Below are 57671 nucleotides of genomic sequence, written 5' to 3'. Positions count from 1 at the left end.
GGGCGTAAAAAAGCGAATGAAAAATAGGAAATACGACGCAGAAGCTAGATGAGAGTTTGCAAGGCAAACTCCTATCTCTCACCTCCAAAGGTATAGTATACCTTTGGAGCTAGGAGTATTTATCCCCAAGGGGATTCCCAGCTGTAATCGGCTAAAGCCGGAACAGCTGCCTATCTTTTTTCTGAGCTTTTAGCCCGAATTCAATTACACAAGATGTGAGAGCGTTAAAAGCACAAAGTGTACTCAAGAGTATCCGTATCTGTAAAGCAGGCATAGCCTGCAACAGCTACGGCAAAATAGGAAATCAAAGCAGGTTGCCTTGCAACCAATGAGATTTATCCTCGCTCTCCAATTTCTAGGCTCGTGTAAAACGTTCTTTGCCTACCTGTAGCTATTCTAGAGCGCTTGCTCCTGCAACGATTTCCGTAATTTCCTGCGTAATAGCTGCCTGACGGGCGCGATTATAGCGAATAGTCAAGTCATCAATCACGGCCTTGGCATTGTCTGTCGCTGTCTGCATAGCAATCATCCCTGCTGCATTTTCAGCAGTTTTTGCATCCAAAATCGCACCGTAAATCGTTGATTCTGCGTACTGGGTCAAGAGTTGCCCCAAAATCGCTTCTCGACTTGGCTCTAGTTCAAAGGTTGCAGTATAGCCATCTGCCTCATTGTGATCCAAGTCTTCTACTGGCAACATCTGCTGCACACGAACTTGACGGCTCAAACTATTGATATGGTGATTGTAGCAGACATACAGTTCGTCAAAGATTTCATTCTTATACATCTCAACTGATTTTGAAATGATTTTCTGAACATCATCGAAACTTGGATTATCGGCTAAGCCACGTAATTCAAAGATGGGTTGAATTCCACGCGCCCGAAAGAAATCTGCACCCATTCCACCAATCGCAATGATTTCATACTCAGCCTTACTTGCATGATCTTGTTCAATCATTTCCATAACAGCTTTTAAAATCATGGCATTGTAGCTGCCTTTTAGGCCACTGTCAGAGGTAATCACGATGTAGCCCGATTTTTGAATCGGACGGCGAATCAACATCGGATTGGTTGAGCCTTCCATCAATTCCCCGCGAAGCAAGTCGGTAGTGATTTTCCGAACCTTGCTAGCGTAAATTTGGAAAGACTTGGCCAACTGCTCTGACTTGGCTAGTTTGGCAGCCGATACCATCTGCATAGCACCTGTGATTTGACTGGTTTTCTTGGTAGAGGCAATTTTTGTTTTTATTTCATTGAGAGAACCTGCCATAACCCTTCTCCTTTACTGAAAGACAGACTGATTTTTGAATTCCTGAATAGCAGCATTCAATTCGTCTGTATCTGGCAAATCTTTTGTCCTGCGAATCGCATCCAAAAGACCGTCATGGTGCAAGTCAAAGTAAGCATAGAGTTCTTCTTCAAAGGTTAAAATATCATCAATTGGGACAGAGTCCAAGAAACCATTTGTCAAAGCGTAGAGAATCAAGACCTGTTTTTCAACTGGCAATGGCTTATGAAGCGGTTGTTTCAAGACTTCAACCGTCCGACGTCCGCGGTTTAACTTAGCCTGTGTGGCCGCATCTAGGTCCGAACCAAACTGGGTAAAGGCTTCTAGTTCACGGTAGGAGGCAAGGTCAATCCGTAGCGTTCCCGCGACTTTTTTCATGGCCTTGATTTGGGCTGAACCACCGACACGGGATACGGAAGAACCTGCGTCAATCGCTGGACGAATCCCTGAATTGAACAAATCATCTTTCAAGAAAATTTGTCCGTCTGTAATCGAAATCACATTGGTTGCAATATAGGCTGAAATATCCCCTGCCTGTGTTTCGATGAATGGCAGAGCTGTAATTGAGCCACCGCCCAGCTCATCTGACACTTTTGCAGATCGCTCTAGTAAGCGACTGTGTAAGTAAAAGACATCCCCTGGATAGGCTTCACGCCCCGGTGGACGACGAAGCAATAAGGATAGCTCACGGTAAGCGACCGCTTGTTTGGACAAATCATCATAGACAATCAAGACATGCTTGCCTTCATACATGAACTCTTCTGCCATAGCAACACCTGCATAGGGTGCTAAGAAAAGCAAAGGCGACGGCTGAGAAGCAGAAGCTGTTACCACAATGGTATAATCGAGTGCCCCGTACTGACGAAGCGTTTCAACCTGAGTACGCACAGTTGACTCTTTCTGTCCGATTGCCACATAGATACAAATCATGTCCTGATCCTTCTGGTTCAAGATTGTATCAATCGCAATCGATGTTTTCCCTGTCTGACGATCACCGATAATCAACTCCCGCTGACCACGACCGATTGGCACGAGAGCATCGATCGCTTTCAAACCTGTTTGTAGAGGTTCGTTCACGGATTTCCGTTGCATGACCCCCGGAGCAGGATACTCGATTGGTCTCGTTTTATTGGTTCGAATGTCACCGAGTCCATCAACAGGCTGTCCCAGAGGATTGACCACGCGACCAATCAAGCCTTGACCAACTGGAACCTCCATGATTTTTCCTGTACGGCGAACGACAGAACCCTCACGAATGTCCGTAAAGGGACCCAAGATGATGATCCCCACGTCAACTGTTTCCAAATTCTGAGCCATTCCAATCGTGCCATTTTCAAAGATGAGGAGTTCTCCACTCATGGCATTATCCAGACCATGGGCACGAGCGATTCCGTCACCGATATAGGTCACGACCCCTGTCTCTGTGTAGTCAAAATCAGGCTGAAACCCTTCAATTTGTTGTTTTAGTAAAGCGCTAATTTCTTGTGCATTAATCACCAAAAGAACACCACTTTCTATTTTCTAAAGTCTATTTCGAATTTCTTTCAATTGCGTCCGCACGCTGGCATCAATGACCTTGTGATTGACCGTAACGACAAAACCACCAAGTACGTCCCTGTCAATTTCTTGTACAATATTGCGAACTTTCAATGAAAAACGGCTCTCCACTAGCTGACGCACCCTTCCTTTTTGTTCATCTGTTAATGGGTAAACAGACACGACATGCGCATCAAACTCCTGCTTGCTCTTGCTAATCAAGATCAGGGTTGCTTCTAGTGTCTCAACGAGCAAATCAGCATGACCATCGCGCGCTACAGCTTCAATCAAATCATTGACTTCGCGATAGGTGGATTGACGAATGGCATGGATAAAGTCTGCCTTTTCAGCTTGAGAAACCGTTGCAGATAAGAGAATTCGATTTAATTTACTATCATGAATCACCGTGAGAATAGCTGAAATTTGGTCATAAATCGCCCAGACATCCTCGCGATCGTATACCTTATCAACGAATGATTGAGCATATTTGTGCACTAAGGCAGTTTCTCTAACATTCATTATTCTTCTCCTAGCCTATCAATATAGCGGTTAATCAACTCGCTATGCGCCTGCTGATCCAAGTCCTCCAAGATAATTTTGCTGGCCAAATCAACGGCCAAGTCTGCCACTTGAATATGCAATTTCTCTTGGGCTTCACGTTTCTCAGCTTCAATTTCCAAATCTACTTTCTTTTTCAAGGCTTCAATTTCAATTTCAGCTTGTTCTAAAATGCGTTTTTTCTCTAATTTTGCCCGTTCAACCGCATCCTGAACAATCTTTTGCCCTTCTACGCGACCTTGTGCCAACTCTTGCTCTCTTTGTTCCACAAGGGTTGAGGCTGCTGTCAACTTTTCTTCAGCAGCGTCAATATCAGCTGAAATTTTAGCAGCACGTTCTTCAAAAATACCTGTAATCTTATCCCAAGCAAACAAGCGAATCGCCACAATCAATACAGCAAACGAAGCCGTTACTAGAATAAAATTACCAAGCATGGTACTGTTTATACTTAGTCCTGTCATCATGAATCCTAATCCTTTCCTATTCACCTTCACGTTGAATTTTCTTATTCAAATACATCGAAACCAGCATGACAAACACGTAGGCTTGCAAGCAGGAAATAAAGACTGAAAAGCCAGTCCAGATAACATTCAGTAGGAAGGCGATTGGATAAGCAAGTGCACTTTTTTGCGACATCTGTACCAAGAGGGTCACTAGAATTTCACCAGCAAAGATATTCCCATACAAACGGAGTGCGAGAGAAGCTACGTTGGTCACTTCTTCCAAAATATTCATCGGAGCCATAGCCCAAGGAGTGACAAATGCTTTTAAATAGCCTTTCAATCCCTGACGACGAATTCCCTCTACATGGCAGAATACAACCGCCATAATGGCTAAGCCGAAATCATAGGCCATGTTGGAAGTTGGAGATGTCCAAAAATTGATCCCTTCTGATGACTCCAACTTGGTCATCAAGCCGAGGTTGTTGGCTACCAAGAGGAACAGGAAGAGAACAAAGAAATAAAGAGCATATCTTTTTGACTCTGCATCACCCAAATTTCCCTTGGTAAAGTTGATCGTCAGCTCATAGACATATTCCAAAACATTTTGCTTTCCTTTTGGCTTCAATGTCATATTGCGACTTGCCCAAAATACAAGTAAAAATATAATGGTAATGGTTACCATTGTGACAATGACCATGGTGACATCAAAGGTTACAGGACCTAGAGTAATAGTTGGAGCTGCACTTCCTTCCACGATTACTCCCCCTTTCTAATGATTCTGAGGCATTCCTTATCCACGCAAGAACAATGTCATCGCAAGGGTTACGAAGAAAGTTCCCTCGATAAAGGCAACGCCCATGAATACCCCTGTCATTAGTTTGCTTTGTAGTTCAGGCTGACGTGCTGTTGAGCTTAAGTAGCTCGCAACCAAGAGTCCCTCACCAACACTAACACCCAAACAGGCAATACCTAAAGCTAATGCAGATACATCCATTTTTTAATTCTCCTTTAAAATTTTTATACCATGATAGCATACTCCTAAAAAATGCTTTTGTCAAGGAAAGACAGATTTGAAAGCGTTTTTTCAAAAAGGAGTGTCTAGAAAAAAGAAAAGACTGAATATCTTTTCTTCCTATTTATATTGTCCCTTCCAAATGGTCTGCTTCCTCGATAAAGCGTTTGGCCATATCTTCTCGACTCATATCGTCTGTATCAAGGGTGATAGCTTCATCTGCCACCTTGTCCGTGTCTGCGAAAAATTCGATATGGTTGGCAAGATTCATCAACTCGACAGGAGCATCTCCTCCGTACTCACCGTCAAGGTTCAACATCATGCGATTGCTACTATCTAGGGATTCGACGCTTAGTTGGCGCGTCTTGATATACTCAATCTTATCGCTATCGACATGCTTACCTCCGTCTATCACTAACCGAATGAGATGCAAAATTTCAAAAAGATTTCCCGTCTTCACCATAATCAGGGTAAACATGCCATCGTCTAACTTGGCATCTGGAACAATTTGTTCAAAACCACCGATTGAATTGGTCAGAGCAACGAAAATCATCGAGATTTTCCCTTCAAATACTCCCTCGTCATGGGTCACACGAACTGGCGTAAATTGAACCCGAGGCAGTAATTCCGCCCCTTTTACGACATAGGCCAGATAGCCAAAAATAGTCTTGAGCTGGCTTGGAACACTGTAGGTCAATTCTGTCAAGGTTCCAGCTGCTGCAATATTGATAAAATAGCTCTCGCCAGCTGCTTGATTTTTAGCAAGACCGATGTCCATGAGAACGGTCTGCTGTTTTCCAATCACCTTGGCAGCTTCAATCGGATTGCCCCGTGGAATCTTCAAGGCACGGGCGTAGTCATTGGTCGTTCCAGTCGGGATAATCGCCATTTGCGGACGTTCTGAAAGAAAGGCAATACCATTTACGACCTCGTTGATCGTCCCGTCACCACCTGCTGCAATAATCAAATCAAACCCTGCCTGAGCTGACCTAGTCGCTTCATTTTTAGCTGAGTCTTTTTCAGGACTTGTTTGAAAGGCCGAGGTTTCATACCCAAAACCTTCTAAAATATCCAAGACTTCTGCCACATTTTTCTTCATGATTTCCTGCCCAGAAACAGGATTATAAATCAATCGTGCGCGTTTTCTTTGTTCCATATGTGTACCTATAGACTTTCTAGCCAAGCTTCATCTCGTACTTCAATGCCTAAGTCTTGAGCCTTGGCCAACTTACTTCCTGCATCACTACCCGCTACCACGAGGTCTGTTTTTTTAGAAACGGAACCTGTTACATGGGCTCCCAAGCTCTCTAATTTTGCCTTGGCTTCACTTCGCTTGAGGCGCTCCAACTTCCCTGTTAAAACAATGGTCATACCAGCTAAGAGGGCATCAGCTGCTGCTACCTGACCGAGATAGGACAGGGTAACGCCTGAGGCTTCCAATTCTGCCACCAGGGTCTTAGCTCCCTCGCTACTAAAATAAGTCGTTAGCGATTGGGCAATCACCGTTCCCACACCATCTAAGGCTGCAATTTCCTCAAGGCTAGCCTCAGCAAGCCTTGGAATGGTCCTAAATGTCTCAAGGAGAACCTTGCTAGCCTTACTACCGACATGGCGGATTCCCAAGCCAACCAAAAGTCGCTCTGCTGAGTTTTCTTTTGAAGCTTGAATGGCCTGATACAGTTTAGTAGCAGATTTTTCCTTGAAGCCTTCCAAGGTTAGTAACTCCTCAACTGACAGGCGATAAATATCTGCCACATCTTGCACCAGATTGGCTGAAAAGAGTTTTTCAACAATCGAACTCCCTAACCCCGCAATATTCATAGCATCTCGACTGGCAAAATGCTCCAATTTACTCTTGAGTTGAGCAGGGCACAGGGGATTGATACAACGCAGGGCAACCTCATCTTCATAATGAAGCAGGGAGCTACCACAACTTGGACAGACTGTCGGAATGTCCATGGGCTCTTGTTGCTTGCGTTTTGCTGCCACCACCGATAGGACTGCTGGAATAATATCGCCTGCCTTATAAACGATCACTGTATCATGCAGGCGAATGTCTTTTTCAGCAATGTAGTCCACATTGTGCAAGGTCGCACGACTCACTGTCGTTCCTGCTAACTGAATAGGGGTCAGATTAGCCGTTGGGGTCACAACTCCCGTCCGACCTACTGTCCAATCGACCGATAAAATCTCAGCCTCTTTTTCTTCAGCGGGGAATTTGTAAGCGATGGCCCAGCGTGGCGCCTTGACCGTAAAGCCCAATTCTTCTTGGATTGCTAAGTTATTGACCTTAATTACCACACCGTCAATCTCATAAGGCAGGGCTTCTCTGCGGCCAGCCAAGTCTTCAATAAACTGCCAGACATCTTCCATCGTGTCTGCCAAATAGTAGTCCTGATTGGTAACAAATCCAAGTTTGGTCAATTTTTCCAGTACGTGGGACTGTCTGTCCGCTTCTGTCGGACTAGCTTCTTGGTACAAAAACGTTGCTAGACCACGTTTGGCAACGATTCGCGTATCCAATTGGCGCAGGGTTCCTGCTGCCGCATTTCGAGGATTGGCAAATTCGACCTCACCTGCTTCTTGGCGAATCTGGTTCACCCTGCCAAATGAAGCCTTGGGCATGTAACACTCCCCACGAACAGTGATGTCTAGAGGCTCTGGTAGGGTCAGCGGAATATCCTGCACTCTCTTGAGGTTTTCGGTGATATTTTCGCCAATACTTCCATCACCACGGGTCGCTCCCACGACCAAGTGCCCTGCTTCATAGGTTAGAGAAATCGATAAGCCATCAATTTTTAATTCGCAGATATAGGTCACATTGGGAAATTCCTTGCGGACACGGCGGTCAAATGCCCCTAATTCTTCAAAAGAAAAAGCGTCCTGTAAACTATACAAGGGATACTGGTGCTGGTATTTGCTGAATCCCTCCAAGACCTTACCTCCCACACGGTGACTGGGACTATTTGGTAAGACCAAGTCAGGATGGGCAGTCTCTAGTTCAACTAAGTCGCGGTATAGCTTGTCATATTCCGCGTCTGAAATAAGCGGACTATCCAAACGATAATAGGCATCTGCATACTGATTAAGCTGTGTTACAAGTTCATTCATTCTATTTTTCATGCTCTTATTATAGCACATCTCAGACAGCAGTCAAAAAAACAATATCATACGCCTATAAATAATTAAAACGCCCTTATTGACAGGGCGTTTAATGTATTAATACTCGTCAAAAATCAAATTCTAACGTCGTTCATTCACCTTGCTGAGTAAAAAGCCCCAGTGGAGGTTTTTAGCCTGTTCCCTTAAAACAAGAAAGAACTGCTTCCCCAGTCTAAGAATAGACTGGGGAAGGTGGGAAATAAAACGAGTGTCCTCGTGTCAAACGCTCTCGTATCTTGGTTAATTCAAAGAGAGTTAAACGCATATATTTTATACATCTTCATCCGTTTTTATACAGAAAAGCCCCTTTTTATTGAATAAAATTAGTATATTTATTGATGAAATGGGATAGCAATTCCTGTTATTTGAACCAATTTGAACCAAATTTTATAATGATAGACGACTGATGAATACATAAATGAAAGGACTTCTACTGTGAAAGAAGCCCTTTTTATTATTCACTAGAAAGAGTGCTAAATTTCCGATAGCAAATCATACTAATCATAACGAGAAGAATGGGGATACCAAATGCCTGTAGACTAATCAGCAGTGCAGTTTGAGGTGTTTGCTGATGATTACCCACATAACCAGCTAAATGCAAGCCAAAACCAATCCCCAAGCCCGTTAAAGCGGTGGTAAATTTTGCTAACAATAGCTTGGCTGAGGTCAAAATAGCAGGGTAACGTTTACCTGACTCTGATTTACTAACTTCAATAACGAAAGCTAAATCATGTGTTACTGTTACCATGAAAAGACCTGAACCAAGCTGTTTGACAGATGCTGCGAAAAACATCAGTGGAATATTATCAGCATGGGTTTGTCCAAATGTGAATAAGCCTAGCATTCCCAAAATACTTAAAAAACCAGAAAGGTAAAAGATAGACATTTTGGAAAGTAAACGATTAAACTTCGGATAAAGACTAGCACCAAACATTTGAGCCAAAATAGTGACAGCATAGATGGAATAGAAATATTCTTGGTTAATACTGTATTTGAAATAATAAATATTATAGGCATTCATCCATTCAAAGGAAAACTGGAAGAAAAAGAAATATAGAGCATACAGCAAAAAAAGTCGATTGTGAAAAATAATTCGGAGGATTTTCGCTATAGGCAACGTATCTTTTTCTTTTATTTCAATTGATTCAGGAACTGACAGATATGGATAGGTAAGCAAAACAAGGAGAGCAATAAAGCTAGCTAAAGCGATTGCTAAGTGAGAAAACCCACTTTCACCCCCCCCCCCCCGAAAAAATGCAATAAAGGGAGAGCTAAAGTAAAACAAATCAAGGCTGCGAAACTTGAGAAAAAAGTAGCAACGGTCGATAACTTTGCACGCACATCATCATTGGTAGAGAGCCTAGGTAGTAACGACCAATAACTAACGTCCATTACTGTATAACAAATATCTAATAAAACGTACAAAATACAAACAGCAACAACTATAACTGACTTCGGCACATAAGCATGAACAGAAAATAAAGCAATAAAAATGATGGCAGAGGTAATTATACCAATAAGATACCAGGTCTTTAGATATTTTGAAAATCTATCTAACAGATAAGCTGCCAGCAAATCATTAAATGCATCAAATAAGCGATTAAAAAAGAGGATTCCGCCAACCAATGTGGTTGCAATTGTTAAGCTATCGGTCAAATAGAGCATGAGCAAACCACCTGAAAAAGACATCAGTAAATCTTTTGAAAATCCTAATAAACCATAGACGACTAGCTGTTTTCGTACCATAAATTATCCCATTTCATTTTTTAAAATACTGTTCAATATCCTATCACATTAAAAAGGATTTGTCTACATGCTAAAAATAGATTATAATATTTAATAATTTAAGAAGGATTATAAAAATGCAAGCAAACGAGCGACTATTAGAACTATTTATTTATCTTCTACAACATCAAGAAATAACAAAAAAAGAGCTGATGGAGAAGTATAATGTATCTGGTGCTTCTATTCAGCGAGATATACGGGCCCTCAGACTGACTCTGAGTCATTTTGTTGATTTACAGGATGAGGAGATTATCTATCAACCAGCAAAAGGCAGCTACCGACTAAATAAAAAGATACTGACTCAAGCTGGATTCGCAAATCTTTCTTTACTAGAAGACCATCAGCTACTAGCGATTGTAAAAATTTTGATCGGCAGTCGAGCCTTTAACAAAGAAAACTTACAAGACATACTCCACATTTTAATACCAAATGATTTTGCCTATCAAACTCTACTCAAGAATGAACTGACCTTTTATAAAGGTGTTCCTAATCAAAGTATGTGGGATAAACTAATCGTGATTCTACAGGCTATCTCAGAGCAACGCCGGATTTCCTTTACGTATACGAAAAATTTTGTGACGCAACAATTTGAAAAAATGATTGAAATGGTCTTTTTTAGTGATATGTATTTCTATATTGCAACCGCAAACCACAGTAGTGAAGACGGTATTAACTTAGAAACTCTTAATAAATTCCGCATCAATAACATGGAAAATATCAAACTGTTAGACAAAGGCAAAACGCTCCCTCATAATCAGCGCTTTGAAGCAAGCGAATTGGCCAATCGGACAGGTGTCTTTGCTTTCTTTGGCAAACACGTTACGCTAACGATTGATTTTTATTATGACCCTGTCTATGTCCTTGACCGCTTCCCCAATCATCGGATTGAATCACAACGTATTGAAAACGGACAGACGGTTACTCGTATTGTATTAGAAACCAATGACGGTTATGGTTTAAAAATGTGGTTACTAATGCAAGGAAAACAAGTAAAAGTCATTTCTCCAAAACATATACAAACTGCTATTCAAGAAGAATTACAGCAGACTCTAAACCTCTATAACAAAGAAAACTAGTCCAAACAGACTAGCTTTTTTTGAGTTGATTATATTTTTTAAAATTTATCTATTTTTTATTTAAAGTGTGCATGATGTGAACATTTGATTTGGTATACTTTGATAAGTAAAGATTATTAAAGAAAGCGAGATAGAATGATAACCGAACAATACGGACATGAATCTAATGAGTATTTTCAATTTCCTGACGAACCTGAAATACTATATGTTAAGATTATCACTGAATCTGAATTGGATAACGACGAATCAAAAAATTATACTTATGAGAATAAAGATGACAATAATCTTAAATCTAGAACATTAGGAGATTGGTATATCCGTAAAGATAGGATAGAAAAGATTAAATATATTGTAGGAGTTGCAGGCGGTTCTGACAACAAAATTCTTTCAGCTTACTCTGTACATTCTCCTAAATATAATGCGCAAAAAAGTGTGCGCTTTCAGACAGATAGTTCATCTACTGAAACGATTACAAAATTATACAAAGACTATCAAATTGATAAGCGGATAAAAGAACTGAGATTTTCGGGTCCTATTCACTACTAATCAAAAAAGGAGTTCAAAATGAAAAATACAATTAAAGCAGCATCTGCACTTGCACTTGCCGCAACAGTCACGTCAGTCGGAAATGCTGTTCAAGCAGATGAGGTGGCAACACAGCCCACGTCTACTGAAACATCTGCTGCAAAACTTCACACAGAGGTCACAAAATCTCAAGTCGATGATGCAGCCAACGCTGCTCAGCAAGCTTCTGATGCTGCTGACAAAGCACAAACAGCTGTGAATGACGCTGAACAAAAACACTCACAAGCTCAAGAAGATGTCACTAAAGCTGAAATTGAGGTTGCTGCTGCTCAAGCGATTGTCAATGAAGCTACACCAGAGAAAATTGCTGATGTTGAAGCTGAGGTCACAACAAAAACTGAGGAACTCAGTCAAGCAGAACAAGACAAAACAGTTGCTCAGTCTGAACTTGATGCCGCAAAAGATGCTGCTGCACCTCATGTAAAACAAATCAATGATGTTGAAACTGACATTAAAGCAGATGAAACTACATTGAATGATACTAAAACAAATCTCAACAGTGCTAAACAAGCACAGTCAACTGCTGCACAAGCAAAATCTGACGCAGAAACTGCGATGGCAAATGCTGACAAAGCAGTGACAAGTGCTGAGGACGCAGTTACTAAGGCTGAAGCTGCTGAACAAGACGCTGCTCAAGCTGAGTCTGACAAAGCTGAAGCAATTGCTCAAGCTGAAACAGATGTTAATGCAAAGAAACAATCACTTGATGCTGCCAAAGACACAGAAAAAGCTGCTAACAATGACGTTGCAGCCAAACAACAAACTGTGAATACAGCTCAAGCAAAAGTAACTCAACTCCAAGCAACAGTCGACCGTGTGTCTCACCCGAATGTTGGTCAAACAATTCAATTGACACAAGATTGGTATGACGCAGTGTTTACTTCAACTACTTCACGTGAACCACTGAGTAAAGCGTATGGTTCGTGGTTGAAGTATACGACTGGACTTGAGCCCGGTCAGACATCGTGGTTAAAGAGTGAAGAGCCGCTTCTGGATGCGAAAGTCCGTGATCGTTTCAAAGACAACATTCCATTAGAAGATTGGAACAAAGCAATCGACGTCCGCAATTTATCTGACGAAGATCTGATTGACGTAACGCAGTTCTACATCAATACAATTAATGCCTATGCCGAACAGATTGAAGAATTACTCAACAAAAACCATACAGGCCCTCGTATCCGCACTAGACGTATGACAATGACGACGTCAACGCTCGCACTCTCACGTATGATGTCTGCACATGTCCAAAATAAATGGCCTGACACAAGTCGTACGCACCACACAGAGCTCAATGACTCAGTCTACGATCAACATGGCATCAATGTTGGATTGCAAGCGTTGGCCCCGAGTCGAGTAGCTAGTACGCTCGGCAACTTAAAATTAGACATCAATAAGGCTATTAATTTGATGATGTTCAGAGATGGCGATGCAAACCACGGTCACACACTCACGATTCTGCCAACGATTGTTCGTTCTACAGATCCGGACCCTGATAAGTTAACAGAGACACCGATTGTGACGATTGCACCTACAGCGAAATCACCTTATCTGTATTCACTGTACATCGATGCCGCAGTTTACAAGGACGACAACAAATTGATGAGTGAGTTGATCATCTCCGACAAAGACGCTGCAAAAGCTCAACTTGCGACAGCTAAAGACGAACTTACAACCGCTCAAGTGCAGTTGAACACAGCTAAACAAGCACAAAGTGCTGCAAAGGCTGCTGTCGATGCTGCTCAGTCAGAGTTTGACGATGCGACTGTGAAGCTCAATAGTTTGAAAGATGGTTCAGCACTTGCTCTTGCAAAAGCTAAAGTCACACAAGCTAAACAAACATTGAGCAATGCAAAAGCTGCTCAAACAAAAGCAAATGACGATCTTACAAAAGCTACAGCGAATGAAGCTAAAGCTGCTGAAACTGTTGCAAATCTCACTCAATCTGTGAATGACATCACTGCTAATCTCACAGCAAAACGTCAACAACTTGATGAACTAAAAGCAAACGCTGCTGACAAACTTGCTGCTGTCGATGCTGCACAAGCTAAATACAATGCTGCTAGTGCAAAAGTTGTTGAGTTGAAAGCTGGAATTGACAAAGCACAAAACTTGCTCAACTCTTACAAAAACGCTGGCCCACTCCTTGATGCCGCTAAAGCTAAACTAGAAACACTTGTAGAAGCTGAGAAAGCTGCAGCAGATGAACTTAACACTGCTAAAGCTGACCTTGCAAAAGCTGTACAAACTGCTACTGCTGCAACTGACTACTACAACAAATTGAAAGCACAGTATGATGCTGAGCAAGCTTTCAATGTGAGTCCAACTCCTCTTCCTGACAAACGACCAGGGTATTCGCCGTCAGATGACGTGAACTTAGTTCCGCTAGTTAACAATAGTACTAGAGCAGGTATTCGTCAGAATGCAGATGGTTCACTTTCTTATAGTCGTGTAGCACGTAGTAAAACTCTGCCTAATACAGGAGAAAAAAGAGCTATCACCGCACTCTTTGGTGGTCTGCTATTACTGACAGGTCTTTCATTACATAAAAAGAGAGAAAATTAGTCACACTGGCCTTATAAGATATAACACTTACTTCTCTCAACTAGAGGAGTAAGTTTTTTTACAGAAGGAGAATATATCATGATTGAAAATTTTGAAGAGTATCTTTATAAAAAAATTGGTAAACGTATCAGAGATTTCCGAAAAGAGAAAAAGCTAAGCCAACTTGAACTTACCGAATTCAGTGAGATGGTTGGGCTGAAAACGAAGAGTGCTAGTTCTCGTCTCTCTTTTATCGAAAACGGAAAAATTCAATCAATGCGAGACTTTATGTCAGATACTGAAAGAAACGCTCTAGCAAACTACTTAACAAATGGCGACCAAATCAAATTATTCTTTGGAAATGATGAAGATTTAAAAGATTTACTTTCCATATTGCTATATACTTTACTGTTAAATGGCGAAAAACCTCAACCAACGGATAACATAAGTCGTGAATTTGTCGATATAGAGTATAATAGAAAATATGAAGAATTATCCAATATTCTCATTAAATTCATGCTTCTCTATCCTGAATTTAATAAAGCATTCATCATTCATTTCTTGTACAGCCCTCTAGCAGAACATGAAAAAAATAAACGTAATAAATTATTGGAAAAAGAAAACGAAAAAATTAAACAATTGTTAGCATCAAACTCTGGAAATTTTATCAAAGAAATCGTATCATCGGTTGGCACTTCCCTTTTAACAAATGCTTTTAATGCTATCATTGATGATTTGATATACAATTTATTTCCTGTCTTCAAGAAAAAACTAGAAAAATTAACCTACGCTACAGAAATCCCCTTCAAAACCTCCAACTATGATGACGAGGATATGGAGTACAAAGATGAGTATACTAAATATACACTGTCTTCTAAGCTAAGCGATAGATTCAAATTTGAAAACTTTATCCTACTTATAACTAATTTAGATGTTGTTAATTTTTTAAATAATTTATTTTTCAAAAAAACATTAGATAATGATAAAAATATTTACTATCTTTCTTTCATTAGTCAATATCAACTTCAAAGTATTTTGGCTTTAAACCTTTCAAATCTTTTAGAAAAACCAATCAGATTGGATACACGTACAGACAGTGTAGAAAATAATCCTCTATTCCACTATTATTGTGATATGACTGAAATTACAAATTATTATCTCAATAATAACCAAAAATCAGTCGTACCTTTACATGTACCAGCCTGTCCATGGGATATAGATATAGATGATGATAGTTTAGATAATTCCTAAACATGATGTAGCTAACGAAATAACCATCATACTAAGAATTGAACCTTGAAAAGGGACTAAAAAGGTTATATACAGAGGAAATATCAGTATAGACATAAAAAACATATACACGACCGAATATACGAGACTATACAAATATAGTTTAAAGTGTTATAATACCTTTAAGGAGGTGCTACTATGCACACTTTAGAAAAAAATACGCAGGTCAACTTTAAAACGAACAGCGATTTACTAGAAAAAGCTAAAGCCATTATCTCAGCCCAAAACCTTGATATGACAGCTAGCTTTAATTTATTTTTAGAAAATATCGTACAAAATAAAGCCTTACCTTTTGAAACTGATACTGATAAAGAACGGGCTAAATTACTTGCAGACTTACGCGCTGAAATTGCAAAAAGTTTTGACGATTTAGAACAGGGACGGGTGTATAACACTAGTGAAGTGAGGGCTAATCTTGGTATCCGATGAGAAACTCTATAGTCTTATTATTCCCGAAACCGTGCAAGAACAGCTAAGAGCTATAAAAAGCTACATTGAAATGACATACTTTTCAGAACAGGCTGGAGCTAACACCATCAACAATATTCTTTGCGGACTGGAACGCCTTGGAGTTTTCCCAGAAGCAGGTTTTAACGCAGACGAGAGAGTAGGAAAACCCATTTATCCACCTTATAATACCCGTTGCATTGTTTTAGGAGACTACCTCGCTTTTTATCACATCTTAGAAGATAGAAAAGCCGTTTTTGTATCTAACGTTATCCATAGCAAGCAAGACTATATCAGACTATTTAAGAAAAAATAAACGCCTTTAAAAGGGCGTTTTTTGTTACAGTCGTATACAACAATGACATTTTAGGTAGCTATTGCTCACCTCTGTAAGTGGGGGGGGTTATCATTTTTCACAATACTTTCTTAAAAATAGATAAAATATGAAGTCAAAAACTAATATATAATCTAAATATAAAGATTAGCTAATCCTTTAATAAAATGAAAGGAGGACATTCGCTATGAGAGTGCCTAAATTCTTGCCCTAGAAAGTTTATCATTTTTCACTGTATTTTCTTCAAAATAGATAAAATATCAATCTCACATGTAGATTATAATAACATTATAGTAAACATGGCCATGTTACTAAAAAATCAAAAGAAAGAAGGTAATGCTCATGAAGGCATTTACTAAAAAAGGCGGTTATAGTACAGCTACTGCATTGGATTATGTTTCGTTAGAGAATCCTATTTATACTCTTAGCATTGAGTTAGAAGCTCGATATGAATATGTAGATGGTAAATCTACTGGAAATATTATAGCGTACTCAGCTTGGTTCGTTCAAGAAGGCACGGGTCCATTCAAAGTAAAATTTGAGAACAAAATCAAGTTGCCAGCATTTTTGAGTCCAGTCACATTAGAGGATTTAGAAGCTGTTGTGGTTAACTACACTGTCTATTTCCGAGCTAAAAATATCATTCCAGTCAGTTAAAATAACATAATCCTGTATTGTGGCAGAGAAGAAATTTTCTCTGCCACAATACAGGGAGAAAGAGGTGCAAAATGACTATAAGTCATGAAATTTTAAAACATCATTTAACACAATCTCTAAATATGGGGTTAGCGTTAGATGCAGAAAATTCATATAATCATAGTTTTGATATAAAGATATCAGATAATGGGATGTTATTTATTCCATTCATTCCAGCTGGCTTTGTGCTTACTGAGGAACTTTACCAAAAAATTTATACTATTACATCTGTTGCGAGTTATCCGTATAAAACTGTATTAAAACAGAATGCTGCACGCATTGTACAAACGGGTATTGATGATATTCATAGAAGCCGAGCATTTGAATTTCCGTGGATAGATGGAGTTCCAAAGCGTCTTATTATCAACGACCTAAGGTTGTATTCGCATCAACTTGCAGGGAGTAGCCGAATTCCTCTCATGGCAGATGGGATTGCAAATATAAACATAGATAAAATGACTACCATTATTATCAGTGGAAATAGCGGCTCTGGTAAATCATATTGTTTGACCTATCTTTTAGAAATGCTGAAACTTCGGTCTGATTTAGTTGTTGTAGACCCAAAGTTTGATGCACCTAGTCGGTGGTGTCGCGAAAACAATGTTGGGGTGATTGCACCACATTCTAATCGCTCTAAATCGGATTTTATTACACAAATCAACAATAGTTTGAGTCTAGCAGTCGACCTCATTCACAAACGACAACAGCAACTATATGACAATCCTCAACAGTCTTTTAAACGATATACGATCATTATCGATGAGGTGATGGCTCTAACTGAAGGTATTCCTAAGCAGTTGAAAGAGATATTTTTCTCTCTTATTAGCCAGATTGCTCTATTAGGTCGAGCAACTAAAGTCGGTTTAATTCTAGTTAGCCAGCGGTTCGACCATCAAACCATCCCAACTTCTGTAAGAGATCAGGCTACTGTCCTAATACAGGTGGGCATCGTCAATTCAAGAACTACACAATTTTTATTTCCAGATTTTGATGTTACAGGACTAGTCATTCCTACTGGACAAGGGACAGGACTTGTCCAGATAATTGATAGCGATTCGCCCCATCAGATATTGCCACTACTCACACCCACTTATTCATTTAACGGAGGGAATGTTTTATGACATTATTTACAAAAACAATAAATAAACTTGTGAACGTATTTGCCTTTGGTATTTTAATAATCGTTTTTGATTTTGGGCTATCCGTTCTGTTAAAAACAATCCAGAGTCTCAATATTCCTTATTTAGAATTTGTAGCGTTGATTATTTTCTGGCTTAAAATAACTGCCGGACTAGTGCTAGCTATTCTACTTCTTACATTTATGATTCTTATTACAATCAATATTGTGAATAGAATATTATACGATGGTCTGTTCAATTGGTTTAAATCATTTCTAGCTACCTATAAGCTTAGAAAATTCATGAGACTCGAAGACTCAAAAGAAGATTTACGGGAGAGTAAACAATCATCTAAAATATACAAACAGTACAATAAACTTCTTAAGCATTGCTATGTGGATTTGGACTATTCTGAATGTCTTATCCTCATCAAAGCACCAGCTACCGTACAAGTAACTGATTTGCTCACTAAAATGTTACCAAAAATCAGAGACTATGTTGCGAATGAATATCCAGATTATAAATTTTCTCCATTCAAAAAAGATGGTAAATATTATATCTGTTTAGGTGGTATACTATAGAATATCGTTGAAAACTTGGGGCTTGCTTTGAAGCAAAAGCCCCAAGAGTTTTCAACAGTTTTAGTTCCATCTGCTATTTCTCACCTCACTGATTGGTAACAGGGCTTGTTATTGTTACCAATAAATTTAGTTCCATCGGTTCCAATTTTATACTTACCTGTCTTTGCTTCTTTTAACAATATTTTAAATAGACTATAAAAATCTTACTTTATCGTTTTTCCAAAAATCTTTTTAAAAATAGATAAAATTCGTGCTTCTTTTCTTTGATATGATAAGAACATACATAAGAGAAAGGACGGTAAGACCATTTGAATACCAAATGTAAAAATGTCATGTTTGTCCAACAATTGAAATATCTGAAACATTCAAATTTACAAGATATTTTAACGGATATTAGTGAAAAATTAACACCCAAAAAATTTGCGGGGATTATCCATGATAAAGATAGGAATGAGAGCAATGAATTAGTAGAGCCTCATGTTCATATCGTCTTGCAATTTGAGAATGCACGAAGTATGGCGAATCTAGCAAAACTGATTGACCAACCTCAGAATTGTTTTGAAAAATGGAATGGCAGTGTTAACAATGCTTATTCCTACTTAGTACATCATACAACATCTGTTTTAAATAAACATTTATATGAGCCTAAAGAGGTAATAGCTAATTTTGACTATATTGAGTTGCTAGAAAAAATAGAAAATCATGTCAATAGGCATCAAAAAATTAACGATACTACTGTTATCAATAATTATTTAGATTTACTCTATGCAGGTCAAATCACAAAAGAAGAAATTGAGCAGCAGTTAACAGGTTCACAGTATGCAAAAGCTAAACCTAAGATAGAAGCTGTATACATCAAGTCTCTTGAGATAAGGGCTGAGGCTTGGAGACAAGAGATGAGAGAAAAACAAGAACCTGTGACAGTTATTTGGCTGTTTGGACAGACTGGAACTGGCAAAACTCGCCTAGCAAGGCACTATGCAAATCAATATGACCAACACTATTTTATCACAGGTTCAAGCCGTGACCCTTTCCAGCGTTACAATATGGAGCATGTCGTTATTTTAGACGAATTACGTCCCAATCTTTTTGAATATGCTGACCTATTAAAGATATTTGACCCTTATAACAATCAGGCAATGGCAAGTAGTAGATATTTTGATAAGCCTCTGGTTGCGAATGTATATATTGTCACAACACCTTATTCACCTTCTGATTTTTTTAATGAAATGTCTAAACACGGACGAATTAACAACACGATTGATAGAGCTAGTCAGTTGTTACGACGTATAAGAGTTGTAGCGGAGGTTGAGGAAAAAGAAATTATTTTTTATGCTTTTGAGCCCCTTCTAAAGGTATTTGTTAAAGACTGTGAACGAACTATAGATAATCCTTTTTATACCCTTGATACAGTTGATAACTACCATGATACAGATATTAGTTTTCAACTATTAAAAGCATTAAACGAGGTGAGAACTACAGATGAGAATGAATAACTATCTATTAACAAGACAACAGGCGTCTGACTTTCTAGGTATTGACCCCAAGTCATTTGACAAAATTTTCAGAGCTGATGACCAATTCAAACGGTTCATGATTGGAAGTCGAGAGCGATATACCCGTAAAGAATTGATAAATTTCGTAAATAAAAAATTAGTTTAATTGTTAAAAGAAAAGAATTGATAACTACTAAAAAACCAGGTATAATATACTTGTATTCAGATGTAGTTTATCAATCTTTTTTAGAAAGAAGGATTGAACAATGGCTAGTATTACAAAGGTAGGTAAAAAATATAAAGTACAAATTTCATTATATAAGTACGGACAACATAAAAAGTTAATCCAAACTTTCAAAACGAAATCAGAAGCGGAGTTATGGGCTTTAGAGATGGAATTAGAGAAAGGAAAAGGAAAGCAACTCTCAAACAGAGAAGTTTATTTCCCAGAGTTTTTTGAAAACTGGCTCTATGTTATCAAACAAAAAGATGTTCGAGAATCGACGTTCTACAACTATGAACGGGCACTTAAAGAAATAAAGATATTGTTTAAAAATATTAAGCTAAAAAACCTGAATGATGTTGTTGTTCAGAAGAAAATCGACCATTTTAGCAAAACGCACTCTAAAAAGACTACACATGAGCTACTTTTAAAAATCAAAACATCTCTCCGATACGCCTATGCGAAAGGGTATATTCACACTGATTTTCTTTCTCTAGTAAAAGCACGAGGGCAGCAAACCCCAAAAAGAAACAAGGCCCTTTCCATTACTCATTTGAGTAAACTTAGAAGTTATTTATTAAATAATACAGAAGATGAATTTAATATTTTAACTCTCTTAGCACTTGAAACAGGGATGAGACGTGGAGAATTACTGGGAATTAGACCAGAAGACATATTTGAATATGGTATTCAAGTAAGACGCTCTATTAGTCCGACTTCAGCCGATACTTCCTTAAAAACAAAAAACTCCAAACGAGATGTCAGTATCAACCCAGAAATCTATAAGCTGTTACAAAAAATTCCGGTCAAATCTAATGGATATATTTTTGATACTGATAACTTCAAACAGGCTTATCGCTTGAAACGTCTACTCAAGCAATTAGATATCCCCGAAACAACCTTTCATGGTTTACGAGACACTCATGCATCATTTTTGTTCTCAAAAGGAATTGATATTGTTTATGTATCCAAACGACTTGGACACTGCAATATTCAAACTACACAAAACTATTACTTAGAGCTAATGCCAGAAAAAAAGCACCAGCAAGATGCCGATGCCTTAAATTTATTATCTTCTCTAAGCAGCGAAACAATTTGAACCAACTTGAACCAAAAAGCTCCGCTGAAGATTGACACAGTAACGTTTGTATTAACGTTTTGAGAATTGATAAGCCTTGGATTCTAAGACACCGCTTGGTAGGGTTTCTCCTCCATCTTGGTCGCCGAAACAGTCTCCGACCAATTGATTGAAATAGCTGATCAATTGGCGAACCTTTCCTAGCTGTTCTGACAGGCTTGTAATGGCTTGACCTGTCATTTGACTGGAGATTGTTGTGATTACATAGTCTAGCTCCTGCAGGATACGACTGCTATAACTTTTGATTATTTTATGATTGGCAATAATCTCGTCCAGATCAAAGGCAGTATAGACCCCTTCCTCAATGATTGCCTTTAATTGAGGTTTTAGATTTTGCAGGTCACTTTTAGCAGAACGGATCACCTCAAGTGCTCCTATCACATTGTCTGTGAGGGGTGGGAGTTCTTGCTGGGCAGAAAGAATGGCTGCTGAAGTGGTGGTATCATATAATTCCACTAATTGACCCCAGTAAGTCCGCGTGACCCTTGTCTTATCATCTACCATCTGTTTCTTATCGACATAGATCCTGATGTCAAAAGAGGATTGCACCGCATCCACCGTATGCTGAAAGGGCAACAATTGCTCCGTCCATCTCTCTAAAGAATATTGAACTTGTTGAAAGGCTTCTGAAAAGGCAACTGCCACCTCCTTGGCATACTGATTACTGCGTTCTTCTACTTGCTGATCAAAGGCCTGTAAGACATCTTTCACATCATCAAAAATAGCCGACTCTTCCAGATAAGCCTGATAAGAAGCTGGCACATGCTGGACGGAAAAACCTGCCATACCACTGCCACTGGACAGTTGACCTTGCAACCAATCATCCATCGCTTTAAAGTTATTGGCTAAACTCAAGGTTAGGCGCGATACGTTTTCGACTGCCGTCTGCAGTTCCTTAAGATTTTTTTGCTCTACTTCCAAGACTTCTGTTAAGGATTGGCTAATACCGTCTGGTTTTCCTTCCCGTAATCCTGTCCCCTCAAAGATGCTTTCACTCTTCTTTTTGAGCCTCTCGGCTGTGTCTTCCAAAACCATAGAGGACTTGAGGGCAGTTGGGGTTGGATTGAGGGGAGAGCCATTCTGGAATCCGCCCCGTTTCTCATCATTCAATTGCTGTGCCAGATGTCTACTATTTTCCGCAAGCCGAGACAGCATACTATTGTAGGCAGAAAGTTCCAAGTAGGCACCGCTCTCAATATAAGCTGGGTCTGAAAACGTATTGGTCAGGGTGCGAGGAGACGATAGGTCTTCAAAGATTGTCTTTTTATTCAGCATCTGACCAAGAGAGTCGTGAAGTCGGTAGAAGACCTCGGTTAGCCTTGTTCCCTTAAAACGCTGGACAATACTTTCTTCCACCCTCTGCTTTCGTGTCTCAAAATCTCCTTGGATATTGGCATTTTTCTCTTGGCAGAGCTGACACGCTCGAATCATGGCTGGAATATCCGTCAGGGCTAACATCCTTAGATTACTCGAGAGCATTCTTAGACTATCTGGATTGACATTAATCGTTCGACCGCCTGCCCGATCGAGCTTGCTACTGGCGAGAAACAGGTTCCTCGGGTCAACCTTATCAGGATCCAGATGGATATCCTCCACCCCGTCTCCATCAATATCAACCCCTGCTCGATAATTCTGGCGATCCACAACGAGACCGTATTTGTCAATAAGATTACCGTGCTTATCAAATTTCCATGTTGAAAGTCCATGATAATATAAAATATCAAATAGTCCTGCGTCCTTATAGGGATCCACATAGCGTGCAATCCCCAACGGATCTCCACCATAATTGCCCAGCCAGTCTTTCGTATTGCGATAATTGATAAGGATATCCGTATGCTCTTTAGCCCAAGCAATTTCTTCTTTTGTCAACATATTATCGGGACTTGGTCCATTAAAGGCTGTTGAAGCCCACTTGTTTTTTTACCGCAACTAAGAGAGCAAGATAACCTCCTAGAGAATGCCCTGTTGTAGAGAGCGTGGCTTGAGGATATTCCTTTTGGATATCTGCTGCAAACTCTAAAGCCGTATCTACTTGACTATCTATGTTCTCTATACTTCGAAAATCTGCGGTTAATCCCTCGCGTCCTTGTATGACATTCTCCAGATCCGTACGACGATCATTTGGGTCGCTAAAGTTTGTTCCTGCGTAAGCAATTGTAATATTGTCGTAGTCCACAACTCCATTCACAACAGGCGCAACTGCCATTGCCTGCATACCGTTAGATTTGTTATCTGCTACTTTGAGAACTCGGAATTGACCTAAGCTTTCATCCTTTGAGTTATAAGGATAAGTTTTTCCTTCTTTCAAAGAATAATCTTTATTTTGCTTTAATTTATCAACCCAATATACTTGATTTGATAACCAATTGTATTTTTCATCTGCTACTGCCATCATTATTCTCCTAAATAAGTTACCTCAATGTGAGAAATATCAACTTCTTCATTTTTGGGAATAGCACTACGTCTACTAATGTCATGAAAATCTTCAAGCGCTCCCAGTCTAACACTTTCATAAGAACTATCAAATTCTGATAGTGTATTAACCGTGATTCCAGAATGATGGTCTTTGTTTAGCTTAAACCTCAAATGATACGACCCAGTTTTTAAATCCTTATTGAATGTCATAAATTCGATTGACTCTACATTATAATTTCTTGCAATCCATCTAACAACATTGTCCTGTTGCTCTCTCGTCAAGGTTTCCTTTTCCATACTACACCCTCCTAAAATTCCAATTATACACATCACTAACAAAATAGCTCTAAACCATTTCTTCATGCTTTCTTCCTCCCTCGCTTTATTATCATTATACACCAGTTTCTGTGGAATAACATTCACTAACAATAAAAAAGCAATATTTTTTATGATACATTTGCTGTATCATCACCAAGGGCAACTGCCATTGCCTGCATGCTGTTAAATTGCTTCTCGGAAACACGGAGAACTTCATCCTCTTGAGCAATTCCCTTTAGACGACTGTCCTGCAATATTTCTCTTGCTACACATGTCTGATTTCTGCTTTTTTTAAGAAGAAAGAGTATAATAGAATTATTAACTATGAAACGAAACATACTATTTGGAGGTGCCTCATGGCTGTCACATACAAACGAAAAGATGATTTAGAAAAAATGTTGGAAGAATTTGCCTCTTTTGATGCACTGGAGCAGGTGGAATTTCCTGATTCCAAGGTAAAAAAAGAAACTCCTGCCAAGAAAACCTCTGAGAAGTAGGTTCGGCCATGTTGGGATTTCAAAACCTGCCAGCTTCTGTCTTACAAGCAGGAGCGATTTTTCTTTCCATTATCATTGAGGCCCTGCCCTTTGTCCTCATCGGTTCCCTGATTTCAGGCTTTATCGAGGTGTATGTCACACCAGACCGTGTCCATCAGGCCCTACCTAACAATCGTTTTTTGAGAATCCTCTTTGGAACCTTTATCGGCTTTATCTTCCCCTCTTGCGAATGTGGGATTGTACCGATTGTCAACCGATTGTTGGAGAAAAAAGTGCCGACTTATACGGCTATTCCCTTCCTCGCAACTGCCCCTGTCATCAATCCGATTGTCCTATTTGCGACCTTTACCGCTTTTGGGAATTCAGTCAAATTCGCATTCTACCGCGCACTGGGTTCGATTCTGGTTGCTCTAGTCTTAGGGATTTTTCTGGGATTTTTCCAGACAGGCTCTATTTTAAAAGAACAGGTTTCTCCCTTGCATACGCATGATTTTTCCCATTTGAGTGGCTGGAGCAAAGTGGGACAAGCCTTGGTACAAAGTATCGACGAATTTTTTGATACAGGTCGCTACTTGGTGTTTGGCTGTCTCTTTGCCAGCCTCGTCCAAGTCTACATTCCGACCAGTATCTTGACCCAGATTGGTCACAATCCCTTTACAGCCATTCTCTTGATGATGCTGCTTGCTTTTTTGTTATCCCTCTGTTCAGAAGCCGATGCTTTTATCGGGGCATCCCTCCTTTCGAGCTTTGGCTTTGCGCCCATCATGGCCTTTCTCGTCATCGGTCCCATGATTGACATTAAAAACCTCATCATGATGCAGCATTCCTTTAAAACATCTTTTATTCTGCAATTTATCGGGATAATCTCTGTTGTCATCACCCTGTATTGTCTTGCGATAGGAGGTCTCTAACATGATTCGATTCTTATTATTAGCAGGTTATTTTGAAATGACCCTCTATCTCTACGTTTCTGGAAAACTCGACCAGTACATCAACCTGCATTACTCTTATCTAGCCTATCTCTCCATGGTCTTAACCTTCCTGCTGGCCCTCGTCCAGCTCTATGTCTGGGTTAAGCAACTGGAAACGCATAGCCATTTATCAACGAAAATAGCCAAACTGACCAGCATTGCCCTCCTGCTCATTCCCCTGATTGTCGCTTGGGGCTTTCCAACGGTCCATCTAGACTCAGCGACCGTTGCGGCTAAGGGCTATCATTTCCCACTCGCAGCAGGAACGGATACCGGGGTTCAAGAGCAGGAAGGAACCACTGTCCAATACTTGAAACCCGATACTTCTGCCTACTTCACCAAATCCAACTATCAAAGTGAAATGCGTAAGGTCACAGAACGCTATTTAGACCAAGAGATTATCAGCGTTACCAACGAAAATTACATGGAAGTGATGGAGGCCATCTATGACTATCCCAATGAATTTGTCGGCAAACACCTTGAAATGGTAGGTTTTGTCTACAATGACCCTGATAATCCCAACCAGCAATTTCTCTTCCGCTTTGGAATTATCCACTGTATTGCCGATTCTGGTGTCTACGGCCTACTGTCCACAGGGCAAGATACGACTTTCCCAGACAATACGTGGGTGGCTGCCAAGGGAACAATCAAACTCTCCTATCACAATTCCCTCCAGCAGGCTCTTCCAACACTTGAGCTGACGGAATACACCAAGATTGAACAACCCAAAAATCCCTATGTCTACCGTGTCTTTTAGTCAAAAAATCTCTCTCGCAATCGCTAATCGCTAGTCTCTAAACATCGTATTCTGCCTCTACAACTGCACGTTGACTTCACAAGGTCCGAATATGATTTTTAACGAGTAGTAGGTGAATTTTCAGACAATTTATGATATACTACTACTAAATTCTACAGATTGGAAATATTCTATGTCATCACACGTACTATTTACTATTTTTGGAGCTAGTGGGGATCTCGCCAAGCGCAAACTCTATCCCTCGCTTTTTCGACTCTATAAGGCTGGGCATATCGGACAGCACTTTGCCGTGATTGGTACAGCGCGCCGTCCATGGACCAAGGAATATTTTGAACAGGTCGTGATTGAATCGCTCGGTGATTTACCAGATAACACGCGCCAAGCCCATGAATTTGCCAGCCATTTTTACTACCAGAGCCACGATGTCAATGATAGCGGGCATTACATTGCCCTAAAGCAATTACAGGAAACATTGGGAACAAAGCATGAAACCAAGCACAACAAGGTTTTCTTCCTATCTATGGCACCAGAGTTCTTCGGAACCATTGCCAAACACTTGAAATCGGAGCAAATCGTTGATGGAAAAGGGTTTGAGCGCCTCATTATTGAAAAACCTTTCGGAACAAGCCTAGAGACAGCCGAAAAGCTCAATCAAGAGTTGTCAGAAACTTTTGAAGAGGAGCAGATTTTCCGCATCGACCATTACCTTGGCAAAGAAATGGTACAAAATATCTTTGCTGTGCGGTTTGCCAATATCATTTTTGAGCATATCTGGAACCGTGACTACATCGAGTCTGTCCAAATCAACTTCGCAGAGTCGATTGGGGTTGAAGATCGAGGGGGCTACTATGACCATTCAGGTGCCTTGAAAGACATGATTCAAAATCATGCTCTACAAGTTCTCTCCCTCCTTGCCATGGATAAGCCTGCTAGCTTTAGCGAGGCAGATGTACGGGCAGAGAAAATCAAGGTCTTCCAACATCTGAAACAGCAGACCGAAGAAGAAATCAAGCGCAATTTCATCAGGGGTCAATACACCGCTGGGCATATTGATGGAAAAGATTATGTGGGGTATTTGGAAGAGCCAAATATCGCAGCAGGTTCGCAGACCGAAACCTTTGCTAGCGGAGTTTTCTTTGTTGATACCGATGCCTTTCGTGATGTGCCTTTCTTCTTCCGTACCGGCAAACGCCTGACAGAAAAAGGAACCCGCATTACCATTGTCTTCAAACAGGCGCACGACATCTTTGGTCAACATGCAGAAAAAAATGTCTTGACGATTTACATCCAGCCAACCGAAGGATTCTCCCTATCAATCAATGGAAAAGAAGTCGGCTCACACTTTGCACTGACCCCTGCTAAACTCAACTTCCGCCATAACGCCACCGCCCTTGGCAATTCACCAGAAGCATACGAAAAACTCTTCTATGATGTCTTGCACGGCGACTCGACCAACTTTAGCCACTGGGAAGAGGTCAAGGCAAGCTGGCAGTTTATCGACCAAGTCGTTCGTATTTGGCAGGAAAACCAAGTGCCACTTCACTACTATCCAGCAGGCAGTATGGGACCACAAGCCGCATTTGATTTATTAGAAAGCTATGGTAGCAAATGGAGCTGGACACCTGATGTCTGGTATCGCGAACGCGGATTGCTATAAGAATCTACATAAAAAGGGAATCAAGAAAAGCGCCACAAGCGTCCTTGAATCCCTCTTTTTTAGGAGAAAATATGACCAACATCAACCCTATCTTGAAAGAACTTGAAAGCGCAAGCCATGCTGGCACCCTCAAGCGCTATGCGAAAATACAAGAAACACAACCCTACTATGGCGTACCTATGGGAGCTATTTCCCGCCTAGCTAAACCCTATACCAACCAACTTGACCTCCTACTGCCCTTATGGGAAACGAGGATTTTAGAAGCTCAGTATCTAGCCATTCAAATCGCCAAAGCAAAACCCAATCAACTACCAGAAACTAGTATTCGAGCCTGCCTAGATGACACTGTCTCACAAAATGTCCTTGATAAATTCACCAGCCTCATTCTCAGCAAACGTTCAGATACCAGAAAATGGGAGGAAGAGCTTCTACAAGCGGAGTCTCCTGTCTTTCAGCGTTTAGGCTGGGCACTCCGAGGCAAGTATTTCGCAAAGAAGCAAGCAAGTCCCGAAGAAATCGAAGCAACACTTTCTACTATAGAGACTCATTTACAGACAGTCGCAGAACCTATCCAATGGACCATGAACCAATGTCTGGTTGAAATTGCGGTCGCCTATCCTGACTATTTGGAGCAGGGGCTAGACATCGGACGTACATTAGCAGTTTATGCTGATCTAAAAGTCCCTAAAGGTTGTACATCTGCTTATGCTCCTGACTGGATTGAAGCTCTCTTGAAAAGGAAGAAATAGAAAAAAAGAGTAGGATCAACTCGTGATATCAATATCACGCTAGGTCCCACTCTTTTTTATACTAAACCTTCTAACAAGCCTCGCATAAAGGATTCGGAATGAAACTCACCGATGTCGTCTATCTTTTCTCCGAAACCGATGAGTTTCACGGGGATGTCCAATTCTTGGCGAATGGCAAGTACGACACCACCGCGTGCTGTCCCGTCCAATTTGGTCAAAACTAGACCTGTCAGTGGGGTAATTTTTGAAAATTCCTTAGCCTGAACAAGTGCATTCTGACCAGTCGAGGCATCAAGAGCTAACAGCGTCTCATGCGGTGCATTAGGAAGACTTCGCTTGATAATCCGGCCAATCTTTTCTAACTCAGCCATGAGGTTATCCTTGTTTTGCAGGCGACCTGCTGTATCAATGAGCAAAATGTCCACCTGCTCTGCTAGCGCCCTTTCCATACCGTCAAAGACTACGCTAGCTGGGTCGGATTTTTCTGGTCCTGTCACGACAGGGACGTCCACACGGCGCCCCCATTCAACGAGTTGGGCTACAGCACCTGCACGGAAGGTATCTGCTGCAACCAGCATCACTTTCTTGCCCGCTTCTTTATAACGATAGGCTAATTTACCAATTGAAGTTGTCTTTCCAACGCCATTTACACCGACAAAGAGCATAACAGTCAGGCCGTCTTGAAAGGCAATCTGCTCACTGAACCGACCGTCTTTTTCATAAATGTCAACCAATTTCTCAATAATCAAGCGACGCAAGGTCTCCGGCTTTTTGGCATTTTCCAAGCGAGCTTCATAGCGTAATTCTTCCGTCAAATGGGACGCTACTTGCACACCTACATCACTGGTGATGAGCAATTCCTCTAATTCTTCAAAGAAGTCCTCGTCTACTGAACGGAAATTGGCAAAAAATTCATTGAGTTTAGCACCGAATCCAGTCCGCGTTTTCTTCAAGGTTCGCTGATATTTTTCTTCTTCACTTTCAGGCTCTAACTGTAGACCTGCCTCGTTCGCCCCGGACTGCTTATAAGCCGACTCTACATCGTTCACAGGGACGGTTGCTATTTCCTCTACTACCTTGTGCTCTGACATAAAATCTTGCGTTAAATCCGTTGAAATATCCGTGCCGGCTTCTGATATAGCCTCTTTCACTTCCACCACTTCTACTACAGGCTCCGTTGGGGTTTCGTCCCTAAGTTCTGCCACATCTTGGCCGACTTCCCCTTCATCATGGTGCTGTTCTATATCATGGGCAACTTCTTCCACAACTTGTTCTTCATGATGTTCTTCAAGAACAGGTACTTCTTCCTTTGCCTTGTCTTTCCGTCCAAATAATCGATCAAATAGCCCCATTCTATTCCTCACTTACTATGTATTGTTCGATCGCCCAAGCGACACCATGCTCATCGTTGGTCAAGGGTGCGACTACTTGAGCAACTTCCTTTAGCTCTGCACTAGCATTTGCCATAGCCACTCCAAGACCTGCCCATTCAACCATGCTCAAATCATTTTCTTCATCCCCACAGGCCATGACCTCTGATCGGTCAATTCCCAAGTGCTGAATCAATTTGGTAAGACCGTTGGCCTTGTGGACACCCTTGGGGCTCCATTCCAACAGAATATCCCGTGATTTAAAAATTTCAAACTGCTCGTATAGTTCTTTAGGTATTTGAGGAATGCGCTCATCTAGATAAGCTGCATCAACTGCCGTAACCGCTTTATTATAGACGATGTCTGGCAAATCAGCATCGTCCATATCAACCGCTTCCAATAAGGGACTCAAGGCTGCATAGAGGGATTTTTGTTCAGAAGGTAGAGTATAAACCGTTCCACCGAACAATAGGGCTAGGGGCAGCCCCAATTCTTGAGTGACCGCTCGAATGGTGCGCGCTTTCTCCAAATCAAACCCCATTTTATCCAGCACACGACCTGTATTTTCCTGCACCAAACCACCATTAAAGGTTATCGAATAATTCCCCTCCCCTAAGAGGTCTAGTTCTTCTAAGAAAGGTTCTATAGCTTTTAGAGGCCTGCCAGTTGTCAAAACCACATACACTCCCTTTTCGCGCGCTGCTTGAAGGGCTTTTTTATTTTCGGCTGAAATCCGCTTATCAGATGTCAGCAAGGTTCCATCTAAATCAAGGGCAATTAATTTAATACTCATTTAACATTTCCTCCATATAGGTCAAAACAGCTTCGTCATTACAGTGACCGATGACTACATCTGCTACCTTTTTCACTTCTGGCTTAGCATTGCTTGTCGCAAGGGAAGTCCCTGCAAAATCAAGCATTTCCAAGTCATTTTGATTGTCGCCAAAGGCGACAACATTCTCAGCATCCACGCCAAAATGCTCACACAAATGATATAAACCTACTGCCTTATGGCTGTCTGACAAGATGATATCTACTGATTCAAATCCAGTCGTAACAGCAGTCACACTGTCAAATCGCTCATTCAACCACTCCTGACCAGCTTCTAATTCCCCATCTGGAAAAGTAGCCACAATCTTAACAATATCCTCTGTCACCTCAGAAAAATCTGAAACTAGAGTTATTTTCAAGTAGAATTGAGAAATCATCTCAACATAGGATTGCTCCGCACTGGTCAGTAAATAGGCGGCATTTCTCCCTGATAACACAACAAAAGCGCTACTACCGTAGGGGCCTTCTTCTAGCCCATGAACAATATCCATATATACCTGAGGAGCAATCGGCTGATCTTCAAAAATAACGTCTCCCTTATAGGACACAAAGGAGCCATTTTCAGCGATAAAGGCCATCTCGTCTTCAAAGCCCTGAAAAACATCTTGTAAACTCTGTAACGACCGCCCACTTGCTGCTGCAAATAGATAGCCTTTTTCATGAAATTGATTCAGAATCTTGCGAAAACGTTCTCGGTTGAACTGATGGTCTTCTCTGAGGAATGTACCATCCATGTCTGTTGCGATTATCTTCTTCACCATCTGTATGCAGACCTCCTTATATCTTGAAATCGAGAACATCCTTTCAACTCTTTTCCTTTTAAGAGGGCACGAAAGCCAAGAAGGGTATCAAAGTATCCCAAAATATCTTCTTTTATTATATCACAGATAAACCAAAAAGGCGTATCCTTTTGACACACCCTTCTTTTTTTATAAACCAGTCTGAACTCCATTTTTGAAGGTTAGGCTGATTTTCTTATCCTCTTTTATATCCACCTTCTCAACACTTATTCACCATAACTCCTGATTACAATTCCCTTGGTCCTGAGGGAATCCTCCAGTTATGGCGTTATCTAAGCGTATCGATACCCCGTTATTGGGCAACTATAATAATAGCTAGTTGCTTCCCCCTGCCTCCTATCTAGTTTACACAAATAGGAGGCAGGGTATTTTATCTTTTTTGATTGTATTTTTTCTAATTCGCACAATCACATTTTCCAAAGTATAGCCTACTCTAGAAAGAAATCCAAAACATTAATTTACATTATACTTTTTAAATAGAGTGTTAAACACCAGTGACAATATAGTGACAGATATTCCAATAATGAAAAAATTAAAGGTATTGTTCGGATCTAAAACCACTGAGAAAACTCCAGTCCCAACTGGCATAAAAAGGATTGCTACCGTAAAGATGATGCCAAAGACCCTACCAAGAAACTCATTATCTACATCTCTTTGAACAATAGAGAAAAATTGGATATTAAAAATAGATAGAAATAGACTAAATAGTGCTGGAGAGAATGCTAGAATAATAACGTTATGGAACATAGAATAGAGCGGTGTTGCTAGCATTAACATCAACCCTGAACACGCTAATAGGAACATTAAACGTTTACTTGACAACGATTTATTGACAAAACCACTTAATATCGCTCCAATAAATCCTCCAATTGCTTCCGCTGTTAGAAATGTTCCATAAAGCCCATCTGAAATTTCTCCAAACATTTGATTACTATAAGGTAACAACAAATTATAAGCTGCTAGAAAAAAATTAACCAAGGCAGAAAGAACGATAATCATAAATATTGGCTTATGACTGTAAACATACTTGAACCCTATTTTTAAGTCGTTAAAGACGCCACTTATTGTCATTTTCTCCTTTGTGACCACTTCTTCATTAACGGGTACAATAAAGAAAATTAGTAAAGCAGCAATTAGAAATGAGCAGCCATCTAATAATAATACACCATGTATGCCCAGTATATTATATAAGAAAATTGCAATCATAGGAACTGTTACCTTGATTACAGTACTCGTTGTTTCTAGCAATGAATTGAGTTGAGCGATACTATCCTTTTTTACAATTTCTTTCGTAAAAGCTTTATAGGACGGTCCAGAAAAAGCACTCATAAAAGCTAAAATAACATTGGTAATGACAATCGCATAAACCAGACATTGTTCTTGAGATATAAATGAAAGAATTATACAAGTAATACCGCATAAGATATTAGTTCCAATGATAATTTTTTTCCGCTTGAAACTGTCTGCAATAACCCCACCAAATAAATTAAATAGAACACCTATCACACTTTCTAACGATTGATAGATTGCAACCAACGATAATGAAGTTGGATTTAAACCTGCAAGAAATGTATTATTCGCAAAATCGAACATGATATCTCCAATTTGAGATATTGCTCTACTGTTGATAAAATAAATTAGATTTCTTTTTTCAAATTTTCTCAATTTTTACCCCCATCTATTTATTAAAGTGTTCAAGCCAGAGCTGAGCGATATATTGATTATCGGTTTCAGATAAAGAATAAATAGAATGCAGATTATCACACCTCTCAGATTTTACATTTTTTTGTAAAATAAATAAAATCGCAGCATGAACCAATAATATATAGTTTCCTAATGCTGAGCTGACTGCAAAATTTGCTGGTATACCTTGATTTAAAACATAAAAATAATTATCCTCGTTTTTATACTCAGTAAGATAATCTCCCTCATTATTTATACGGTACTCCCCGTTAATATAATTTAAATCAAATTCATCATCACGTGAAGCAACTTTCATTCTAATACCAAATCCCTTTAACTCATTCCAAACCTCCTGATTAATTGAATTTGGTTTCGCACATATCAATAAACGATCTCCAAAAATTTTCTTCAATGTTTTAATTAATGGGATGCTACTTGGTATAATATGTTGTACTGCAATACAAGAAACATCTTCAAATGTCGCTTTGGATACTATTTTAGACAAGAAAGATTCTTGAGCTCTAAATCCTGAAGATTGTAGTAGATCAATCTTTTTTGCAATATTTTTATACCCTATCATATTTTGAAAATTTTCCCACTCAATCCATTCAAAAGAACTAGATTCTAACTCATTTATCGTAACTTGGATTTCATCCTCTACAAAAAATAAGTACTGTAAATCATAATGATAGTGACTCTTTTCATTCTTAGATTTATTTTCAGGAATTTTATGAATAGAAATATTAAAAGGAACAAGTTCATTTAGATGTTCAACACATTTATAAAAGAGAAGTTCCGAATCAATTCCCGTCTCTTCAAATAGTTCTCTCTTAGCTGCTTCTAACGGATTAATGTCGACCTTTTCAATATGACCACCAGGCTGCAAATATTTCCTGAGTACCTTATGATGCAACATTAATATTTTACCACTCTTTTTTGCAATAACGAATGCAGAGGCCGTAAAGTGTCCTATAAAATTCTTTCTATCAATCAGTTTATCTTCATTTTCTTCTCTAAGATGATCCCAAATTTGCTCTAATTTATCTTTTTCCGTAAAATTATTTAGCAAATACCCTTCAATAAGTTCTTTGTAATTAACCATGTATTTTTACTCCTTAACTTATGTCACTCATAAGATGATAAATGCATAAAATTAAAAAAAATACCAATTAACAAGAAGACGATTCCTATGTCTCATCAATATAAATTTGATTGTTTATAAATGTTAGTAACTTCTTCTACAGATATTTTATCATCATTTGATGTCAATGAATAATTTATTTTTTTAATAAATTTGAACAAACCACAAAATAGCTCTCACCTCTATGACTAAATATATTTACAAAATTCTTCTCGAATCCATTTTCAACTATATCTCTAGTAGTATTACTTATATTCACTACCTCTCCTAGATAATTAATGGAGACTGATAAATATCCCAATCTTTTCTTAATCAATTCTCCTAATGAATCATTTCTCCTCAAAGCAATCTCATTAAAATCTATCCCCTTTGAGTATAAGGATAATATGTATTCAAATTTGCTCTTAAAATCTAAGTATTGTTGCGAGTAATTCACTTCAAAAGGTATCTTTTTATGAATATCACCTATTAAATTTAATGCATCGAAACTCTTAAACTCTCTAAAATCAAATGAAAGAGCCCCAAAAATATTCTTTATATGGTACTCCGATAACAGGCATTTACAAATGGAATACACTGTATAGAGATATTTATCTTCCTTAGAATTGTAATTATCAACACATAGCCTAAATATTCTTATATCGCTCTTCAACAGAGACAAATCAATTGGGCTACTTTTTTTCGGAAGAACTTCTAATTCATTTAATAATAAATTACTCCATACCATTTTGTCTTTGTACTTTTCATACTCTACTAATGAACTTCTTTTAAGATTGTTGTTCGCATGATAATATTTTTGAAACATTATTTTTTCCAATTTATTAAGTGAAGATGAATCAATTGAATGCTAAGGAAAGTATAATCTCATCACTTGATGATGTGTTGAAGCTACAATAATTGGAATGTTTACAATATCTATAGAATCTAATATCTGTTGCAATTCTACTGACGATGGTAAAGTCTTTAACTGCACAATTTTAGGGAGCGATATATCATCACTAATCCTAAACTCTACACTATTATCTGTTTTTTTAACTACCAGCCTAAATATATCGATTTTATTACTAATTTCCTTGATTAGTTGCTCTATTTTTCCGATTTCTGAAATAGATGATGCTTTCAATTTTAAATCAAAATAAATAATTCGAAACTGCCTATTTTGATAAAGCCTCAATTGAGTTGGTGTGGGGCTTAATTTGAATCCATCTTCAGTAACACAGCCTATCTCTAAGTGTTTTCGAAGTATTTGATTATCTTCTCTATCTAATCCCGTATACCCCTTCTGTATATTATCATCTGCCTCATAATTATTTATATAATTATAAATCGAATTTATAGTTTTAAGCTTATGAAACTCTGTATCCTTGATTTCTATATTAAAAATTTCTTCAATCTCTAAGAAAAAACGAACCAAATCTAATGAATCTAAATCAATGATATCAGTGACCTTAAATGGCGATAAAACATCTAAAATAGACTGTTCGATAGTATCTCTTGCTACTGATTTTTTCTGAAAATAATACTTATCCAGTAACTTGTTAATGTCAAGTTTCCTGTTTTGATTAAAATAATATTCTTCCACTTTTACGATGATTGGATTAATATATTTAGGCAAACGATTTTGTATTTCATTATCGATATCTATTTTAGAAATATAGAAAATATATAATTTTTTCTGATGGAATACTATTTTTGATGAATAAACATCTTTCAGCTGATCAACCAATGACTTAATTTCATCTAATTCTATTCTAACACCGTTTACTTGAACTTGATTATCTATCCTAGATCCAAATACTAATTGTCCCTTTCTGAAATATACATAATCACCTGTTTTATAGTACCTATCTCCCCAACTATTACAAATTTTTCAGAATCTAGTTCAGGTTGCAATAAATAACCTGCGCTTACACCTTTACCTCCAATAAATAACTCTACCTGCTCATCTTCCCCTAGTTGAACCATTGAATCAAATTGTAGATTTACACCTGGTAACGGTTGTCCAATTGGAACAACTTGATAGTCTTTATTTTCGAGTTCATAGTATGTCGCATATATTGTCGTTTCCGATGGACCATATAAATTAAATACTCTACATCCTTTATCAATCACTGATCTCAACTTATTAGCTAAAGTGCCAGGAAAAATTTCCCCCGCCAGACACAGAGCGCTTAAGCTTTCAAATATATCTGATCCATTGGTATCTACTAAGGTCTCTGCAAAAGAAGGAGATAGCGAAAGATGAGAAATATTATTAGCAACTAATAATTTTTTCATATTAAGGATGCTGCTAACTCCCGATTCATAACATATCAAAGTTCCGCCTGTAAAAACAGGACAAAATATTTCTGTTAGTGATACATCAAAAGTATATGGTGTAGTGAATAGAAAGCGAGATTCACTATTAAAGTTAACAATTTTATAAAATTCTTGTAATAGCCAACAAATATTTTCGCTTGTTAAAAATACTTTTTTAGGAATACCAGTCGTCCCAGATGTACATATGATATATGAGATTTTATTTTCTATTATTTTTTTTTATTTGTTCGTACTCTCTATACTCATTATATTGTGGTATCTCCAAAACATTTATATTCAAACTTACATCAGCAACTTCATCACAAATAATAGTGTCAAATTCAACATCTTTAACACGCTCTAAAGATTTACCAAGATCTAAACTATTAGTAATAGGTAAAGGAATCTTACCTGCTTTCATGATACCTAATACCACGGGTAGAACATATTCTGATCTAATTAAATAGAATGGAATAATCTCACTTTGACTAGCAATTAATAGTTTACTTGCAAAATAATTTGACATTAGTTCAATATCACGAAACGAATAATTTCGATATTTTGTGATTATTATTTCTCTTTCAGGAAACTCTATCAACTTTTCATTAAATTTTGTTAGTATAGACATATATAAATCTCCCTATAGTACTTTTCAAGTAAAGTAAGGTGTACACCTAAGAAGTCCACCCACCGACAATGATAATAATATCCAGTACCAGCAAGAAAATTGGGAAAATTTTTGAAATTTTCTTCATATTCAGACTTCCTTTCCGTTTTTATTTATTGTACAATAAATAAAACTAGAATTAATTTTTGTTGGGAAAGCGGGAAAATTACGAAATCAAAACTTGGTATTACGCTTAGAAAAATCAGACAAGGAAAGCAGGTCAGTCTCAGTTCTGTAGCTGATGAGTATCTTTCAAAATCGCAAATATCTCGTTTTGAACGTGGAGAATCAGAGATATCTTGTAGCCGACTGATCAATATTTTAGACAAATTGCATATTACTTTGGATGAGTTTCTTATCTTACATGATCAAGACTACACCAATACCGAATCATTTGCTAACTTGGTACAGTACATCCGTAAGCAATATTCATCACAGAATATCAATAATATAAAATCTTTACTCTCTAACTCCTCGAATTACACTTTAAATTCTTTTGAAAAAACAATGGTAAAATCTATTCTATACACGATGGATTCAACTATTTTTCCAACAGATGAAGAATTACTTCAACTAACAGAGTATCTCTTTAAAATTGAAAAATGGGGCTACTATGAAATCATTTTATTAGGTAACTGTGTGCGAACCATTAACTATCACTCATATTTTCTGTTAACGGAGGAAATGTTAAATAATTATCTCTACTCTTCATTGAATAAAACCAATAAACGAATGGTCACTCAGCTAGCTATCAATTGTTTCATTCTTAGCATAGATAAGGAAGAATTTTCTAAGTGCTCCTATTTAATTGATGAGATAAAGGTGTTATTAGATAATGAATTAAACTTTTACGAACAGACCGTTTTTCTCTATGCTACTGGTTACTTTGAATTTAAACATTGCCAACCAACTAGTGGAATTGAAAAAATGAAACAGGCCATACAAGTGCTTGATATTTTAGGAGAAGAGGAGTTAAAAATACACTATACTGATCACTTTGATAAACTGGTAAACAAGGACTGAAATCATTTTCTACCTTTTAACTATTTACAAATCAAGGGTGCCTCAATATAAAGGATTCAAACCTAATGAACTCTCCCTTATATCTATAGATAATCAAAAAGCCTTGGAATCAACTCATTCCAAGGCTTTCATCATATGTTATTGTATCAATTTCCTTGTTCCGATGTCTGTTGCCATTATCCTCTTCACCATCTGTATGCAGACCTCCTTCTATCGTGAAATCGCGAACATCTTTTCAAATCTTTTCCTACTTGTTATACTATAACCCCCAAAAATAGGTGCCTATGCTTGTACACCGATAACGATTCACTTTTTACTCTCCACTTTCTCATGCCCTATATATGCATTTCTCTGTCCCCATTTGGTTCCTCACTACTAATCTTATTATGTTTATTTGCCTTCTGATAGTTTTGTCTGAATAGTTTAGGAGAGACACCACTGCTTTGCTTGAATATCTTATAAAAATAACCTATGTTCGAATACCCAACTTTGAAACAAATTTCTTCAACTCCATCATTCGTGGAAATCAGCAATTGTTTTGCCATTTTTATCCTCTTTTTATTTAGTAGGCCAGCAAAAGACAGACCCGTTTCCCTTTTTATCAACTGACCTAAATAGACTGGATTTAAGTATATTTTTTCACTGACGCTCTTAAGTGTCAACTCCTTTTGATATTCTTGGTTGATCAATAGTAATACATCATAAACATGTTTACTATACTTATAGAATTGATTCATTGATTCAATCTTCATCTTGCTAAGTTGATACAAATCATGTATAGAAGGGCTCTTTTCAATCTCTAAAATAACAGCATCCAAATCTTCTCTCTTTGTCTGCCGACATTGATAATATAAGTCTGTTAATATCTGAATAAATAACTGCTTCACTAAATAAACTGGAGGATTCCTCTGAATAATCTTTGGCAGCGTCTCTTCTAATAATTCTATCTTACTCGTAAGCTGTCCCGATTCAATAAAAGGCTGCAAATATTCGTATACATCCTGAACAGATTCAGTTGTGCTAGGCGACACTGTCCCATAAAATATCAACCGTTCTACTTGATTTCTTAAGTATTTCATATCACTCTGTGCATTTAAAGGCACGGTAAATAGGTTACCAGTATAAGTCGTATCACATAGATGAAAAAAGAAAGTCTGGTTGTTAATAGCAACTTCCGCCATCATCTCTCCCTCCATTCGTTTACGATCAACCACTAGATACTTATCGACACCATCTGTCATACAGTCAGCTATCGGTCGTTGACCATGGACAGCCTCCCGCCACATCTGCTCTGTCCCTTGCTTTTCGGTGATGATTCTTTTTAACAAGCAGGCTAACTCACTCTTATTAATCGGCTTAACTAAATAATCTACTGCTCCTAACATAATTGCCTTTTTAGCAAACTCAAACTCTTGAAAACCTGACATGACAATATAAGATGCGGATTGAACTAGCGCTCGCATCTGCTCAATCATCTCCAGTCCTGTCATATCTGGCATTGAAATATCTGTCAGAACAATATCAATCTTATTTTGTTGAAAACAGTTCAACGCCTCTTTTGCACTTTCTGCAGTATAAATCGTGAGAGGAGGATAGTCTTTGTCACTAGAGAGCAGTTTCTTTAAACCGGCTAAAATCATATATTCATCATCTACTATCAATAAACTAGTTGAAATCATGTACTCTCCTTATCTATTACATCTTTCAAGTAAATCGAATACGTCACTCCCTTACCAAGTTCTGAAAATACCTTCATCGTATACGAATCACCAAAAAATAAACCGAGTCGTTCATGAACATTTGTAATCCCGATCGATTGTTGCTTCTGATTTTCTAAGTCAATTTTTCCTTCTAATAACTTGGTATACAGTTGAACAGTTTCTTGCTTCATCCCTTTACCATTATCCCGAATCAGAATCTCTACATCATTTCCCTTACGCAATACTTTCACACTTAAAGCATTATCTTTGCGCGTCAAATCAACACCATGTATAAAATAATTCTCCACAAGTGGTTGAATAATAAACCTCGGAATTTCAATCTGTTCACATCCCTTATCTATCTGATAAGCGTAAGCAATAGAGCGCGGATAGCGGATCTGACAAATATAACTGTGCTTTTCACAGAACTCCAACTCCTTCTGAATAGTTGTTGTATAACTTTGTGAAATACTTCCACGAAGCAAGGTGCTAAATTCATAAATCATATCAGATAGCTCATCCATATTTTGCGTCAAGGCATACATCCTAAAAAATTCCAAGGTATTGTATAAGAAGTGGGGATTGATTTGAGATTGCAGGGCCCTCATATTAGCTTCCTGCTGGCGAATTTCCAGCTGATAGATCTCACGAATATGGGTATCAAGAGTATCGAGCATTTGATTGACTTGTTCGGAGATGAGATGCATCTCCTGTTGTTTATTTTGCGTATCAATCCGTATATCTGTAGCTCCTTCGATGATTTCCTGAATGGTATCAACAATATCGATAACTTGATTTTGATAATGATAAAAGACCCTCCTCAATAATAGTAGGAGCAATACAATCAGCGTAGTACTGCCAGTAAATAGTAGAGCTGTAAACTTACCAACTTCCTTTACTATAAACGATTTTGGTACACTCACTTCCGCCAACAAATCGCCACTTCGGTCGCTTAAAGTCTGCTGCCTATCCGTATCGAGCCTCTGCTGATTGCTATAAAAAATACGTTCTAACGAATCCGTAATCACAATGGAAAAAGGAATCTCACTTTCCCTTCTGATAATGGTATCGATTGCTGATGTATCAATCGATACATAAATCGTACCAATCACAGTAGAAAAAGAGGCGTCATACAGATTAATGGCTAAACTATTTTGAGGGGCTTTGTATTCTGATGCTGGGATTTTTTCACCTGATTTGAATCGATTCGTAGATACATATACACTATCGATATCTGACAAGGCAATATCAATACTTGAAACAAAGGGAAAATCTTGATAGATACTACTAATCGTTTTTTGTAGCGAAACTTCTTTGATAAACAATAATTTATGCCGTAGTAGCCACATTTGATATTGATCGGGAGGGAGCTGAAAATACATATTCATTCCCTCCACTTTATCTCTATCCAAGGAAAAAGAGGTGATGCGATGGCGAATACGACTATTATAGGAATCCAATTCATCGATGACTGTATTGAGAACTGCTTGTTGGTGTTGGGCAATCGTTTCCTGGTATTGTTGCCAATTAATGTAGGAAAGGAGGACTGCAAAAAACACAACAATTCCAATAACCATATAAGAATACGTCCTCAATAAGGTATGGATCAGGATTTTTTTCATGTTTGAACTCTTTCTTCTATTTTACGATAGATAGGCTCTAAAACATCTGCAGTAAAGAGTAACCAGACTACAGGGATAAATACTGCAACTAGCAAAGATACCTTGCTGAATAGAAAAAAACAAATGCCACTCCCAATCAACCATTTTACAAGAGACCATATATCCAGAAAAATACCAATCAGCGCTAAGCGAATGGAGAGTAAAAAACGGACTGTATAGTAGCATTGCAACTGAAGATAGACCCCATAGATACAAAATAAAAGCAGTAAAGCCACAGCTTGTATGGACAAGCCCATTAGTACCCAGATTGTCGGCGGTAATTGGAGATAGGCCCATAAGCTAGCAAAAAAGACCGCAGCAATGCCCATTATCAAAAAGGCCATACTATTTGATAAGACAAAATGCTCCTTAAAGTAGGAAAATGCGTCTTTCCAGTGATATTTTTCCACCTTATCTCTATTTCGTTTATACAGATACATCATCGTGGCATTTGCTGGCGAAAAGCCAAAGACAAAAAGACCACAGGCACACAATGCAATATAAAGCATACTTAATCTCATGAAAAAATAGATTTTTAAGAAGAAAAATTCTAAAATACGCATAAAAAACCTCTTGTAAACGTTTTATAGACAATATTTAGTTTAAATTTAGTATCTTTTGCTATTTCCCGATTGAAATAGTTCCCCGAACTATTTCAACCTCCTAGGGAGTTTCATCTCTCATTTTTGAGCCAAAGGTCTCAAAAATCCCGTCCTAGACACTAACAACAGTATTATCTAGGATACCACTATGTCGTCCCCAATTTTAAATGCTCGCTCGCGTCTTACTTTATATGTAACTACTTATTCATACATACTGTTTATAAACTAAAGTAGTATACATTTCTTTTATTGTAGCAAATTTTAGATAAAAAGAAAACCAGCATCATCTCCATCTTACAGATGATACTGGTAGAAAGAGATACTTATTTTTTAGCTAGAAAGGCATCGTATTGTTTTTGCATTTCTTCCATTACTTTTTTATAAGCACCTTCTGAATTCAAGCGGTCCATTAGTTCAGGAATTGCCACATCTGGATCAACAGTTCCTGTATGGATGCTTGCGTTATATTGGTTCATAATATTTTGAATGCTTGTGATTTCAGCCTTAACTGGCTGTGTATTAAAACTGAATCCTAATGCAGGAGACTCTACCGCACTATCAAGTACCGCCTTTGCTTGAGCAACATCTGCATCGCTTACCTTATCTGTAATATACAATAACTGACTATTACCAGTATTCCAAGCGGACATCCGAGTATCATTTGCATAGCCATCTAGTAGCTTGATGCGATTGCTATCCTTCGGATCTTTCTCCCAGTTTTCTCCCTCTGGACCAAAGACTAAGCCGTTCAGCAACTCCTTATTCGTATTGATGAGTGTCAATACTTCCATTGCTTTTTCTTTATTTTTTGAGGTATTTGAAATCACAAAGTTTGCTGATTGAGTTGAACCACTTGTCTTATAGGCCTTTGTCAATGGACGAGAAACAATAGGATAGCCTGCTACAGTTGTTAAGAGACTATCACCAAAGTCAGCTGGTCCTTGTGTTTCTTTCCGTACAAACCAATTTGGCACTTGCAAGTCAAAGTTCACATCGCTAGTTGCAGCATCTGCTGGAATATATCCTGCCTTGTAGTATTTATGAACGGTACGCAAATGTTTCTTGTAATGTTCTACTTCAAACTGGTTGACAATCTTAGTATGGTCACCATCTAAATCGACAACGAATGGCAACAAATCGCCTAAAATATAATCAAAATTATCTGAAACCTTCGTTCCCTTAGTATAGGCCATCGGTGTAATCGTTGGTTCTTTTTCTTTTATCACCGCTAAAAGTGGCTCTAAATCTTCATAAGTATTTACTTTCGAAATATCTAAGTTATATTTTTCTACGAGTTCCTTATTAAAGGAGAACATCTGTTGATTTGCCACGTTACCGATAACTGGTACAGCATATAACTTATCATCCACTAAATTCCCTTTAATATAGGCAGGATCGAGGATATCGTACAATTCCTTACCTGTTGTTTTAATCATATCTGTTAGGTCTGTGTAGGTACCTTTTTGAGCATTTAACACATAATTATGAGCAAACGCTATATCATAGTTTTCACCAGAAGAATTGATAATGGCCATCTTGTCACCATAATCTCCCCAACCAATGTATTTAATCTCCAGATGAGCACCCGTCTCTTTTTCGATAATCTTATTAGCATTTTCCATCAACTTATCAAAGTTCTTAGGTGGCTCTCCAATCTGATACATCAATAGATTGGTTACTCCTTCTTTTGCACCACTATTGGCATTTTTATTGCCAGTCAAACTTCCGCAGGCTGCTAGTGACACAACTGACAAGATAGCTGCAGCCGAACTAAGTGTTTTTTTCCAAAATTTCATCGATATTACTCCTTTTATAGTTTTTTTGGACGAATTTGCATAACAAATGATACGTTTTGACTAATCTCTCCTCCCTCTACTATTTAAACGATAAGCGAGCATCCACTTTGTTCCTCAGTGATAAAGTCTATTCTTTCACACCTCCTATTGTTAATCCTTTTACAAAATAACGTTGGAAGAATGGATAGAAACAAGCAATTGGTAAGGTCGAAACCACGACAATTGCCATCCGTGTTGCTTCTCGGGGAATACTTCCTGCTACCGCTGAAATCTGTGCTCCTGCTCCTACATTCGTTGACATGTATTCAATATTTGATTGGATTTTCATCAAAAGGTATTGTAAGGGAACCAGATTATCACTCTGAATATAGAGCAAGGCATTGTACCAATCATTCCAAAAAGCGAGGGCTGTAAAGAGACTGATGGTCGCAATTCCTGGCAAAGTCAAGGGCAAGCAAATCTGAAAAAATATCCGTAGCTCACTAGCGCCATCCATCCTAGCTGATTCGAGAATCGATTCAGAAATCGTCTTTTTAAAGAAAGAACGCATGACCATGATATTAAATGGACTTAATAGCATGGGTAAAATCAACGCTGCAACCGTATCTTTTAAATTCAGAAAACTTGTCATGACAATATATACTGGGATTACCCCGGCACTAAATAACATGGTCACTAGAGCCATCATGGTGAAAAAGCGGCGGTATTTAAAACTCGTTCTAGAAATCGCATACGCATATAGGGTTGTAAACAATACATTTAACGTTGTTCCAACCACTGTAATAAAAACAGTAATAAAAAGTGATTGTAAAATTTTATCTTTTAATTGAAATAAATATTCATAGCCTGCAAAACTCCATTTTTCAGGAAATAAAGAGTAGCCGTTAAAGGCCAAGGCCGTCTCGTCGGTCAGTGAGATCACAATAACAAAGATAAAGGGTAAAATGCAGGACAGAGCAAATATTCCAAGTAATAGACTGAATATCGCATCCGTTTTTTTATCGAAGGAATGAACCTTAATCGATTCGATTTTTTTCTTTTTCATATGAAACCTCTAAAATAAAGCGGATTCTTTATCAATTCTACGAGCAAGCAAATTAGTCGCTACTACTAAAATACATCCCACAACGGATTGATACAAACCAGCTGCTGCTGCCATTCCGATATCCCCAGTCCCTGAAATACCATTATAAACATAGGTATCTAAGACTTGGGTCACATGATAAAGAGTACCAGAGTTTTTAGGAATTTGATAAAAAAGACCAAAGTCTGCTCGGAAAATATTTCCCACTGCCAAGATGGTGAGAACCGCAATCAACGGAGCCAATTGAGGAAGAGTGACATAGCGAATCTTCTGCCATTTACTCGCCCCGTCTACCGCAGCTGCCTCATAAAACGTTGGGTCAATCCCCATGATACTAGCATAATAGATAATACTGTTATAGCCTAGACCTTTCCAGATACCTAAAAAGATTAGAATAAACGGCCAATAAAATGGTTCATTGTACCAATTAATTGCCTCCATTCCCATTCCAGTTAACAGATGATTCAATAGCCCCTTGTCTGGACTTAAGAAAGCATAGACAAAAAAACTGATAATAACCCATGATAAAAAATAGGGAAATAGAGTTGTTGTTTGATAAATCTTGACCAACTTGGTAGATCGCAGCTCACTAAAAATAATCGCAATGCCAACTGCAAAAATAAGGCCTATAAAAATAAAAGCTAGATTATAAAGTAGAGTATTCCGAGTAATCACATAAGCATCTGATGATTGGAATAGAAATTTAAAATTATCTAATCCAACCCACTTACTATTTAAAATACTATCTATAAAACCATTCCCTGAAATACGGTAATCTTGAAAAGCGACCACATTTCCAAAGACTGGAATATAGAAAAAGAGGATAAACCAGCAAGCACCTGGTAGAATCATGAACAAAAATACAGCATTTTTTTTCAAATCTTTCAGAAACTTCATCTACTCCCCTCCTTTCTCTTCTCTACTTACTAATATAACAATTTGCCGTCTTCCTGTGAATAATCAGGCTATAGTTAAAATTCTACAAATTATAGATAAGAATTTCCAGATAAGACCTAATTCATATAGGGGTTCATATTCTCTTTATTGAAAGCTGTTCATATAGGCCCCCATCAAATTTGCATCTTGATAGTAGGTACAGGCTGCTATTTTAGGACGGACAGGAAAACCTTCATAGTTTTCTGTCATCTCTTCTAGACGTTTGATAATACGGTCTATCCACTCTTTATTTTGACTGATTCCACCACCAATATAAATGATTTCCGGATCCAAAACATAGTATAGATTCATCAAACCTAGTGCCATATTATGAATCATCCGCTCAATTGCGGCTACACAGATCTCATCTCCTTTTTGAGCTTCTTCAAAGATATGACGACCATTCCATCGAAAATCTAACCGAGGAGAATGCTTCTCTACATAGCGGACAAGGCTACCTGTCGAAGCAATCTGTGACCAGTTTTGAACAGGTTCTTCCAATCCGTCTATCACCATACAACCAAACTCTCCTGCATAGGCTTTTGGTCCTCGCATGAGACGACGATTCAAAATAACAGCTCCACCGATTCCTGTGCCACATACCACACAAAGAAAGTTGGAGGTTTGCTGGTCTACAGCCAATTGACTGAGCCCGACACAATTTGCATCGTTCTCGATAAAAATAGGAAGTTGGTATTCTTCTAATAACTGATACCAAGATACACCATGGATGTATGGTACGGCACTGATTCCTTCAATAAAACCTGTTTGTGGATTTACAGCGCCTGGAAAGCTAATGGAAATGGCCTGAGCAGGTGCTTGCTGAATACACTCCTTCATCCAGCCTAATAACGCATCTAACGAATCTGGGGTCGGACGCTCACTCTTATTTCTTAGGATTTTATCCTGACCAATAAGGGCGCTCTTCACGCCTGTCCCGCCAATATCAAAACATCTAACAGCCATCGGCCACTCCTCCTATTCTATCTATCGATTATCTTCAATGCTATCTCTAGTTTAAAAAATTTCGATGGCAAATCCCATACACAAATTAAATCCCTTTTTACACAAATCAAGCCTCCTCTATTCCATTCTCTACAGTTATAATCATTTAGATTAAATTTAGTATCTTTTGATATTTCCCTTAAATAGTGCGGACGGGAGCAACCTCCTCTGGAGTTTCATCCCTCATTTTTGAGCCAAGGGTCTCAAAAATCCCGTCCTAGACACGAACAACAGTATTGTCTAGAATACCACTATATCGGGAAATATCTTTTAAATGCTCGCTTGGATCGCGTCTTATTTTATAGGTAACTACTTATTCATACATACTGTTTATAGACTAAAGTAGTATACCTCACGACTGAGTAGATAGGCTTGAACACAATCTAAAAAGTAGCAACAGTTCCTGCGCTACTTTTTATGTTTCTATTTCAATTACCAAAGGAGAAAGCCAGCTCCTTTCTTAGGACAATGAGAGCAGGTTCATTACTCACTTTCAATCTCTTTCAACTTCACAGAGACAATCTTTGATACGCCTGATTCTTGCATAGTCACCCCATACATGGCATCTGCTGCTGCCATTGTCCCCTTACGGTGGGTAACAACAATAAATTGGCTGGACTTATCAAATCGATTGAGGTAATCCCCAAAACGCTTGACATTGGCCTCATCAAGCGCAGCTTCAACCTCATCCAAGATAACAAAAGGAATGGTTTTCACGCGGATAATCGAAAAGAGAAGGGCAAGGGCTGACAAGGCCTTTTCTCCACCAGACATCAGATTCAGAGACTGGATTTTCTTGCCAGGTGGCTGAACGGAAATCTCTACACCTGCTGTCAGAATATCCGGGCTAGTCAAGATTAAATCTGCTGAGCCGCCACCAAACATTTGCTTAAAGGTCCGCTTAAAGCTCTCGCGAATCGCTTCAAAAGTCTGTTTAAAGCGTTCTTTGACCTCGTCATCCATTTCATGAATGGTATCGAGCAGGAGATTACGAGCTGATAAAATATCCTCACGCTGTTCATTTAAGAAGCTCAAGCGCTGATGGATTTCTTCATACTGATCAATAGCTTCTAGGTTGACAGGACCTAGGGCACGAATCGCACGCTCCAAGTCTTTGAGGGTCTGCTCTGCACGAGTCAAATCCTCTAGGACTTCCGCCTTGGTCTGCGCTTCTTCAAAACTCATTTTATAATGCTCTGTCAGATTAGCCAGCAAGGTCTTGAGACGACCAGCTTCTTGCTCATAATCTGCCTCGAGCTTGGCTTGCTTGCGAATCAACTCGTCATTTTTCAAGCGCATTTGCTCTAACCGTGACTGAATATCCTCGAATTGTCCCTCGATATCTTCAAGTTCTAACTTGAGACGAATGAGAAGTTGATCAGTCTCAGTCTGCTTGTTTTTAGCTGCCTGCAATTGCTCTTCTAAGACCTCTAAGCTCGTATCATCTTGAGCTTCTGCTTTCTGGTCAATAACAGCCTGCAAAAGCTCCATTTCATGCACAATATTTGCTTCTTCTTCTTGCAGTCGAGTGATGTCTGTCTGCTCAAAGCGTACTTCACTGGTCCGCTCGCTTTGAGTGACTTTCAGGCTTGATAGACTTTCTTGCAAGGTCTGCACCTGCTCTTGAATCGCATGGCGATTGGTCTTCATCTCCTCAATCTGCTCTGTTAACTTAACCTTTTTCTCACTAAAAGCAGCTAACTGTTCCTGATAATGACCAGCCAAATCCTGCAAGTCAGATAAGATGCTCTTATCTGACTGTCCCACTTGCACATCATACAGGGTCTGTAATTCTGCAAGCTTGTCGGCTAGCTGTTCATAAGAGAAGCGAATCCGCTGCTCAACAAGGCGCGCCTCCTCACCAGATTCTTTGATTTCTTCCAGAGATTGACGAATGACCTCCGCCTCTTCTTTTTTCCTAGCTACTAGGTGTTCTTGTTCCTGCAATTCCTTGCTTAAAACTGCTATTTCTTCTGCTAGCAGGTCTAATTCTGGCTTAACAAAGGTCGTATTGTTGGTACGATTGCTTCCTCCTGCAAAAGCTCCGCCTGGGCGAATTTCGGTGCCGTCTAGGGTTACTAGACGCACTTGGAATTTGGTTGCTCGCGCCGCCTGATTGGCATGCTCTACCGTATCAAAAACAGCAATCGTTCCTAGTAGATTTTGGAAAATCGATTCCAAGCGGGCGTCAAAGGTCACCAAATCACTTGCTAAGCCTAAGAAACCAGTCGCAGCCTGCAATTGACTCAACTGATGACCAGCCAAATGACGCGGTTTAATCGTCGTAAGGGGCAAAAAGGTAGCCCGTCCCTGACGCTGTTGTTTCAAGAAGGCAATAGCTGCTTTAGCAGTTGCTTCATCTTCCACAATAATATGCTGGCTAGCCCCTCCGAGTGCAATCTCTAGAGCGGTCTGATACTGCATATCAAATGTGACATTTGCGCTGACGGCTCCTACAATCCCACCGATTCGATCAGCCTGTTGTAAGACAGCCTTGACACCAGCATAGAAATTTGAATGATTCTGTAAAATTGCTTCTAAACTAGCCTGACGCGCTTTTTTAGTCTTGACTTGATCCAAAAGATCAAACATTTTGGATTGACTAGCCTGATAGTCCTTGTCCAAGTCAACTAGAACTTTTTGCTTGTCCTGATAATCCTGTAGCAATTCCTGCACTCGTGCTTCCGCTTCCGCTAAGGTTTCCTGAAGTTGAGCCAAGGCTGCTTGACTGCTTTCTTTTTCAGATTGCAAGCGGACCAACTCCTCAGACTGGCTTTCAGAAAGACGATGCTGATTGGCAATATCTTGCTCTACTTTAGCAAGACTATTCGACACTTCCGCCTCATCTTGTAGCAATGTGACATACTGCTCTCTGAGGTGATCCAAGACCTGATCTGGATTTTCTGAAAAGTAGCTCAATTCCTGCTCTTTGTCGGTAATAGCCGTTTTAATTGTTGCTAATTCTTCCTGCAACTGGGCCAGATGAGTGATTTTCTCAGCCAGTAGTTCTCGTGTTTTCACACGTTTTTCGTCCAAATCGAGCAACCGAGCCTGCGCTTCTTGGCGACTGGTTTCGTTCTGACTGGACTCCAATTGATGCACTTCAATCTTGCGCTCTAAATCGCTGATGAGTTTGGTCACATCGAGTAAAACAGCCTGTTCATGCTCTAACTTGATACTCAACTGCTGGCGTTGCTGTTTCAAAGCTTGATTTTCAAGTTCAAACCGATCGCGTTGCTCATAATACTGGACCAAGTCAGCCTTCACTTGATTTAAATCCGCCTCTTTTTGCTGAATGCTCTTGTGTCCTCTGGTAATCTGAGCTACCAAGACATTCAGATATAAGTCTTTTCGTTCTTCGTCTAGTGTCAAATATTTCTGAGCAACCTGGGCTTGTTTTTCAAGCGGTTTGACTTGGTTGTCTAACTCATAAATAATATCTTCCAGACGATCTAAATTATCCTGAGCCTGTGATAATTTGCTATCTGTTTCTTTCTTACGAGTTTTGTATTTTAGGACACCTGCGGCCTCTTCAAAAATCGCACGGCGTTCCTCTGGCTTGGAGTTAAAAATCGCCTCAACCCGACCTTGGGAAATAATCGAAAAGGAATCTCGACCGAGACCTGTATCCATAAACAAATCATGAATATCTCGTAAGCGAACCTTTTGACCGTCAATCAGATACTCGCTATCTCCTGAGCGGTAAATATGGCGCTCGACCTTGATTTCTTTCTGACGACCTGTAATGAAACCTGTACTATTGTCCAAGGTAACGATAACAGAGGCATAATTGAGCGCCTTGCGACTTTCAGTCCCAGCAAAAATGACGTCGGGCATTTTCCCACCACGGAGACTTTTGGCAGACGATTCACCCAAGGCCCAACGGAGACTTTCGGTGATATTGGACTTGCCTGAACCATTTGGACCAACAACTGCCGTTACCCCTCGGTCAAAGACAACCTTTGTTTTATCTGCAAAGGACTTGAAGCCCTGCATTTCAATTGATTTGAGATACATACCTACCCTCTTGCCTCCACTGCATTCTTCGCAGCAGCTTGTTCAGCTTGCTTTTTGGAGCGTCCTTGACCTCTGCCTATAGGTTGACCATTTACCAATACTTCAACCTCAAATATTTTATCGTGGGCTGGACCGTCTTCTGCTACAACCTGGTATTGAATCATCACTTCACCATTCACCTGCAATAGTTCCTGCAAACGTGTCTTGTAATCTGTCACACGTTCAAAGTTTCCGACTTCAAGTTGCGGAATCATGACTTGGTAGAGAAAAGCTTCAACCGCCTCTACTCCCTTATCTAGGAGAAGTGCACCTAAAAAGGCTTCAAATAAATCCCCTAAGATCGTATCGCGATTGCGCCCGCCAGATTTTTCTTCCCCCTTACCGAGACGAAGAAAGGCTTCAAAACCACAAGTACGCGTAAACCCTGCCAAACTCTCCTCTCGAACGAACATTGAGCGCATCTTGGACATTTCCCCTTCGGGAAACTGAGGATACTTCTGATACAAATAGCGGGAAATAATCAGTTGCAGAACAGCGTCTCCTAAAAATTCCAATCGCTCATTATGTGAAATTTTTAGAAGGCGATGCTCATTGGCATAAGATGTGTGCGTAAAAGCTGTCTCAAGTAAGGCCAGATCGGAAAAATCAATCCCAAACTCAGCAACCAATTTCTTTTGTAATTCTTGCATAATTGCTCCTTTTTGTCTATCTTCCTTATTATACCATATTCCCAGCTATTTTCAGTAAAACAAAGGGTAGTCATATCTTTGCTTTTCTCCTATACTATTCTATTCGTAAAAAACTGCTTTTTTCAAAAATACATTAAAAATTTCTAAGGAGATACGGGGATAAGCCATAACAAAAAAACTAGCTGGCGCTAGTTCTCATATCCAGCCTAACCCCCTAGCCCAGACAAGATGAAAACCGCTTACCAGCGGTTCTTATTTCCAACCTGAAAACGTCCACCGGACCTAGACTAGGGGAGGAGTTGTTACCTCAACTTTCTATTTCCAACTTAAAAAGGTCCACTGGATCTAGGTAAGCAGAGGATTTGTTCCCACAAATCCTTATTTCCAACTTAAAACGAGGCGACTGGACCAAACAAAGAAAACTAGCTTACGCTAGTTCTCATTTCCGGACCTAAAACAACCCGTCAGGGTTGTTTTAGCCACCTAGATATGCTTTTTTGACTTCTTCTGAGGCGAGGAGTTCTTTTCCTGTTCCTGAGAGGACGATTTTGCCTGTTTCAAGGACGTAGCCTCGGTCTGCGATGGAGAGGGCTTTGTTGGCATTTTGTTCGATCAAGAGAACGGTTGTGCCTTGTTTTTGGATATCTTGAATGATATCAAAAATTTCTTGGATAAAGATTGGTGCTAATCCCATCGACGGTTCATCAAGGAGTAGCAATTTGGGTTGGCTCATGAGTGCACGTCCCATAGCAAGCATCTGCTGTTCACCACCTGAAAGAGTTGCGGCATCTTGGTTTTTCCGTTCCTCCAAACGTGGGAAACGGGCAAAAATCTTTTTCAGATTCGCTTGATTTTCCTCACGATTGTTGCGCAAGAATGCACCCATTTCCAAGTTTTCCATAACGGTCAAGCCTGCAAAGACATGGCGACCTTCTGGTACTTGAGATAAGCCATCTGCTACGATTTTACGGGCTGGAACACGCTGGATTTCGTTCCCTAAGAAGCTGATTTTTCCAGAAGAGGAACGTACCAAGCCTGAAATTGTCCGCAAGATAGACGTTTTTCCTGCACCATTTGCCCCAATCAAGGTGACAACTTCTCCTTCATTGACTTCAAAGGATACATTTTTCACCGCTTCGATGACACCGTAATGGACGGATAAGTCTTCTACTTTTAACATTGACATTAGGCCTCACCTCCAAGATATGCTTCAATGACGCGTTTGTTGGTCTTGATTTCCTCAGGTGTCCCATGGGCAATCAGGCGACCGTATTCCAAAACATAGATACGCTCTGTGACTTCCATGACTAGACTCATATCATGCTCAATCAGCATAATCGTAATATTGAATTCATTTTTAATTTTGCGGATCAACTGCGTCAATTCCGCTGTTTCCTGTGGATTCATCCCCGCAGCTGGCTCATCAAGAAAGAGAATGTTTGGCTCCGTCGCTAAAGCACGAACGATTTCCAGACGGCGTTGTTGTCCGTAGGGGAGATTTTTAGCCAACGTTTCTGCATCCTTGTCCAAATCAAAGATTTTCAAGAGGTCAATCGCCTTTTCACGCAACGCAATCTCGTTCTTGTAAAAGACTGGCAGGCGGAAGAAACTTGCAAAAACATGATTTTTCCCGTGATTGCTCAAACCAATCAATACATTTTCCAAGACGGTCATATCTTTGAACAAACGGATATTTTGGAAGGTGCGCCCCAATCCAAGAGTGGCAATTTTAGACGGAGCCTTTCCGTTTAAAAGAGTTCCTGCCAAGGTAATCGTTCCCTCACTTGGCTCATAGACACCGGTCAAGAGATTAAAGAGGGTCGTCTTTCCTGCACCATTTGGCCCAATCAAACCGACCAATTCACCTTCGTGCAACTCCATGGTCACATCGCCAACGGCAGTCAGACCACCGAAGTTTTTGGTTAATTTTTTTACATCAAGAAGTGCCATTAGTTCGCTTCCTCCTTCTTCTTGAAGAATCGAGCAAAGGATAATTCCTTCGTTCCCAAAAGACCACCTGGACGGAAAATCATGAGCAAGATAAGGGCCAGTGAGTAGATAATCATGCTAACACTTGCATAGCTCTTGAGGTAAACGTTTAAGACACCTAGGACAATCGCTGCTACAAAGGTACCTGTGATTGAGCCAAGCCCACCCAATACGATGATAATCAAAATGTTCACAGAGGTCATAAAGGAAAAGTCTTTCGGCACAATCGTTCCGACATAGCCTGCATGAAGTCCACCTGCAATCGCTGCGGTCATCGCACCAAAGACAAAGGCAATCACTTTCATCTTGGTTGGATTAACCCCAACAGATTCTGCTGCAATTTCGTCTTCACGGACAGAAATAACTGTCCGTCCCATAGGACTACGTAGGAAGTTCACAGTAAAAATCGTTGTAATCACCACAAAAGCATAGACCAATTGCCAGTTGCTGAAAAGAGGAATCCCCATAACCCCAGCTGCACCGTTGGTTAATTTGCCACCATTGATAATAAAGATACGGATGATTTCAGCCACACCAAGCGTTGCAATGGCGAGATAGTCTCCTTTTAAACGGAGCGTTGGAAGACCGACCAAGAGGGCAAACCCACCTGCGAGCACCATTCCCACAAGAAGCGACACTGCAAATCCGCCATAGCTTGGCATCATTTTTCCAAGGACGCCGACAGAATAGGCACCAATTGCCATAAATCCTGCGTGGCCCAGCGAGAATTGACCCGAAAAACCGACAATCAAGTTCAAGCCGACAGCCATGATAATGTTAATACCGATTTGTTGAACAATCTGAATATAGTAGAAATTCAAGACACCTACTGCAACAAGGCCTTGAATCACTCCAAAACCTGCTAGTAAGACAAGGAGCCAGATTGCATTTACTTTTAGATTTCTTGCCATGACTAGACCTTCTCTTTCACGTTTTTACCAAGAATACCACTTGGTCTTACCAATAAAATGATAATCAAAACAATATACACAATCGCATCGCGGAAGGTATCAAGACCAATCACATAAGTAAAGGTTTCGATAACCCCAATGACAAAGCCACCTAGCGCTGCACCAGGAATGATTCCGATTCCACCTAGAACTGCCGCAACAAAGGCCTTAAGCCCTGGTGTCATCCCCATGAGCGGCTCGATTTGGTTGTAGTATAAGCCGAGCAGGACGCCCGCAGCACCTGCCAAGGCTGATCCAAGGGCAAAGGTAAAGCTGATCGTACGATTGACGTTGATTCCCATTAGTTGTGCGGCATCGCTATCAACAGACACTGCACGCATGGCTTTCCCCATTTTGGTTTTCCTAACAATAAGCTGCAAGGCCATCATGAGAAAGAGAGAAACCCCTAAGATAATCAATTGAATACTATCAACTGCAACAGGACCCAAGGTAAATTTTGCAACGTTTAAAACTTGAGGGAAGGGCTTGACATCTGCCGTAAAGAAATAAACCATGATGTATTCAAGGAAGAAGGAAACACCGATTGCCGTAATCAAGGCTGCAATACGGGTCGAATTTCGAAGAGGTCGATAGGCCAAAAACTCAATCACAACCCCTAAAATGGCTGTCCCAATCATGGTCAAAATTAAAGTCACAAAGAGGCGTAGACCACCGTCTGCAATAAAGGTTAATCGATTTAAAAGGTAATATCCCATGAAGGCTCCCATCATGTAGAGATCTCCGTGGGCAAAGTTAATCAGTTTGATAATTCCATATACCATTGTGTACCCTAAGGCTAGCAAGGCATAAACAGAGCCTAAAATCAAACCATTGACAAGCTGCTGAAGCATGCGTTCACCGATCTTTCTAAAAAATTGATTTTAGTCTTTTTTGTATCATAAAGTTACAAATACCAGACTAAATTTTTGCTTGTCCATACACGGCAACGGAGTCTGGGACCCAAGTCCTAGACTCCTTGCTGTTATAGACATCGCATGATACAAACATTCTTTTAAAAGAATGGATTATTTGTCAGTAAGAGATACTGTGTCAACAGCATCTGCCTTACCGTCTTTCAAGCTAACCACATAAACAGACTTCACAACGTTATGGTCTTTGTCAACAGACATAGTACCTGTCACACCGTCAAAGTCTTTCAAAGCAGCCAATTTGTCTTTCATTTCTACAGAGTTTTTAGAACCTTTTGACGCTTCTGCTGCCATGTAAACTGAGTCGTAAGCTAGGGCTGAGAACATTGAAGGCTCTTCACCGTATTCTTTTGTGTAAGCATCGTGGAAGGCTTTTGCACGGTCACTAGCTGACGGAACAAAGGCAGATAGATAGTAGACTTTATTGGCTGCGGAAGCTGTTGCCAATTCTGCAAACAATGGTGAGTCAAAACCGTCAGAACCAAGGATTGGTTTGTCGATACCAAGACCACGTGCTTGTTTTACGATTGTGCCTGTTTCATTGTAGTAACCTGGCATGATGATGGCATCAAAGTCAAGTCCTTTTAATTTTGCAAGGGCAGCTTGGAAATCTTTATCTCCTGAAGCAAATGTAATGGTTGATACAATCTCACCCTTGTAGGCATTTTGGAAAGACTCCGCAATCCCTTTACCGTAGTCTGAAGAGTTGTCATAGTAGAGCACTACTTTCTTGGCATTCAAGGTTTTGGTTGCATAGTCTGCCATGATTTCACCTTGGTATCCGTCTGTAAAAGTTGTACGGAAGAAGAAATCTTGTACTTTCCCTTCGCTGTTGACAACAAGGTCTGTCTGGGTCCCTGAAGGAGTGATCATTGGTACACCTGCTGATGTAACATTTGCGATAGACGCACCTGATGCCCCTGATGTCGCAGGACCGATGATGACGTTTACGCCCTCACTTGCAAGGCTGGTCGCAACTGTTGCTGCTTCAGCTGTCTCTGATTTGTTGTCTTTGGCAACCACTTCGATTTTCTTACCGTCAACACCACCTGCTGCGTTGATTTCTTTCACCGCAAGGTCTGCACCATTTTTCTCAGTTTGACCATAAGAAGAAACAGCACCTGACAATTCCAAGTTGTAACCAATTTTGACTGTATCGCCTAATGCGGTCCCAGTAGCAGATGAATTTGTGCTTGATACGTTTCCACAAGCTGCAAGAAGCGCTGCAGAAGCAAAACTAACCAAGGCTAATTTGAATGTATTTGTTTTCATAAAAACTCCTTAAAACTTTCATCATTTTTGCGATGTATCTAATATACTGAATTATCAGAAAATTGTCAACAAAAAAGAAAAATAATTTTAAATACTATTTTTCTCTTCTTGACGCCATAAACTCCCGACAAAATCAGTGTCCAATTCCTTTAAGTAGGACAGGATGACCTTCTTGACAAACTTTTCCTTTTTTAAGTTTGTCATCACGCTATCCGCATTTTCCTGATTGACATAGAGCAATAAGTAACGCAACCTACGAGAATGGTAAATGATGTCTCCGTATTGATTTAATTTTCTCGCATCACGGTTGTAATGCAGATAAACTGCTAAACTCACTCGTTCTTGTTTTTCAAATGCCATACTATTCCTCTTTCATTTCTTCTATTTCCTATTATATCAGAAAACAAGGTATTTGATACAGGAAATATCGCTCCCGAGTTTATCACTTAAAAACAAGCAAAGACCAGCTCCCTCCTTGTGTGCCAAGGGATTTGGCTGGTCTTTAAATTTATTTTAGTGTTGTATATGGATTTTTAGCGTAATGTTTGAGCTCTTCAA

At 39.3% G+C, this 57671-nt stretch carries 57 protein-coding genes; 18 read left to right on the top strand and 39 right to left on the bottom strand.

The window, feature by feature from the left end; translation table 11 throughout:
* Positions 1-391: 391 nt before the first annotated feature.
* The 10 genes from E4T82_RS08025 to E4T82_RS07980 form a co-directional block, all read right to left on the bottom strand.
* A complete protein-coding gene (locus tag E4T82_RS08025) occupies positions 392-1267 on the bottom strand; it encodes a F0F1 ATP synthase subunit gamma (RefSeq protein ID WP_135182321.1) in 876 nt (291 codons plus the stop codon).
* A 12-nt stretch (positions 1268-1279) separates the two neighbouring features.
* Positions 1280-2785 carry a F0F1 ATP synthase subunit alpha gene (atpA, locus tag E4T82_RS08020; protein WP_135182320.1) on the bottom strand — a complete coding sequence of 502 codons (1506 nt, stop codon included), beginning with the start codon at positions 2783-2785 and terminating at the stop codon, positions 1280-1282.
* A 21-nt stretch (positions 2786-2806) separates the two neighbouring features.
* Positions 2807-3340: a F0F1 ATP synthase subunit delta gene (locus tag E4T82_RS08015; RefSeq protein WP_135182319.1), complete on the bottom strand. Its 534-nt coding sequence runs from the start codon at positions 3338-3340 to the stop codon at positions 2807-2809.
* Positions 3340-3843, bottom strand: a complete 504-nt coding sequence (gene atpF / locus E4T82_RS08010) for a F0F1 ATP synthase subunit B (protein ID WP_135182318.1) — start codon at positions 3841-3843, stop codon at positions 3340-3342. Before atpF ends, E4T82_RS08015 begins: the two co-directional genes overlap by 1 nt.
* A 16-nt stretch (positions 3844-3859) precedes the next feature.
* Positions 3860-4576, bottom strand: a complete 717-nt coding sequence (gene atpB / locus E4T82_RS08005; protein ID WP_135182317.1) for a F0F1 ATP synthase subunit A — start codon at positions 4574-4576, stop codon at positions 3860-3862.
* Between the two features lie 36 nt (positions 4577-4612).
* Complete coding sequence (locus E4T82_RS08000) at positions 4613-4816, bottom strand: F0F1 ATP synthase subunit C (RefSeq protein ID WP_075098920.1); 204 nt, start codon at positions 4814-4816, stop codon at positions 4613-4615.
* A 142-nt stretch (positions 4817-4958) separates the two neighbouring features.
* Positions 4959-5990, bottom strand: a complete 1032-nt coding sequence (locus E4T82_RS07995; protein WP_135182316.1) for a diacylglycerol kinase family lipid kinase — start codon at positions 5988-5990, stop codon at positions 4959-4961.
* A gap of 8 nt (positions 5991-5998) precedes the next feature.
* Positions 5999-7957, bottom strand: a complete 1959-nt coding sequence (ligA, locus tag E4T82_RS07990) for an NAD-dependent DNA ligase LigA (protein ID WP_135182315.1) — start codon at positions 7955-7957, stop codon at positions 5999-6001.
* 493 nt (positions 7958-8450) lie between these two features.
* A complete protein-coding gene (locus E4T82_RS07985; RefSeq protein WP_167753596.1) occupies positions 8451-9281 on the bottom strand; it encodes an MFS transporter in 831 nt (276 codons plus the stop codon).
* Positions 9209-9742, bottom strand: coding sequence for an MFS transporter (locus E4T82_RS07980; RefSeq protein ID WP_135182313.1), 534 nt, complete (start codon positions 9740-9742; stop codon positions 9209-9211). The genes E4T82_RS07985 and E4T82_RS07980 overlap by 73 nt, the downstream gene beginning before the upstream one ends.
* 116 nt (positions 9743-9858) lie before the next feature.
* Between E4T82_RS07980 and E4T82_RS07975 the strand changes: the two genes are divergently transcribed.
* From E4T82_RS07975 to E4T82_RS07920, 12 genes are all read left to right on the top strand, one after another.
* Entirely contained in the window at positions 9859-10857 is a 999-nt protein-coding gene (locus E4T82_RS07975) for a helix-turn-helix transcriptional regulator (RefSeq protein ID WP_135182312.1), read from the top strand.
* A 135-nt stretch (positions 10858-10992) separates the two neighbouring features.
* Complete coding sequence (locus E4T82_RS07970; protein ID WP_135182311.1) at positions 10993-11403, top strand: hypothetical protein; 411 nt, start codon at positions 10993-10995, stop codon at positions 11401-11403.
* Positions 11404-11421: 18 nt separating this feature from the next.
* Positions 11422-14004, top strand: a complete 2583-nt coding sequence (locus E4T82_RS07965; RefSeq protein ID WP_135182342.1) for an SEC10/PgrA surface exclusion domain-containing protein — start codon at positions 11422-11424, stop codon at positions 14002-14004.
* A gap of 78 nt (positions 14005-14082) precedes the next feature.
* Positions 14083-15234: a helix-turn-helix domain-containing protein gene (locus tag E4T82_RS07960; RefSeq protein WP_135182310.1), complete on the top strand. Its 1152-nt coding sequence runs from the start codon at positions 14083-14085 to the stop codon at positions 15232-15234.
* A 177-nt stretch (positions 15235-15411) separates the two neighbouring features.
* Positions 15412-15702 carry a type II toxin-antitoxin system RelB/DinJ family antitoxin gene (locus E4T82_RS07955; protein WP_135053284.1) on the top strand — a complete coding sequence of 97 codons (291 nt, stop codon included), beginning with the start codon at positions 15412-15414 and terminating at the stop codon, positions 15700-15702.
* Entirely contained in the window at positions 15689-16036 is a 348-nt protein-coding gene (locus tag E4T82_RS07950; protein WP_135182309.1) for a type II toxin-antitoxin system RelE/ParE family toxin, read from the top strand. Before E4T82_RS07955 ends, E4T82_RS07950 begins: the two co-directional genes overlap by 14 nt.
* 354 nt (positions 16037-16390) lie before the next feature.
* Positions 16391-16711: a hypothetical protein gene (locus tag E4T82_RS07945; protein ID WP_135182308.1), complete on the top strand. Its 321-nt coding sequence runs from the start codon at positions 16391-16393 to the stop codon at positions 16709-16711.
* 77 nt (positions 16712-16788) lie between these two features.
* Positions 16789-17871, top strand: a complete 1083-nt coding sequence (locus E4T82_RS07940) for an ATP-binding protein (RefSeq protein WP_135182341.1) — start codon at positions 16789-16791, stop codon at positions 17869-17871.
* Complete coding sequence (locus tag E4T82_RS07935) at positions 17868-18449, top strand: hypothetical protein (protein ID WP_135182307.1); 582 nt, start codon at positions 17868-17870, stop codon at positions 18447-18449. Before E4T82_RS07940 ends, E4T82_RS07935 begins: the two co-directional genes overlap by 4 nt.
* Positions 18450-18781: 332 nt before the next feature.
* The gene (locus E4T82_RS07930; RefSeq protein ID WP_135182306.1) at positions 18782-19945 is read left to right on the top strand and encodes a Rep family protein; all 1164 of its coding nucleotides are present in this window, start codon (positions 18782-18784) and stop codon (positions 19943-19945) included.
* Positions 19938-20111: a DNA-binding protein gene (locus E4T82_RS12815; protein ID WP_228065107.1), complete on the top strand. Its 174-nt coding sequence runs from the start codon at positions 19938-19940 to the stop codon at positions 20109-20111. The genes E4T82_RS07930 and E4T82_RS12815 overlap by 8 nt, the downstream gene beginning before the upstream one ends.
* A gap of 100 nt (positions 20112-20211) precedes the next feature.
* Positions 20212-21267, top strand: a complete 1056-nt coding sequence (locus E4T82_RS07920) for a site-specific integrase (RefSeq protein ID WP_135182305.1) — start codon at positions 20212-20214, stop codon at positions 21265-21267.
* A gap of 51 nt (positions 21268-21318) precedes the next feature.
* Here E4T82_RS07920 and E4T82_RS07915 read toward each other — a convergent pair whose 3' ends face one another.
* The 4 genes from E4T82_RS07915 to E4T82_RS13005 all read right to left on the bottom strand — a co-directional run bounded on the left by E4T82_RS07915 (position 21319) and on the right by E4T82_RS13005 (position 24293).
* Complete coding sequence (locus E4T82_RS07915; protein WP_135182304.1) at positions 21319-23178, bottom strand: SA1320 family protein; 1860 nt, start codon at positions 23176-23178, stop codon at positions 21319-21321.
* A gap of 19 nt (positions 23179-23197) precedes the next feature.
* Positions 23198-23698, bottom strand: a complete 501-nt coding sequence (locus E4T82_RS07910; RefSeq protein WP_135182303.1) for a lipase family protein — start codon at positions 23696-23698, stop codon at positions 23198-23200.
* A gap of 2 nt (positions 23699-23700) precedes the next feature.
* Positions 23701-24084: a hypothetical protein gene (locus E4T82_RS07905; protein ID WP_228065104.1), complete on the bottom strand. Its 384-nt coding sequence runs from the start codon at positions 24082-24084 to the stop codon at positions 23701-23703.
* A gap of 83 nt (positions 24085-24167) precedes the next feature.
* Complete coding sequence (locus E4T82_RS13005) at positions 24168-24293, bottom strand: hypothetical protein (protein ID WP_265588315.1); 126 nt, start codon at positions 24291-24293, stop codon at positions 24168-24170.
* A 102-nt stretch (positions 24294-24395) separates the two neighbouring features.
* On the opposite strand from E4T82_RS13005, the gene E4T82_RS12520 reads away from it, so the two are divergent.
* From E4T82_RS12520 to E4T82_RS07885, 5 genes are all read left to right on the top strand, one after another.
* A complete protein-coding gene (locus E4T82_RS12520; RefSeq protein ID WP_167753595.1) occupies positions 24396-24536 on the top strand; it encodes an SPJ_0845 family protein in 141 nt (46 codons plus the stop codon).
* 8 nt (positions 24537-24544) lie between these two features.
* Positions 24545-25447 (top strand): permease, encoded by a 903-nt coding sequence (locus tag E4T82_RS07900; RefSeq protein ID WP_135182302.1) that lies wholly within the window; start codon positions 24545-24547, stop codon positions 25445-25447.
* A gap of 1 nt (position 25448) precedes the next feature.
* Entirely contained in the window at positions 25449-26264 is an 816-nt protein-coding gene (locus E4T82_RS07895; protein ID WP_135182301.1) for a TIGR03943 family putative permease subunit, read from the top strand.
* Between the two features lie 172 nt (positions 26265-26436).
* On the top strand, positions 26437-27921 hold the full coding sequence (gene zwf, locus E4T82_RS07890; protein WP_135182300.1) for a glucose-6-phosphate dehydrogenase: 1485 nt from the start codon (positions 26437-26439) through the stop codon (positions 27919-27921).
* A gap of 71 nt (positions 27922-27992) precedes the next feature.
* Positions 27993-28670, top strand: a complete 678-nt coding sequence (locus E4T82_RS07885; RefSeq protein WP_135182299.1) for a DNA alkylation repair protein — start codon at positions 27993-27995, stop codon at positions 28668-28670.
* A gap of 56 nt (positions 28671-28726) precedes the next feature.
* Here the strand turns inward: E4T82_RS07885 and ftsY are convergent, their stop codons facing one another.
* The 10 genes from ftsY to E4T82_RS13180 form a co-directional block, all read right to left on the bottom strand.
* Positions 28727-30022 (bottom strand): signal recognition particle-docking protein FtsY, encoded by a 1296-nt coding sequence (gene ftsY / locus E4T82_RS07880; RefSeq protein WP_135182298.1) that lies wholly within the window; start codon positions 30020-30022, stop codon positions 28727-28729.
* A 1-nt stretch (position 30023) separates the two neighbouring features.
* A complete protein-coding gene (locus E4T82_RS07875) occupies positions 30024-30833 on the bottom strand; it encodes a Cof-type HAD-IIB family hydrolase (protein ID WP_135182297.1) in 810 nt (269 codons plus the stop codon).
* Positions 30823-31632, bottom strand: coding sequence for a Cof-type HAD-IIB family hydrolase (locus tag E4T82_RS07870; protein ID WP_135182296.1), 810 nt, complete (start codon positions 31630-31632; stop codon positions 30823-30825). Before E4T82_RS07870 ends, E4T82_RS07875 begins: the two co-directional genes overlap by 11 nt.
* Positions 31633-32124: 492 nt before the next feature.
* Complete coding sequence (locus E4T82_RS07865) at positions 32125-33336, bottom strand: MFS transporter (protein ID WP_135182295.1); 1212 nt, start codon at positions 33334-33336, stop codon at positions 32125-32127.
* Between the two features lie 13 nt (positions 33337-33349).
* On the bottom strand, positions 33350-34456 hold the full coding sequence (locus tag E4T82_RS07860; protein ID WP_135182294.1) for an NUDIX hydrolase: 1107 nt from the start codon (positions 34454-34456) through the stop codon (positions 33350-33352).
* Positions 34457-34631: 175 nt separating this feature from the next.
* Entirely contained in the window at positions 34632-35300 is a 669-nt protein-coding gene (locus tag E4T82_RS07855) for a hypothetical protein (protein WP_135182293.1), read from the bottom strand.
* A 42-nt stretch (positions 35301-35342) separates the two neighbouring features.
* On the bottom strand, positions 35343-36221 hold the full coding sequence (locus E4T82_RS07850; RefSeq protein WP_167753594.1) for a phosphopantetheine-binding protein: 879 nt from the start codon (positions 36219-36221) through the stop codon (positions 35343-35345).
* Positions 36222-36292: 71 nt separating this feature from the next.
* Positions 36293-36976 carry an AMP-binding protein gene (locus tag E4T82_RS07845; RefSeq protein ID WP_245167490.1) on the bottom strand — a complete coding sequence of 228 codons (684 nt, stop codon included), beginning with the start codon at positions 36974-36976 and terminating at the stop codon, positions 36293-36295.
* 37 nt (positions 36977-37013) lie between these two features.
* Positions 37014-37421, bottom strand: coding sequence for an AMP-binding protein (locus E4T82_RS07840; RefSeq protein ID WP_135182290.1), 408 nt, complete (start codon positions 37419-37421; stop codon positions 37014-37016).
* Between the two features lie 46 nt (positions 37422-37467).
* Positions 37468-37548 (bottom strand): SHP2/SHP3 family peptide pheromone, encoded by an 81-nt coding sequence (locus tag E4T82_RS13180; RefSeq protein ID WP_135182339.1) that lies wholly within the window; start codon positions 37546-37548, stop codon positions 37468-37470.
* Between the two features lie 77 nt (positions 37549-37625).
* Between E4T82_RS13180 and E4T82_RS07830 the strand changes: the two genes are divergently transcribed.
* Positions 37626-38483, top strand: coding sequence for a helix-turn-helix domain-containing protein (locus E4T82_RS07830; protein ID WP_135182338.1), 858 nt, complete (start codon positions 37626-37628; stop codon positions 38481-38483).
* Positions 38484-38818: 335 nt separating this feature from the next.
* On the opposite strand, the gene E4T82_RS07825 is transcribed toward E4T82_RS07830, so the two are convergent.
* The 15 genes from E4T82_RS07825 to E4T82_RS07755 all read right to left on the bottom strand — a co-directional run bounded on the left by E4T82_RS07825 (position 38819) and on the right by E4T82_RS07755 (position 57473).
* Positions 38819-40162, bottom strand: a complete 1344-nt coding sequence (locus tag E4T82_RS07825; RefSeq protein ID WP_135182289.1) for a response regulator transcription factor — start codon at positions 40160-40162, stop codon at positions 38819-38821.
* Positions 40159-41760, bottom strand: coding sequence for a sensor histidine kinase (locus E4T82_RS07820; RefSeq protein WP_228065102.1), 1602 nt, complete (start codon positions 41758-41760; stop codon positions 40159-40161). Before E4T82_RS07820 ends, E4T82_RS07825 begins: the two co-directional genes overlap by 4 nt.
* A 41-nt stretch (positions 41761-41801) precedes the next feature.
* Entirely contained in the window at positions 41802-42353 is a 552-nt protein-coding gene (locus tag E4T82_RS07815; RefSeq protein WP_167753593.1) for a DUF624 domain-containing protein, read from the bottom strand.
* A gap of 416 nt (positions 42354-42769) precedes the next feature.
* Positions 42770-44242, bottom strand: a complete 1473-nt coding sequence (locus E4T82_RS07810) for an ABC transporter substrate-binding protein (RefSeq protein WP_135182286.1) — start codon at positions 44240-44242, stop codon at positions 42770-42772.
* Positions 44243-44369: 127 nt separating this feature from the next.
* Positions 44370-45287 carry a carbohydrate ABC transporter permease gene (locus tag E4T82_RS07805; RefSeq protein ID WP_135182285.1) on the bottom strand — a complete coding sequence of 306 codons (918 nt, stop codon included), beginning with the start codon at positions 45285-45287 and terminating at the stop codon, positions 44370-44372.
* Positions 45288-45296: 9 nt separating this feature from the next.
* Positions 45297-46223, bottom strand: a complete 927-nt coding sequence (locus E4T82_RS07800) for an ABC transporter permease (RefSeq protein ID WP_135182284.1) — start codon at positions 46221-46223, stop codon at positions 45297-45299.
* Positions 46224-46367: 144 nt separating this feature from the next.
* Positions 46368-47228 carry an ROK family protein gene (locus E4T82_RS07795; RefSeq protein ID WP_135182283.1) on the bottom strand — a complete coding sequence of 287 codons (861 nt, stop codon included), beginning with the start codon at positions 47226-47228 and terminating at the stop codon, positions 46368-46370.
* A gap of 522 nt (positions 47229-47750) precedes the next feature.
* Positions 47751-51284: a chromosome segregation protein SMC gene (gene smc, locus E4T82_RS07790; protein WP_135182282.1), complete on the bottom strand. Its 3534-nt coding sequence runs from the start codon at positions 51282-51284 to the stop codon at positions 47751-47753.
* A 2-nt stretch (positions 51285-51286) separates the two neighbouring features.
* Entirely contained in the window at positions 51287-51973 is a 687-nt protein-coding gene (rnc, locus tag E4T82_RS07785) for a ribonuclease III (RefSeq protein WP_135182281.1), read from the bottom strand.
* A gap of 475 nt (positions 51974-52448) precedes the next feature.
* Positions 52449-53159, bottom strand: a complete 711-nt coding sequence (locus E4T82_RS07780) for an ABC transporter ATP-binding protein (RefSeq protein ID WP_135182280.1) — start codon at positions 53157-53159, stop codon at positions 52449-52451.
* Positions 53159-53923: an ABC transporter ATP-binding protein gene (locus E4T82_RS07775; protein WP_135182279.1), complete on the bottom strand. Its 765-nt coding sequence runs from the start codon at positions 53921-53923 to the stop codon at positions 53159-53161. Before E4T82_RS07775 ends, E4T82_RS07780 begins: the two co-directional genes overlap by 1 nt.
* Positions 53923-54873: a branched-chain amino acid ABC transporter permease gene (locus tag E4T82_RS07770; protein ID WP_135182278.1), complete on the bottom strand. Its 951-nt coding sequence runs from the start codon at positions 54871-54873 to the stop codon at positions 53923-53925. Before E4T82_RS07770 ends, E4T82_RS07775 begins: the two co-directional genes overlap by 1 nt.
* Positions 54874-54875: 2 nt before the next feature.
* On the bottom strand, positions 54876-55763 hold the full coding sequence (locus E4T82_RS07765) for a branched-chain amino acid ABC transporter permease (RefSeq protein WP_135182277.1): 888 nt from the start codon (positions 55761-55763) through the stop codon (positions 54876-54878).
* Positions 55764-55937: 174 nt separating this feature from the next.
* The gene (locus E4T82_RS07760; protein ID WP_135182276.1) at positions 55938-57113 is read right to left on the bottom strand and encodes an ABC transporter substrate-binding protein; all 1176 of its coding nucleotides are present in this window, start codon (positions 57111-57113) and stop codon (positions 55938-55940) included.
* A gap of 87 nt (positions 57114-57200) precedes the next feature.
* A complete protein-coding gene (locus E4T82_RS07755; RefSeq protein ID WP_135182275.1) occupies positions 57201-57473 on the bottom strand; it encodes a YlbG family protein in 273 nt (90 codons plus the stop codon).
* Between the last annotated feature and the right edge of the window lie 198 nt (positions 57474-57671).

It is taken from the genome of Streptococcus cuniculi (genome assembly GCF_004570575.1).
Lineage (GTDB): Bacteria > Bacillota > Bacilli > Lactobacillales > Streptococcaceae > Streptococcus > Streptococcus cuniculi_A.
The sequence above is the reverse complement of the archived record's forward strand: the minus strand, read 5'-3'. Positions and strand labels throughout refer to the sequence as shown.

What these genes read in the sequence shown, in the direction of transcription:
- E4T82_RS07965 (WP_135182342.1), top strand. Translation starts at nt 11,422, where the DNA reads ATGAAAAATACAATTAAAGCAGCATCTGCACTTGCACTTGCCGCAACA.
- E4T82_RS07900 (WP_135182302.1), top strand. Translation starts at nt 24,545, where the DNA reads ATGTTGGGATTTCAAAACCTGCCAGCTTCTGTCTTACAAGCAGGAGCG.
- E4T82_RS07980 (WP_135182313.1), bottom strand. Translation starts at nt 9,742, where the DNA reads ATGGTACGAAAACAGCTAGTCGTCTATGGTTTATTAGGATTTTCAAAA.
- E4T82_RS07870 (WP_135182296.1), bottom strand. Translation starts at nt 31,632, where the DNA reads ATGGTGAAGAAGATAATCGCAACAGACATGGATGGTACATTCCTCAGA.
- E4T82_RS07860 (WP_135182294.1), bottom strand. Translation starts at nt 34,456, where the DNA reads ATGGTTAATTACAAAGAACTTATTGAAGGGTATTTGCTAAATAATTTT.
- E4T82_RS07955 (WP_135053284.1), top strand. Translation starts at nt 15,412, where the DNA reads ATGCACACTTTAGAAAAAAATACGCAGGTCAACTTTAAAACGAACAGC.
- E4T82_RS07915 (WP_135182304.1), bottom strand. Translation starts at nt 23,178, where the DNA reads ATGTTGACAAAAGAAGAAATTGCTTGGGCTAAAGAGCATACGGATATC.
- E4T82_RS07760 (WP_135182276.1), bottom strand. Translation starts at nt 57,113, where the DNA reads ATGAAAACAAATACATTCAAATTAGCCTTGGTTAGTTTTGCTTCTGCA.
- E4T82_RS07820 (WP_228065102.1), bottom strand. Translation starts at nt 41,760, where the DNA reads ATGGTTATTGGAATTGTTGTGTTTTTTGCAGTCCTCCTTTCCTACATT.
- E4T82_RS07780 (WP_135182280.1), bottom strand. Translation starts at nt 53,159, where the DNA reads ATGTCAATGTTAAAAGTAGAAGACTTATCCGTCCATTACGGTGTCATC.
- rnc (WP_135182281.1), bottom strand. Translation starts at nt 51,973, where the DNA reads ATGCAAGAATTACAAAAGAAATTGGTTGCTGAGTTTGGGATTGATTTT.
- E4T82_RS07895 (WP_135182301.1), top strand. Translation starts at nt 25,449, where the DNA reads ATGATTCGATTCTTATTATTAGCAGGTTATTTTGAAATGACCCTCTAT.
- E4T82_RS07930 (WP_135182306.1), top strand. Translation starts at nt 18,782, where the DNA reads ATGTTTGTCCAACAATTGAAATATCTGAAACATTCAAATTTACAAGAT.
- E4T82_RS07945 (WP_135182308.1), top strand. Translation starts at nt 16,391, where the DNA reads ATGCTCATGAAGGCATTTACTAAAAAAGGCGGTTATAGTACAGCTACT.
- E4T82_RS08000 (WP_075098920.1), bottom strand. Translation starts at nt 4,816, where the DNA reads ATGGATGTATCTGCATTAGCTTTAGGTATTGCCTGTTTGGGTGTTAGT.
- E4T82_RS07935 (WP_135182307.1), top strand. Translation starts at nt 17,868, where the DNA reads ATGACATTATTTACAAAAACAATAAATAAACTTGTGAACGTATTTGCC.
- E4T82_RS12520 (WP_167753595.1), top strand. Translation starts at nt 24,396, where the DNA reads ATGGCTGTCACATACAAACGAAAAGATGATTTAGAAAAAATGTTGGAA.
- ftsY (WP_135182298.1), bottom strand. Translation starts at nt 30,022, where the DNA reads ATGGGGCTATTTGATCGATTATTTGGACGGAAAGACAAGGCAAAGGAA.
- E4T82_RS07885 (WP_135182299.1), top strand. Translation starts at nt 27,993, where the DNA reads ATGACCAACATCAACCCTATCTTGAAAGAACTTGAAAGCGCAAGCCAT.
- E4T82_RS07970 (WP_135182311.1), top strand. Translation starts at nt 10,993, where the DNA reads ATGATAACCGAACAATACGGACATGAATCTAATGAGTATTTTCAATTT.
- E4T82_RS07805 (WP_135182285.1), bottom strand. Translation starts at nt 45,287, where the DNA reads ATGAAAAAGAAAAAAATCGAATCGATTAAGGTTCATTCCTTCGATAAA.
- E4T82_RS07975 (WP_135182312.1), top strand. Translation starts at nt 9,859, where the DNA reads ATGCAAGCAAACGAGCGACTATTAGAACTATTTATTTATCTTCTACAA.
- E4T82_RS07875 (WP_135182297.1), bottom strand. Translation starts at nt 30,833, where the DNA reads ATGAGTATTAAATTAATTGCCCTTGATTTAGATGGAACCTTGCTGACA.
- E4T82_RS07855 (WP_135182293.1), bottom strand. Translation starts at nt 35,300, where the DNA reads ATGTTTCAAAAATATTATCATGCGAACAACAATCTTAAAAGAAGTTCA.
- E4T82_RS07815 (WP_167753593.1), bottom strand. Translation starts at nt 42,353, where the DNA reads ATGCTTTATATTGCATTGTGTGCCTGTGGTCTTTTTGTCTTTGGCTTT.
- E4T82_RS07800 (WP_135182284.1), bottom strand. Translation starts at nt 46,223, where the DNA reads ATGAAGTTTCTGAAAGATTTGAAAAAAAATGCTGTATTTTTGTTCATG.
- E4T82_RS07775 (WP_135182279.1), bottom strand. Translation starts at nt 53,923, where the DNA reads ATGGCACTTCTTGATGTAAAAAAATTAACCAAAAACTTCGGTGGTCTG.
- E4T82_RS07910 (WP_135182303.1), bottom strand. Translation starts at nt 23,698, where the DNA reads ATGGCAGTAGCAGATGAAAAATACAATTGGTTATCAAATCAAGTATAT.
- E4T82_RS13180 (WP_135182339.1), bottom strand. Translation starts at nt 37,548, where the DNA reads ATGAAGAAAATTTCAAAAATTTTCCCAATTTTCTTGCTGGTACTGGAT.
- smc (WP_135182282.1), bottom strand. Translation starts at nt 51,284, where the DNA reads ATGTATCTCAAATCAATTGAAATGCAGGGCTTCAAGTCCTTTGCAGAT.
- E4T82_RS07765 (WP_135182277.1), bottom strand. Translation starts at nt 55,763, where the DNA reads ATGCTTCAGCAGCTTGTCAATGGTTTGATTTTAGGCTCTGTTTATGCC.
- E4T82_RS08015 (WP_135182319.1), bottom strand. Translation starts at nt 3,340, where the DNA reads ATGAATGTTAGAGAAACTGCCTTAGTGCACAAATATGCTCAATCATTC.
- ligA (WP_135182315.1), bottom strand. Translation starts at nt 7,957, where the DNA reads ATGAAAAATAGAATGAATGAACTTGTAACACAGCTTAATCAGTATGCA.
- E4T82_RS07795 (WP_135182283.1), bottom strand. Translation starts at nt 47,228, where the DNA reads ATGGCTGTTAGATGTTTTGATATTGGCGGGACAGGCGTGAAGAGCGCC.
- E4T82_RS07920 (WP_135182305.1), top strand. Translation starts at nt 20,212, where the DNA reads ATGGCTAGTATTACAAAGGTAGGTAAAAAATATAAAGTACAAATTTCA.
- E4T82_RS07825 (WP_135182289.1), bottom strand. Translation starts at nt 40,162, where the DNA reads ATGATTTCAACTAGTTTATTGATAGTAGATGATGAATATATGATTTTA.
- E4T82_RS07905 (WP_228065104.1), bottom strand. Translation starts at nt 24,084, where the DNA reads ATGAAGAAATGGTTTAGAGCTATTTTGTTAGTGATGTGTATAATTGGA.
- E4T82_RS07810 (WP_135182286.1), bottom strand. Translation starts at nt 44,242, where the DNA reads ATGAAATTTTGGAAAAAAACACTTAGTTCGGCTGCAGCTATCTTGTCA.
- E4T82_RS07770 (WP_135182278.1), bottom strand. Translation starts at nt 54,873, where the DNA reads ATGGCAAGAAATCTAAAAGTAAATGCAATCTGGCTCCTTGTCTTACTA.
- atpF (WP_135182318.1), bottom strand. Translation starts at nt 3,843, where the DNA reads ATGATGACAGGACTAAGTATAAACAGTACCATGCTTGGTAATTTTATT.
- E4T82_RS07995 (WP_135182316.1), bottom strand. Translation starts at nt 5,990, where the DNA reads ATGGAACAAAGAAAACGCGCACGATTGATTTATAATCCTGTTTCTGGG.
- zwf (WP_135182300.1), top strand. Translation starts at nt 26,437, where the DNA reads ATGTCATCACACGTACTATTTACTATTTTTGGAGCTAGTGGGGATCTC.
- E4T82_RS07960 (WP_135182310.1), top strand. Translation starts at nt 14,083, where the DNA reads ATGATTGAAAATTTTGAAGAGTATCTTTATAAAAAAATTGGTAAACGT.
- E4T82_RS12815 (WP_228065107.1), top strand. Translation starts at nt 19,938, where the DNA reads ATGAATAACTATCTATTAACAAGACAACAGGCGTCTGACTTTCTAGGT.
- E4T82_RS08025 (WP_135182321.1), bottom strand. Translation starts at nt 1,267, where the DNA reads ATGGCAGGTTCTCTCAATGAAATAAAAACAAAAATTGCCTCTACCAAG.
- E4T82_RS07755 (WP_135182275.1), bottom strand. Translation starts at nt 57,473, where the DNA reads ATGGCATTTGAAAAACAAGAACGAGTGAGTTTAGCAGTTTATCTGCAT.
- E4T82_RS07840 (WP_135182290.1), bottom strand. Translation starts at nt 37,421, where the DNA reads ATGTCTATACTAACAAAATTTAATGAAAAGTTGATAGAGTTTCCTGAA.